The following is a 57,671-nucleotide window of genomic DNA, read 5'->3' as shown; positions in this document are numbered from 1 at the left end:
CTTCTTAGCTGGGGCTGCTTGTTTTGTAGTTGCCATAATTTTACTTTTTTTTAAATTATTAGTTAATAAATTATTAATATTTTCTTTTTTCTTTCTCGCTTCGTAGACCTTGAATGTGTCGTTTGTCAATAAACACAGTTGGGTTATCTATTTTGCATTGGCAAAGATAATAAATTAAAGTTTACTATCAGCCTAATTAAGAAGTTTTAACGAGATATTGGCTTATTTTATACCAATATCTCGCATTTTTCTTACATTTTGCCCCTTGAACATGGTGTTTAAGCCATTTTTATTTCAACTTACCCAAAGCTTCTTTGATGCGTTTGATAGCTTCAACGATGTTCTCGTCGCTTGTTGCATAGCTCATGCGGAAACAGTCTGGATCACCGAATGCGTCACCACCTACGGTGGCTACATGTGCTTCCTCGAGAAGGTACATGGCAAAATCAGTTGAGTTGTTGATGGTCTTCACACCATTGCTCTTGCCAAAGTAGCTGTTGCACTTAGGGAAGAGATAGAAGGCACCCTGTGGCATGTTTACCTCAAGGCCTGGAACCTCTTTAGCCAACTTTACAATCAGGTTGCGTCGGCGCTCGAAAGCTACGCGCATTTCCTCTACTGCACTCTGGTCGAGTGTGTAGGCTGCTTCTGCTGCCTTCTGGCTTACAGAACATGTACCGCTGGTATACTGTCCCTGGAGCTTGTTGCAACCCTTGATGATCCATTCCGGACCAGCCAGGAAACCGATTCTCCATCCTGTCATGGCGTAAGCCTTAGATACACCATTGGCAATGATAACCTGCTCCTTCATGCCCGGTTCCTGAGCAATGCTGTGGTGCTTGCCGATATAGTTGATGTGTTCGTAGATTTCATCTGCCAACACAAATACTTCAGGATGCTTCTTGAGTACCTCTGCCAGTGCAGCCAGTTCTTCCTTAGAGTATACGCTACCGGTAGGGTTGCTTGGAGAACAGAGAATGAGCATCTTGGTCTTCTCTGTAATGGCATTCTCCAACTGCTCTGCTGTCATCTTAAAGTCCTGGTCGAAACCGGCATTCACAATGACCGGAGTACCTCCTGCCAATTTCACCATCTGTGGATAACTTACCCAATATGGTGCAGGAATGATAACCTCGTCGCCTGGATTTACGAGTGCCAATACTGCGTTGCAGACGCACTGTTTACCACCAGTACCAACGATTACTTCATTGGTAGTGTACTCCAAACCATTCTCGTTCTTTAATTTGGCTACAATTGCTTTTCGCAAGTCAGGATAACCTGGTACTGGTGAATAACGGGAATAGTTCTCGTCAATAGCCTTCTTTGCTGCCTGTTTAATATTGTCAGGAGTGTTGAAGTCTGGTTCACCTACGCTCATGTTGATTACATCAATACCTTGAACTTTCATTTCACTACTCTTCTGTGACATCGCCAGCGTTGCTGAAGGTGCCAATCTGTTTAAACGATCAGATAATTGTGCCATAATTTTATTCTTATATTTGTTTATCGTGTGCAAAAGTAAGCAAATTATTTCTTTTTCGGAAGAAAATTGAGCATTATTTCATGTTTTGTATTGAAATAATAACATAATTTTATTATCCGAGGTGCAAAGTATGCCCCATGCGGTCTCTCTTGGTCTTGAGATAACGCTCATTGTACTTGTTTGGCACAACTTCGATAGGTACATTTTCTACGATTTCCAAACCGTATGCTTCGAGACCTACGCGCTTTACCGGATTGTTGGTGAGCAGACGCATTTTGTGCACACCGAGGTGGCGGAGCATCTGTGCACCGCAACCATAGTCGCGCTCGTCTGGCTTGAAACCGAGATGGGTATTGGCGTCAACGGTATCGTAGCCTTCTTCCTGAAGCTTGTAGGCTGCAATCTTGTTCATCAGACCGATGCCGCGTCCTTCCTGCTGCATGTAGACAACAACTCCCTTTCCTGCCTCGTCTATCATTTGCATGGCCTTGTGGAGCTGCTGACCGCAGTCACAACGCTTGCTGCCCAGAATGTCGCCAGTAGCGCAAGAAGAGTGAACACGGACCAGGATAGGCTCGTCTTCTTTCCATTCTCCCTTGATGAGTGCCATGTGTTCCAGACCATTGCTAGACTGGCGGAACGGAATAAGGCGGAAGTGGCCGTATTCTGTAGGCATATCAACCTCTTCGCCCACTTCGATGAGTGATTCTTTCTTGAGTCGGTATTCTATCATGTCTTTAATAGAAATAACCTTGAGGTTCCATTCCTGTGCCATCTTCATCAGTTCTGGCAGGCGTGCCATGGTGCCGTCTTCATTCATGATTTCCATAAGTGCGCCTGCTGGATAGAGGCCTGCCATTTTACAAAGATCGATGGCTGCTTCTGTATGTCCGCTTCTTCTTAATACTCCGTTATCTTGTGCGTAGAGCGGATTGATGTGACCCGGTCTGCCGAAAGTCTGTGGGGTAGAATTCGGATCGGCAAGTGCTTTGATGGTTTCGGCACGGTCGTGTGCAGAAACACCGGTAGAGCAGCCTTCCAGTTTATCTACGGTTATGGTGAATGGTGTTCCTAATACAGAGGTGTTCTCTGAAACCTGATGAGGCAAGTCGAGTTCATCGCAGCGGCTCAGGGTGATAGGGGCGCAGAGTACACCTCTTGCGTGTTTCAGCATGAAGTTTACTTTTTCTGCGTCTATCTTCTCTGCGGCGATGATGAGGTCGCCTTCGTTTTCGCGGTCTTCGTCATCAACAACAATGACGAACTTTCCTTCCTTGAAGTCTTTTACTGCATCTTCGATGCTATTTAATTTGATTTCTGACATGTTTGATACCTTTTTATATAGTTACATTTTACTTTTTCTGTTCTTTAATCCGATGGATGATGTCCGTATTGGTCTGACTGACGACCTTGAGGTCACGGAACAAGCGCAGTCGGAATCGCCACATTCTCAAATATAGCAGTGTGCCCACTGGGAAAATGATGGCTGCAATGATGTTGAGCCATTTCCGCTCGAATGGGCGTGTATGTGCCTTGACAGAAAGAACCGGATATTGGTTCATGTCGTGCAGGATATACTTGTTGGCGGTGTTGGTCAAATCTTCTATCACCTCTTCCAATTCTGCATTGATTCTTTCTATCTCATGATCAGGCTCGTATTTGAAGAATACATTGATGAAGTTTGGAAGATGAACCAGTTTGTGTTCCTTGTTATATAAGGTGATGTCTTGGTTTATTCTTTCCAGTTTCTCTGCATCCGTCTGATAATCCGGGTCGGTGATGATAACTTCCTTGCCGAAGTAATGGCGTTTCTGTCGTAAACCGAGCAGTTTCATGAAGAGCTCTTTGTAAACATCCATATTGAATACGGAAGAGTCATTGGTTGCCTTATAGGTTACGAAGATAGCCAAAGGTGTTAATACTGCCGGTGCAAGACCTTTTCCGAACCAGATGGCCCACATTCCGCTTCTTGACATTCTGTATCCTGTATTGTCGAGGATAAAGAAGACGATGAATACAAGTACGGAGATGACGACAGGGAAACCCAGTCCTCCTTTTCGGATGATGGCTCCTAATGGCGCTCCGATAAAGAAGAAGATGAGACACGAAAGGGCTAGGGTGAACTTGTTGATCGCCTCAATCTTGTGCTGTCTTATCATGTAGTCTGCATCGCTCGTTGACATCGCTTTGAAATCAAGGTCAGAAAGCTCCTGTTGCACGGTAGACTGTGCCTGGTTTACCGCCATGAGTTTCTTGTCCTGTGGCAACTTATTATATAAGGTGTCGAAATTGAGTTTTTCGCCCTTCTTGATTTCTTTGAGAGAGTCCTTCTTGTTGATGCGCTGTACACCTCCATAGAATCTCACGTTGGCTTCGTTCAGGTAGATTCTTCCGATTGAATCATATAATTGGTTGAGCGAATCGATGTCGTGGTTGATTTTCTCCAGACTTTTACCCTTTGCATTTCCTGAAAGCGAAGCTGCATCGGTCATACTGAAGTCTCCATCAAAGTCGAGAATGATTTTCTTGGAAACGAAAGTCTCTCGTCTGTATGGTACGGCAGCAGTATTGGCAAGTGCGCTGCTTTGCATGTTCTCAAACCATTCTCCGCTGTAGAGGCTCAGAACAAGATGCTTCTTTTCTGCTGTACTCTGGAGCATGCCAGAGTCTGCCAATATGATTGCGGCATCTTCATAGCTGTCGGTCATGCGGTAAATCATGATGCCGTAAAGCTTTCCGGTTTTCAAATCCTTCTTCTGCACATAAAGGTTGCAGTTTGGAATACCATCATAGAAGATTCCTTCAGGAATTTCTAGTTCCGGGCTTTTCTGTTTCATGGAAATCAGAAGTTGTGCCAGTTTCATGTTCGACTTAGGTCCCACATTGTTCTGGAAATAGAATGAGCCAAACATGATGATGATGGTGATGACAATGAGTGAGCGGAAAGCTTGCATCAGTGAAATGCCGGCAGCCTTGATGGCTGTAAGTTCCGAACTCTCGCCGAGATTACCGAACGTCATGAGTGAAGACAGGAGAATAGCCAAAGGCAGGGCCTGTGGTACGAGCATCAGACCCATGTACCAGAAAAATTGAGCCATCACGTCCATCGTGAGTCCCTTACCGATGAGATCATCAATATATCTCCATAAGAACTGCATCATCAGCACAAACTGGCAGATGAAGAAAGTTCCCATGAAAAGGAGACCAAACTGCTTGGCAATAAATATGTCTAATTTCTTAATTCTAAGCATTTCAATATTCTGTTGTTTCAGACCTTTTCTTTATTTAAAATAATGGCAGGTCTGTTATTCAGCGTGCAAAGGTAATATAAAAAAATAAGAAAACCTTTATTTTTCGTTTTTTTTATATATATAATTAGGTGAAAGAGAGGCTGGAATGTGAGAAAAATGAGAAAATAAAACTTTTTTTGAAAATTTCTGCCGAAAAATTTGTTCAATTCAAATAAATGTATTACCTTTGCACCCGCAAATGAGAAATCAATTGCTTGGATGGCGGGATAGCTCAGCTGGTTAGAGCGTCGGATTCATAATCCGGAGGTCGAGGGATCGTGGCCCCCTCCCGCTACAAGATGAGAGACATCAACTTTTTAGTTGATGTCTTTTTTATGCTCTAAACTTTTCCACACTTATTCACTTCTCATAGATAAGTTATCCACACATGTGTTGATAACTATGTTATTTCGTTGGTTATCAGATGTTTCCCCTGTTGGTAACTGGTGTGGAAAAGATAAATATGAAAGATTTTCCTTTGTTTTTCTTGGTGTTTTCAGAATAAAATTATATTTTTGCACCACAAAAGACAACTATTATGAAGCAGCAACAAGTATATAACTTAAAAGAGTTTGCCGCTAAATACCAACTGAAGGACATATTTGGAGCCTATGCAGCTCATATTCATACAGATGTTTTAAATGGAAATGTCCTGAGAGATGTGGCGAGTGAACGAACGCTTTTTTACAAGATATTATTGGTAAAAAGCGGAAGTGTAAAGTTTGAAGTCGTCCTGGGAACTGAAAGTGCTGAGGATGAGAAACATCAGCTTACGGCAAGTGATTTGCTTGTCGCATCGCCTAAGCATGTTTATAAGTTTACCGAAATATCGGAAGATTTTGAGGCCGAATGTATTTTTGTTGATGAAGAGATTTCTAATGATCTGGTTTATCATCTTTCTGACGATAAACTCAAGGCGGCTCTTGATATCATTCATATGATTCGGGATATTGTGCGCCATCAGCATATTTATAAGGTAGAGATGATTCAGTCTATGGTGAATGTCTTGAAACTTCTGGTTTCGGAGTTGCCTTATGACAGCCTTTTGTCGACCCGAGACTTGCGCCATAAAAAGAATGTATACGAAATCTTTCTGCATTTGCTGTATCGCAATTTCAAGAGTGAGCGACAAATCCGATTTTATGCAGATAAACTGAATGTTTCTTCTGCTTATCTCTCCAGGATGGTAAAAGAAATATCGGGTACGACGGTCAATGATCATATTACCTCTCTTCTTTACAAAGAAATCTGTAATCAGCTGAAGCAGTCGGATATGACAATGGGTGAAATAGCTGATTATCTTCACTTTAACGACCAGAGTGCATTGACCAATTTCTTTAAAACAAGGGCTGGAATGACACCACTTGCTTATCGTAATCAATACAACTGATATGATTTCCGTCACATGGCCGTAAACAGAATTTCCGCTTGCCTATCTTGAAGAATAGGCAAGCGGAACAGTCAAATGTTAATATGAAATTCAGATTAGTATTATTCTATATCTTATTCTAAAGTTCTTTTATGTCAGCAGTTACATCTTTTTATTTCAGGGTGAACTTGTGTGACTGCAGCATCTCTTTTGGATCGAGTGCCTTGTCCAATTCTTCCTTACTCATGATACCCTGCTCAATAACGATGTCGTATACAGAGCGGCCAGTAGCATGGGCTTCCTTAGCAACTTTAGTACTCTTCTTGTAACCGATGATTGGGTTCAGAGCGGTAACGATACCGATACTGTTCTTTACCATTTCGTAGCAACGCTCTTTGTTTACGGTGATGCCGAGGATGCACTCAGAAGTCAGGGTTTCGATGGCGTTCTTCAACCATGTCAGACTCTCGAAGAGACTTTCTGTGATGATAGGTTCCATTACGTTCAACTCCAACTGGCCTGCCTCTGCAGCAAAGCTGACAGTTGCATCGTTTCCTATTACCTTGAAGCAAACCTGGTTGGTTACCTCTGGAATAACTGGATTAACCTTACCTGGCATGATAGAAGAACCTGGAGCCTTAGGAGGAAGGTTGATTTCGTTCAAACCGCAACGAGGACCTGAAGCCATCAGACGGAGGTCGTTACAGATCTTAGACAACTTGATAGCCAGACGCTTCAAAGCAGAAGAGTAGCTTACGTAAGCACCTGTATCTGGTGTTGCCTCTACCAGGTCGGTAGCTGTTTCGAAGTTCTCGCCTGTCAGTTTGCTGAGGTTGGCAGCACAGAGCTTAGCGAAGCCAGGAACGGCATTCAGTCCTGTACCGATGGCTGTACCACCCATATTGATCTCGTGTAAGAGTTTCACGTTGCGCTCCAGGTTGAGGATTTCCTCTTCCAGATTGTTGGCGTATGCGTTGAACTCCTGACCGAAAGACATAGGAACAGCGTCCTGCAACTGGGTACGGCCCATCTTGATGACATCAGCATATTCGTCAGCCTTATAGCGGAATGCGCTGATCAAACCTGTCAGAGCACCTACCAGATGAGTATTCATACGGATCAAAGCCAGACGGATAGAAGTAGGATATACATCGTTTGTACTCTGGCCGCAGTTGCAATGATCATTAGGAGAACAGAACTGATAATCAGCCTTTTCATGTCCCATGATTTCGAGTGCACGGTTGGCGATAACCTCGTTGGCATTCATGTTGACAGATGTACCTGCACCACCCTGTACCATGTCGATAGGGAAGTTCTCATGCCATTTACCGTCGATGATTTCGCGGCAAGCCTGACCGATTGCCCCTGAAATCTCATCGTTGATAACACCGAGGGTATGGTTGGTTTCGATGGCAGCCAACTTTACGTAAGCGATGGCGATAATGAAATCAGGATAGTCGCGCATCGTCTTGCGTGAAATGTGATAGTTGTTAATACCGCGCTGTGTCTGTACACCATAAAGTGCTTCAGCAGGAACTTTGAGTTCACCTAAAAGGTCTGACTCTACTCTAAATTTTTTCTCTTCAGCCATAATATTGATTGTTTTATTGTTAGAGAAATTTCTTATATCTTCTTCTCGGTTGCAAAATTACTGCATTTTTGGCTGAAATTCTTTATAAATTTTAGACCGATATTTGTAAAAAACTGACCAATGGGGCTAAAATACAAAAAAAAGTTGTATATTTGCAGCGGTAAGTTTTATTTTTAGGCATAAGTTGAATGCCTCTTCTTTATAAACAAAGAAATTGTATAAGCTGTATGAAACGAAAATTACACCTTATTATATATGTAGCGATCATCGTGTTGCTGACCGGTTGTGCTCAGCGGCCTAGGAAGTATGTCATTGGCGTATCCCAGTGTTCGGAAGATATCTGGCGTGATAAACTGAATGATGAACTCAAGATGGGCGAATATCTCAACGATTCGCTTATCGTGAAACTGGCTTCTTCCAACGATGATAATGTGTTGCAGAATAAGCAAATTAACCAGTTTGTCGATGAGGGCGTAGATCTGCTTATCGTATCTCCTAATCAGCTGAGTGCTATATCCAAGGCAGTAGAGCGTGCTTACGATAAAGGTATTCCTGTGATTCTCTATGACAGGAAGACCAATTCTGATAAGTATACGGCATTTATCGGCTGCGATAACTATACGATAGGTAAGTCGATGGGCACTTTTATCGCCCAGCAGCTTCAGGGAGAGGGTCGCATCGTTGAAATCAGTGGCTTAGAGGGATCTTCGCCTGCTTTGGAGCGCCATCGTGGTTTTATGGATGCTATCAAGCCTTATCCAGGGTTACAGGTTGTAGCCTCGGAGGGAGGAAACTGGAAAGAAGAGGGTGGAATCCAGGCGATGAAACGCATATTGCAACAGACACAGGACTTTGATTATGTCTTTGCCCATAATGACCGTCTTGCCTGGGGAGCTTATGTGGCTGCCCGCCAGATGAGGGTAAAGCGTAACTATAAGTATACCGGAGTAGACGGCATGGCTACCGAAGGTGGTGGTTTGGAACTTGTGCGCGATGGTATTTTCGAAGCCTCTTATCTTTATCCTACCAAGGGTGACGAGGTTATAGCGCTTGCCATGAAGATATTGAAGCATCAGCCTTATGAACGCGACAATTATCTGAGCACTTCTATCATAACCCAGGCAAATGCTGCCCTTACATTGATGGAGGCTAGAGATGCCGAGCGCCAGGCGCGAAATCTGAAGGCTTTGCATAAGCAGGTAGATCAGTATCTGTCTGATTATAACTCACAGAAAATCATGCTCATAGGTCTGTGTCTGTTCCTCTTTGTTTGCCTTGCAGCTGCGGCTTTAATTTTCAGAGGTTATCTGATAAAGGTGAAACTGAACGAAACATTGGCTAAGACAAATGGCGAACTGAAGCGACTGAATGTAGAATTGGGTGAAAAGAATGAAGAATTGAAACGATTGAATGAGGAGGTCTTGGAACTCACTCATTCCCGTCTGGTATTCTTTACCAATATCAGTCATGAACTTCGCACGCCTTTAACCCTGATAGCCGACCCGGTAGAGATGCTGCTCGAAGATACCGGCATCAAGGGCAAGAGCCGCGAACTCTTGAAGATGGTGCAGCGTAACGCACTTGCCCTCCAACAGTTGGTAAGTAACATTCTTGATTTCCGTAAGATTCAGAATGGCAAGATGGAGTTGAAACTCTATCGCTTCGACATTGTGAAGACCTTGACGATGTGGGTGGGCGACTTCCAGCTTACTGCCGAGCGCAAGCAGATCAGACTGCATCTGGATGTTGATGACTTGAAAGGTAGCCATGAAATGATTGCCGATCAGGAGAAGATTTCCCGTATCGTGTTCAATCTGTTGAGCAATGCCTTGAAATATACGCCTGCTGGTGGCGAAATCTTTGTTTCGTTGAAAGATGAAGGTGCCAATCTACGTCTTGACGTGAGAGATACGGGCAAGGGAATCTCGCAGGATGAGGCTGATAAGATCTTTGAACGCTTCTTCCAGGCCAAGGGTGCTGCCAGCGGTACGGGTATCGGTCTGGCTCTGGTGAAATCATTTGTAGAGTTGCATCATGGTGAGGCTAGGGTAGAAAGTGAACCGGGAAAGGGCTCTGATTTTATCGTTGTCATTCCTCGTGAGCAGGAGGGTGATTCACAAGTTATCCACAATGGTGTGGATATTGTGGATAACTCTGCAAATGCTTCTGCGTCAGATGGTAAGAATGTGGTAGATGAATCTGTTTTGCAATATATTGACGATGGAGACAGAAGTCGTGGAAAAGTTCAGCAGTTGGTAAGCGAGAATACCAATCGTCCTACTGTTCTGGTTATTGATGATAATACCGATATCCGTCAGTATGAGCGTACTCTTTTGCAGGATGAGTATATTGTTCTTGAGGCCGCCGATGGTAAAGAGGGATTATCCGTTGCCATGAAAGAGGTGCCTGACTTGGTGATTTGCGATGTGATGATGCCTGTTATGGACGGTTTGGAGTTTACTGAACAGCTGAAGACAAATACGGCTACCTCTCATATCCCTGTTATTATGCTCACGGCGAAGAACCTGGAGGAGCATCGCGCCGAGGGTTATGAGCATGGAGCTGATTCCTATATTACCAAACCATTCCATAGCAAGGTGCTTCTCGCCCGTATCGAGAATCTCTTGCGACAGCGTCAGCTTCTGAAGAATCTTTATCAAGGTACTAAAGAGGCTGAGAAGGAGATTTCTGAGGCTCATCTGGAAGATCGTGACAAGCAGTTCCTCAAGCAGCTTCAAGCCATTATCCAGAAGAATCTTTCTTATAGCGAGTTTGGAGTTGAGGATATGGGACAGCAGATTGGCTTAAGCCGTGTGCAGCTCTATCGCAAGGTGAAGGCGATGACAGGCTCTTCTGTTGTTGACTTACTCCGTAAGGCTCGCCTTGCCAAAGCTAGGCGTTTGCTCGAAACCCGTAGCATGAGTGTCTCTGAAGTAGCCTATGAAGTGGGCTTCTCAGCGCCGTCTTACTTCACAAAATGTTTCAAGGATGAGTATGGTATGTTACCTGGTGATGTAGGTAATGTTTTGGGAAATAACTAGTAATGAGAGAAAGCAGCTGGGGCAAAATGTCGTCAGCTGCTTTCCTTTTATGTCTCCCAATCTTCAAATTCCAGTTCAAGCTCTTTGTACTCGGGCTTGAAACTGCTGTTCTCCTTATCTTGCTTCCTGGCTTCTTCTGATGAGGCATTGCTTAAGGACAGACCAAGCAGGCGGATGGGATGAGCAGAGGAGTAATCTACCTGTTTCAGCAGCCGTTTGGCAAGAGGTAGGATATCATCCTTCTTTTTCAGAACCTTTTCTTGCGAGATGCTTCTTGTTATCTGGGTAAAATCGGCAAACTTCACCTTCAGCGTCAGGGTTCTTCCTTCGAAACCGCTTTTGGCGATGCGCTCCAGCAGTTCGAGTACAGTATGGTACAGTTCGATAATCACAGCCGTTTTTAGATAGATATCTTCCAGGAAAGTCTGTTCGCAGCCTACCGATTTCCGTTCCCGGTAGGTGATGACAGGACGTTCGTCTATCCCCCTTGCGAAATCATAGAAGATGTGTCCGGCTTTTCCGAACACTTCTACCAGATGTTCTTCGGATACTTTCCTCAGGTCAGCTCCGTTGAAGATACCCATGAAATGCATCTTTTGCAGTGTTTTCTTGCCCACGCCCCAGAAATCCTCTACAGGCAGCTGGGCGATGAAATCGAGCGCCTTGTCGGGATGAATGGTGCAGATGCCGTCGGGTTTGCGGTAATCTGAAGCCACTTTGGCGAGAAACTTGCAGTAGCTGATGCCAGCTGAGGCGGTGAGCCCGGTTGCCTCCTTGATACGGGTTTTGATATCTTTGGCAATATCCACCGCCAGTTCTATTCCTTTCTTATTCTGTGTTACATCAAGAAAGGCTTCATCTATGGAGATGGGTTCGATGAGATCGGTATATTCCTGGAATATCTGATGTATCTGATGGGATATTTTTGCGTAATAATCATGCCGGCAGGGCACGATGATGAGATTAGGGCAGCGCTGCTTGGCTTGAGCGATGGATTGCGCCGAGTGAACGCCATACTTCCTTGCCTCATAGCTGGCTGTAGAAACCACACCACGAGGTCCGTCGAAGCCTACCGCTACCGGTTTGCCCCGAAGTTCCGGATTGTCTCTTTGCTCTACCGCAGCAAAGAAGGCATCCATGTCGATATGTATGATCTTTCGCTCTGTCATTCTTGCCTTATTTTTCCCAAAAGTACAAAAAAGATGCGTTTCCACAAAATCTAAGCTGTTTTTTATTGTTCGTTAACGTTTTTGGGTATTAGCCTACATGCTCCATCGAAACAGGCTGCGTTGAGTATCGCAAGTACTTGCATTAGCCAACGAAGCTATCTGTGTCTGCTTCCGGAGTCGTCTCCGATAGCTAATGGAGTCGTCATCGATAGCTTGTTGAGTCGTCTCCGTTAATTTAACGAGTCGTCTCCGATAGCTTACAAAGCCGATTGGATATGCTAATTCAGTTACTTTTGTAAGCTCACTCAGCCACTTTAGTAAGCAGATTCAAGCACTTGAACTCATTAGCTCAAGTACATCATGACACGCTCTTAATAGTCTGTAGTGATCTATATGACTCCCTTTGGCTGAAATAGAAAAGAGTTAGTTAAGAAGTAGAAAGTAGCAGAAAAGTGTGAAATTCCGTTCATGTAATAGCAATTATGTTACAATGAACGGAATTTTTTATTCGATGAAATGATTTTTTAAGCCGCTGTTCAGACCTTTATGTATTTTTGCAACAGAAATCAAAACATTAACGCTAACAAATTAAACATTTAAAGTATGAACAACTTATTAAATGGAAAGAGCGCAGCCATGATGCTTGCACTTTCATTGGTAAATGTTACAGCAGCTTTTGCACAGGATGATAATTCAAGTGCTAAGGAAGAAGGTAATCGTAATGTGATGCTCAATGCAGCCAGTGCGAATGGTCCTCGTGAGATTCAGATAGGTTTGCCTTCTGCCGATGTCAACGTTTTGGAGAATGGCTTGCCTGTTACTTACGCAACCAATCCTCATTCTGTCAATACCATCTGGCGTGGCGATGCAAGTTTGAGCCATCAGGGATTGCTCAAGATTGCAGAGACAGCTATCACTACCGGTAACATTGGTTATGCCGTGAACTCTTTCACCCAGAAGGGACAGAAGGGATTCAATGGTAAGCTGAACTATAAGAGCAATCACTTCGGATTGCAGGAATTCTCTCTGAATATGAATGGTGATTTGGGTAAGGACTGGTACTACAGCTTTAATATGTATCAGGATTTCGACCCGGGAACCTTCAAGATTAAGTCAACTCCTTATCAGGACCGTACTCAGATTTACAAAGCTCTCCTTACCAAGAAGTATAACGGCAATCGTGGTGAGTTCACTGCCATGTATAAGTATGCCAATAGCCATAACGTGTATAGCTATGCTACCCAGAGTGCTCCATTTATCTATGTAGGTGATGGAAGCGTGAAGGAGTATGGAGATTTCAAACTCGGTACCACCTCTTATCTCCCTATCGATAACGAGATGACTTATCGCGATATGCGTACTGGTGAGTTGAAGCAGACTTCTCTCTATGATGCCTGCCTGAACAAGTCAAGCGAGGTAACCCTGATGAACAACTACCGTTTTGACAACGGTTTGAACTGGAAGGCTACCTTGAAGTACGATCACTCACGTGGTGCGATGGTTTACCAGTCACCAATGTCTATCATCGATTTGAAGAGCGCTGCCAATCAGGGCGTATATAATTATATGTATCGCGATATCGACGGACAGACTAAGGCTTACGATGGTCAGTATGTTCAGACCCGTATGTCCTGTCTCAATGCCGGTAAGATTGATGAGGCTCTTTTCACCACCGAGCTCAGCAAGAAATTCAGTACTTCCACCTTCCGTCTTGGCGTGAATGAGTGGTTCTACCATATCGATTATTGCTCAAATACAACCATGTATGACCAGAGTGTTCCTGCAGATGGCAATTATGCCTTGCGAGTTTGGGATGCAAAACAGCGCGACAGCTACTTCTACGATTTCAACAAGAACGCCTCTGAGTATTACAAGGGAAGCGAAAACAAGCTGGCTCTCTACTTCACTCACGATTGGGATGTCACCAATAAGTTGAACTTCTACTATGGTGCCCGTCTGGAGTGGCAGAAGCTGAAGGGTGAAAACGCAGCAGTGAAGAATGCCAATGGTGAATTCGTAGGCCGTTTTGCCGATTACTATCTCGGTGCTACGGCACCAGATAAGACTAAGATTGCTCCGGCAGACTTGAGTTACAACTGGTTGAACTACGATTTCTCTGTAGCAGCAACTTAAGTTGACCAATAACTTCGGCTTCACTGGCGATTTCACTTACATCGTTCAGCATCCTAAGTTCGAGGCTTTTGCCCCAGCTACATTGCCAAATACGGATAAGATTTCTGTGCCACTCGGTCGTGCAGGTATCTACTACAATAACTCATGGTTGAGTTTGACATCGTTGTTCTCTTACATCTCAAAGACCAACAACAACTCAACTCTGAACTTGCAGCATGGCAGTGAAATCAAGGCAGCTCCTATGGCTTACGATATTCAGACATGGGGTTGGACAACCGATGCTGTGGCTCATCCTTTCAAGGGATTCGATTTCCACTTCCTCTTCACTTATCAGAAGCCAACTTACAAGAAATATGAGACATCGGTTACCTTCAGTGATGGTACCCCTGGCAACATCAATGCCACTGGCAATATCGTAGCAGAGATTCCTCAGATTCTCATCGAGTTGGATCCAAGCTACATGATTACCAAGGACATCAAGCTCTGGACCAGCTTCCGTTACTTCAGCAAGACCTATGCCAACATCAATGAGGCATATTACTTCAATGGTCACTGGGAGACTTTCGGAGGTTTGAACTGGCAGGCAACCAAGCGCTTGGCTCTCGGCTGCACCGTAGTCAACTTCCTCAACCAGACTGGTGCCAAGGGTAGTATCGCAGGTGCCGAACTGATTACCAAGGATGAGGCAAAGGGAATCAAGAATCAGATTATGACGGGTAGCTATCTTCGTCCATTCACTGTAGAATTCACAGCTTCGCTGAAGTTCTAATTAGTTCAAACATAACATAATAAGATAAGGCAGTACTATATGATAATGTATAGTGCTGTCGATAATAACGAAAACAATGCTATATTCTATAGATAAACAATAACAATTAACAATAATTTTACAATGGAAACAAACAAAATGCTGATGGCTGCCTGCCTCATGTTGATGGCATCAGCTACAACTTCTGCCTTTGCACAGAAGATGAATATCGAACACAAGGGTGATACTACTATCATCAAAGTGGAGAATCCTACCAAGTATCTTCTTCTCCCTATCCAGGAAGAGAAGGATGAGGCCCAGGTTTTGCTCGATACAGGTTCTAAGGATGATACCTGGATGGACGTTCGCCTGGCTCAGAATGGTTCTGATTACTATGTGCCTTTCGCTTTGGGCAAGGGTAAGACTGCTACCGTCAAGATTCTTGGCTTGAAGAAGGATGCTTTGGCACTCAACTTGCTCAAGCTCAGCGATACATTCGACACCACCAATACCGATTACTATCGCCCATCTTATCACTTCACTCCGCTCTATGGTTGGATGAACGACCCTAACGGAATGGTGTATAAGGATGGTGAGTATCATCTCTATTTCCAGTATAACCCATACGGAAGCAAGTGGGGCAACATGCACTGGGGACATGCCGTAAGCAAGGACCTGGTTCATTGGGAGCATCTCGATCCAGCCATCGCTCGCGACCCTGTAGGTCATATCTTCTCTGGTAGTTCGGTTGTGGATAAGAAGAATACGGCAGGTTTCGGCAAGAATGCCATCATCGCCATCTATACCAACAACAGTAGTGTAAACCATGATGAGGTGCAGTGCATCGCTTATAGCAATGACAATGGTCGTACCTTTACCAAGTACGAGGGCAACCCAGTGTTGACTCCATTCGATGGCTTGAAGGACTTCCGTGACCCTAAGGTGTTCTGGTATGAGAAGGGAAAATGCTGGTATATGATTGTTTCTGCTGATAAGGAGACCCGCTTCTACAAGTCAAAGAATCTCAAGAAATGGACTTACGTGAGTGCCTTTGGTAAGGGCTTGGGTCAGCAGCCATGCCAGTATGAGTGCCCAGACTTCTTCCAGTTGCCTGTAAATGGTGATAAGAAGAACATGAAGTGGGTGATGACCATGAATATCAATCCAGGTTGCTGGTTTGGTGGCAGTGCAACCGAGTATTTCGTAGGCGATTTCGATGGCAAGAAGTTTACTTGTCCTGATGCCCACGATGTGAAGTGGCTCGATTGGGGTAAGGATCACTATGCTACCGTTACCTTCTCAAACACAGGCGACCGAGTATTGGGTATCACCTGGATGAGCAACTGGCAGTATGCCAACCTTACTCCGTTCAAGCAGAACCGTGGTGCCAACGGTTTGCCAAGAGAGTTGAAACTTTACGAGAAGAATGGCAAGTATTATATTTCTGAGAATGTAGCTCCTGAAGTATATGCATTGAGAAAGGAAACCAAGGATTTGGCTGATGCTTCTGTTGCTGATGCCAAGGATCTGAAAGGTGTTGCAGCCAATATGGAGGGTGCCTTCGAGATTGAGGCTGATGTAACACCAGATGCCAACGGTATTGCCGGTATTGAGATTTCAAACAACAAGCGTGAGCGCACCCTGATTTATTTCGATATGAAGCAGGGCAAGGTGGTTATGGATAGAACAGAGAGCGGTTTGACCGATTTTGGCAAGCAGGCAGTTCCTCACGATATCGAGTTGGCTTGGGACAAGCAGCGTGCTGCAGAAGGCAAGGAGCCTGCCCGCATCACCAACTCCATCAACTACAAGAACGATTTCGCTCTGGCTACCTGGGCTCCATTGAGTCTTTGCGAGGATGGCAAGAAGACCTATCATGTTGATATTTTCGTAGATAAGTCATCTGTAGAACTCTTCGTAGATGGCGGTCGTATCGCCATGACCAACCTCGTCTTCCCTGTAGCTCCATACGAGAATGTGAAGCTCTACACCCAGGATGGCAAGGCTGAATTCAAGAATCTGAAGGTTCATAAGCTTGGTTTGTAATCACGTAGATATTGTATGGTCGAATTGTAGGTTTAAATGTAAATAGTAATGAGTCGCAACCTGATAATATTTTAGGTTGCGACTCTTTTTTTCGGCTCAGGGGAGATTGTCCGTGGATAAAACAACCTCTGTTTCTTATTTACCGGTTTGCTGTTTCATTCCCTCAAAAAACTTTTGCTGCAATTGTTTGGCCAGTTGATTATCAGGGTTGAGTTTGAGAGCTTTCTCGTAATCCTGCATCACTTCCAGATAATAGCGTTGACCGTTTTGCCCAGGATTCTGTACGATGCGTACCATATAGAGAAAACCGCGAAGGGTACAGATGTCAGACGGGTCAGCATGCTTTATATTCTCCATCTTGGCAATAGTTTCTTCTGTCTCTTTTAGAAGATTTTCTGTTTGTGGAGCATGCGGATTCATCACGGAATAATTGAGACTTTGCAAAGCTATCTGAAACTTGGGCTGGATGCTATCAGGAAACATATCATCAATACGCTTCATCTCTGCAATACAATTAAGTATGCTCTCTGATGTCGGTTGCTGAAGTTTAGCAAGCGACTGTCCGATAAGTCCCTGCATTGTGGATTGCTGGGCATAGATAACTACAGATGTTGTCATGAAGAAGACTGACATCAATACGAATCGTTTAAAAGTTTGAAATGTCATATGCTTTATTATTTTTAAGTGAAACAAATATGCCTATATATAAAAATCTGTCTCTAGATGGAACTATCGAACGTCCGTTAGTATTATATCCGAAAATGTTTGTACGGCCGAGGATGTTGTTCAGAGAAGAATAGATAATGACCTTGGGACTTAGCAGATAAGTAAGGTTTATATCTACGCTATTATAATGTGGTGTCTTGCCAATAAGAAAATGACGTCCGCTTGCATACGATTCAGTCAGCCCGATGATTGCTTTGCCGAATGAATATTTTGCTGTCAATCTCAGATTATGCCTTGAGGCGTAGTCAGGTATTCGCTCTTCTGTGTATTCGTGATAGAATCGCTTGGAATCGTTGTAGGAATATGAAAATGCTGTGGTCAGATGTTTGAAAAGCGAATGCTCTTCTACAAAAATGTCTATACCTTTACTCTTTCCATATCCTTTCGGTTGGTAAATACCCTTTTCCCATAAAGGCAATCGCTGATATTTTTTCCAGTAGGGTTCTATTCGTATGAGTGTACCAGGCGACTTATATTGTATGGATAGGATAGCATGATCTGCCGTACTTTGTCCAAGAGATTTCTTGTTTGTTGCAAGATAGTCATCTTCTGGAGTCTGGCTATACCGACCGGTAGCGAATGAAAGCTGAAAATTCTTGTTAGGAATATAACATAGTGTAGCCCTTGGCATAAACAGCCAGTTGGCATGAGCCATATATTCTGTCCTTGTCGAAATATTCAGGAACACATGGGGCATCATCCTCCATTGGGCATCAATATGAGCAGCAAGAATATTATAATCCAACTTGTAGCAATCGTTTTCGTACTCCATGAGGCTGTTTCGCTGATAGTCCTCCATTCCTGCCGATATTTTTAGTGCATCCGAGCAAATTTTGCGTATTCCTGTTTTCAGATGTATCTCATTCCTGAAGTTGTAATATCGGTCACCAGCAATCTTCGCATCTTCTATATCGTTGAATACCGATGAGCTTGCCATACCGCAAAAGAGCGTGTAGCCAGCACCCCACTGTGCCTTATAGGTTGTGTTGGCATAGATATTATTCTCTTTGAGCGAAAGGTTTTGGTTGTCTATATGCTGTCCTACAGATGTAAAATCATAGCCAACGTATGTTTTCAATATTCCGGCATTTCGGAACTCATTCTTGTATTGTGATTCGCCAGATAGTTTTAGATAAGGCTTGTTGAAATCAAGCCTTTCTGAAAATAACTGATTGTAGATTCCCAAACTTGTTAGTGCGGCATTAAAGGATAAGCTGCTGTGGGAATATGCCTTGGTGCCACCGATGTTCCAGTCAACCAATGATGCGCTGACTCCATATTTGTCACTTGTTGCAGCATCTGATGTTTCCATAGGGAGAACGGAGGAAAGTGCTTGTCCATATTCTCCGCTATATCCACCAAGAGAAAAGTTGATACCTTTAAATATAAAAGGAGAGAATCGTCCACGTACAGCAGTATTTTCTGTGTTTGTACTATATGGAACAAGGACGTGCATTCCGTTAATGAAAGTCTGGCATTCTTCGCTTTCTCCACCACGGACATAGAGTTTTCCATTTTCTCCCACTTTTTGAGTGCCGGGTAAAGTTTGCAGGGCTGCAACAATGTCCCCGCATGAATTACCTGCCATCACAACATCTAAGGCATCCATAGTCTTGAAGTTGTCACTTCTCCCGAAACTGTAAGTGCTGGCAGATATTACAACTTCTTGGATTGCCGTAGCTTTTTCTTTCATTTGGATAGAAAGATTATGTAACTTGCAGGCATCTGTAGTCTGCATATATTCTTCAAAACCAATCATGGTAATCTTGATAGACGCTTCTCCAGTTTTTGATGTGGAAAAGGAAAACCTGCCCAGAGAATCTGTCAGGCATCCATCAATTGTGCCCATGATGAAAACATTGGCACCTGCAAGCGGTTCCTGACCGCTTTTTACCATGCCTGATATGATGGTCTGTGCAGCCAGGTTGCAGACTGTAGTCAGCAGCAATGCGATATGTATTATTCGATGTTTCATGCCGCAAAGATACTGCATGAAACTGGAGTTACCAAATTCTTAGGATATACAACTAAAACTTATGATAGAAAGCTAGTTAAGATGCCGAATAACTAAGTTGAAGGACAAATAACTATGTAAGATAAGTCTTTAACTTGGGCACGAATCTTCGGGAAACGGGTATGATGTTTGTGCAATTTCCGAGAGTCAGTTGATAACCATTTGAGTTGCCTCGTGCCGAAGTGATATTATTCACATTGACAGCAAAAGAACGGTGACATTGGAAAATGTTCTCAAACTCTTTCAACTCTTCAAGAGCATGGGTTAGTGTTGTATGGATATCAACAGCAACAACATTACCTTCTTTTAGAAAACAGACGGATACATTGTTTTTCTGTGCTTCGATATAAAGTAGATCGTTGATGGCAATCGACAGATCGTTTCCTCTTACGTTAGTATCATGGATGGTAATAGATACTTCTTCCTGTTCCTTTGTTGTATTGCGCAACAACTCTTCCATTCTCTCTCGTAATGTTCTGTTGTATTGCATTCCGATAGATAATGTCGTAAGAAATATGCCTATGATAATAGTCCAATTTAGAAACAAGAGAAACAGACTGAATGTAATCGTATAATGAAACAAGTATGAGAATAGGAGGAAATTACCGAAGGCAATGATGAAAATCAGTCCGAGTATAGCTACTCCTTCATGCCAGATACGCCAGGGCTTGATAGTTTGATGCAAATACTTCAATATCGTTGCAGCGTATGTTATGTGGCATCCAAAAGTTACCAGTCCGAATAATGTAGCAACAAAGCATTTGTTACCTTGATATAAGCAGAGTCCAAATGGCTGCAGAAAATATAAAATTACCCAAATGATGAAGCCAAAGATGCTACTATCTTTTAGCAAGTGTTTACTCTGTTTAAAAGGATATGTTCGAGTTAGAAACGACATGTTGAATCTGATTTATTTAATTAACGCAGCACTATCATTTATCTTCTTTATCAGAGTACCTAAGCTACTCTGTTGGTGCACCGGGATGCTTGCCATATCCAGACATTTTGTTTATTATCGTGCTGCAAAAATAAAACAAAGTTCTGAATGACACGGCAAAAGTACAAATAAAATTTGAAAAACGTACTTTTGGAGACGTTTATTTTGGTAATGAAGCATTTTCTTATGATGTCTCAGGACTTTTTATCACATTATTATTATATATCCTCAAATCCGCAACCTATAGGGTTTAGTGGGATTTTGCTTGCAAAGCGACAAAATTCATTTTATTGTACATATTTCTTGCACAACAGAAATGTCGCAGACACAAAATCCCCTTACCCCATAAAGCGACTTGAGGTAATACGCTGGTTTAACCAGAAAAGCATGGTCTTTAACCAAAGTCTGTCTTGAACAGGTTGGCATAAGCATTGTTGTCTGAGTAAATGTTCAATACATGCCTACGTGATGTCTTAATCCATTTCGCAGGAACAGAGATGAACTTGAAAACAAAGGTCTTGATTCTGCTGGTGGCACGCAATCCAAATTCATGGGTTTTCAATCTCTGCATAATAGCTTTGTAGAAGTTTCTGATGAGAGCTGTCATAAGCAGGAATACAGTATTCTGTGCCATGAACGATTTTGGCAATCGATTCCAGCCAAAGCCATTGTTCATGTCATCGAAGATGCGTTCCTTGCCACCACGAAGATTGTAGAATTCCACGATGTCTCTTGCACTCGACTTGTAATCGTTAGTCAGTATACATCTGTAGGTATATTCGCCTTCCCAAATGTCAAGGTCTCCATCTATTCGCCTTTGTCTCTGTATGACAAGACGATACGGTTTTCCTTTCCATTTCTCAACAAGGATAGAATTCAACTCAAACTCAATACCGTTGATTTCAACAGTTTTCCATCCAGTTAAGGCAAACATGGAATCGTAGAAAGAAGAGCATCTGTTGGCACGAATATAAAAATGCCTGCAATGAGCCTCTACCATATCTACGATTTCCTCCGAACATGAGCCGCAATCCATGCGGGCACGAGAAATATATATTTCCGAAGCCTCCAATCGCTTGAAGATTCTTTCCAAAGTTTCTTTTTGGTTGAAGCGTACGTTTGTGTTGCCGTCTCTATTTTCAATACCAACAATCATGTCGTTAATGACAGCTACGCCTGGACTATAGCCCAAGAACTTCTTGTAGGTTGGTTTTGCATCATACTTCTCTGTTTCAATGAACTGATGGTCAAAGTCAAAATCATACTCTTGACCGGATTTCAATTGACCAGTAGCAAGCAGGGCATTGACCAGTAAGCAGTTCATCTTGTCTGCAGTATTGAAATCATAGGATTTGCCAGAAGCAGACTTATAGGTGATGCTCTTAAAAGTCAGTTCTTCGATAGCACGTAATATGGTGTCTGCGCTGCAAGTGCGAAGAGTTGGATGAAGAGACAAATGTTTCATCAGGTGAGTTGTAACATCCTCAATACATGAGCCACCACAAAGATATACGCACATCAGAGAGCGTAGAATCTCGCTATATTGATAACCAAACATAGTGCATCTCAATCCCAAGGTGGAATCTATGGTTTGAGCTAAAAGAGCATCAAATTGCTCCATAATCGAAAAAATTCCCCCAAAAGGAGTGAGTTTCTCAGATTTTATTTGTATCTTTGCCATGTCATATTAGAGTTTTGCTTGTCTTCTTTTCGCAACACTAAGGTAAGTGAAAATTCTGACATGGCAAAATCCTGGGTAACTTTTTGTTGCACAGGCACTTATAAATAATGTTAAATATAGTGTTGCGGAATTAAGGTATATATGCATCATCTTTCATGATAGCAAGAAACATCAATCCTACTCTGTTCGACCTCTCGGGAAGAAAAGTCCTTGTGCCACAAAAAGGACACATTTATATTATGGGCAACAAGAAAGTCGTATGGTAGGAACGTGTGTTTCGGATAAAATATAATAAAAGCCGCAATTTGTAAACGCAAACTGTGGCTTTTTCGTTTTTTTATGCTATCTTTGCACACAGATAGTGTTTTTAAAGATAGATCATGATGGAACAGCCAGTAAAACTAGTACCTTATGGGGTGGCAGATTTTGCTACGGTAATAGAGCAGAATCTATATTATGTGGATAAGACGATGTTTATCCCGGAGCTGGAGAAGCAGCCTCGCAATCTCTTCTTCATCCGCCCTCGTCGTTTTGGTAAGAGCATATTCTTGAGTATGCTCTATTCTTACTATGACTGTGCGCAGAGCCATAAGTTCCAGAGTCTTTTTGGAAATCTGTGGATAGGTCAGCATCCTACTCCTTTGCAGGGAAAGTATCAGGTGCTGTTCCTCGATTTCTCCCAGATTACGGGTAATATCGACAAGCTTGAGACTAAGTTTAATTCTTATCTCAGCATCAACCTTGATGCTTTTGTCCGTCAATATTCAGAATATTATCAGGCAGAGATGGAAGAAATCCTGGCGCAGGAAGATTTCGAGGAAAAGATGGAACTGATATTCAAGGCTGCCAAGGCGCACCAGTATCATCTGTATCTCATCATCGATGAGTATGACAATTTCACGAATGTCATACTCAACGAACGTGGTGAGAAAGTATATCATGCAATAACCCATGCCGACGGCTTTTATCGTGACGTCTTCAAGAAGTTCAAGGGTAATTTTGAGCGTATCTTCATGATGGGTGTAAGCCCTGTAACCCTGGATGATGTGACGAGTGGATTCAATATAGGTTGGAACATTTCTATCAAGCCGGAGTTTGATGAGATGCTGGGCTTCTCTACCACCGATGTGGTGGAGATGTTTACCTATTATAAGGAACATGGTAGTATTCCTGCTGATAGTGATATTGATGCCATCGTCAATAATATGAAGCCATGGTATGATAACTATTGCTTTGCTAAACAGGCATTGAAGAAGAAAACTCGTATGTTTAATTGTGATATGGTTCTTTATTACCTTCGCAATTATATGGATGCCGGATGTCCGCCAGAAGAGATGATTGACCCGAATACCCGTACCGATTACGGCAAGATGAAGAAACTGTTGCAGTTTGACAAGCTGGATGGAGAGCGTAAGGGCATCATCCGCAAGATAGCAGAAGAGGAACAGATTGTTACCCAGCTTTATGAGTCGTTTTCTGCGTATCAGATTCCAAAGGCAGAGATATTCCCAAGTCTTCTGTTCTATTATGGCATGTTGACCATCAAGGGAACTCGTGGCTCCAAGCTCATTCTGGGCATTCCAAACAATAATGTCCGCAAGCAGTATTATGGTTATCTGGAAGAGGAGTATCAGGCAAAGGCTTATGTGGATGTCAACCAGCTTACCGATTACTATTATGATATGGCATACGATGGTAAGTGGGAAGAAGGATTGCGCTTTATGGCGGATGCCTATGCCAAGGTTTCATCGGTGCGTGATGGCATTGAGGCTGAACGAAATCTGCAGGGATTCTTCATGGCTTATTTGAATCTGAATAATTATTATGTCACGGCTCCTGAGTTGGAGTTGAATCATGGCTATTGTGATTTCTTCCTTTTGCCAGACCTTACCCATTATGCCAGTCAGCATAGCTACATTCTGGAGTTGAAGGTTCTTTCGAAGAAAGATTTCTCTGCGATAGTTGAAGGTGAGTTTACGGAAGATGGCAAGCCTATGACCAAGGCCGAGAAACAGTGGCGTGAGGCTGTAGAACAGATTCATCGATATGCTGAGGCTCCAAGGGTTGAGGCTTTGCGCCAAGGCACAAAACTCCATCTCATCATCATGCAGTTTGAGGGGTGGGAACTTAAACGGATGGAAGAAGTATAAAAGTAATGAAAAGACTCTATATTATATTAATAGTATTACTTAGTAGTATGCTTCTTCTGGATTCATGCACCCAGAAGAAGATGGTGATTGGTGTGTCGCAATGTTGTAGCGGAGTTTGGCGCGAGAAGGTGAATAATGAGATGCGACTGGCGCAGTATCAATATAAGAATGTGGATTTGCTGTTTACTACTGCAGAGAATGACGGGCAACGCCAGGCTCGCCAGATAGACAGTATGATAGCCAGGAAGGTAGATTTAATCGTGGTGGCTCCTGATAACGTGAATGATGTAACACCTGCCATCGAGCGAGCTTATCGTGCGCATATCCCGGTTATCCTCTTCGACAGAAAGGTAAAGACACCCCATTATACAGCTTCCATCGGTGGCGATAATGTAGAAGCGGGTAGGGAAGTAGCACGCTTTCTTGCCAGTAAACTGGATGGAAAAGGTACCGTTGTTGAGATTACGGGCTTGAAGGATGCTTCCCCTGTCATTGAGCGCCATCGTGGTTTCCACGAGGTGATGAAGAATTATCCGGGAATCAAGGTGGTTACCCTGGAAAGCAACTGGAAGATGGAGCGCGCCCAGGAGTTGATGAAGCAATATCTGGATAAGGGCGGACATGCGGATGGCGTGTTCGGACATAGCGACTTGGGTGCCATAGGAGCCTTTCTGGAAGCAGAGAGACGAGGCATTGATAAGCAGATGCTGATAGTAGGCATTGATGGATTGCCTGGAGAATGGGAAGGAGTGGATAGAGTGAAGAGAGGACAGTTTGCAGCTTCTTATGTCTATCCTACCCAGGGCGAAAAGATTATGGAATTGGCGATGAATATCCTTCAGGGTAAACCCTATACGAAGGATAATGTGATGAAATCATTTCTTGCTACTCAGGAAAACTGCGATGCCATCGCTCTGCAATATCAGGATTTGGAAGCCAAGATGAAGAATCTGGATCAGATTTCTGACAGTCTTGATACTTATACTGAGGTTTCTCACATCCAGAAATGGATGCTTGTGGTTGCCTTTGTTCTAGTCTTGGTTTTACTCTTTGTCATCTACTATATATATAAGGTATATAGAAAGAAGTTACAGAAGCAGAAAGCCGTGGCTCGTGGCTTCATCGAGAACAAGGAGGGCTGGGCTGCTGAACTGAATCATCTGGATGAGAGTGATCGTTACTTCATGGACCGTTTCAAGAAGAAGATCCTTGAGAATATGGGCAATGCTGATATGAAGATGGATGATTTGGGAGCCCAGATGCTGTTGAGCAAGGTGCAGCTCTATCGCAAGGTGAAGGCTATGACCGGAAAAACGCCTGCCGAGCTCTTGAAAGAGATGCGCCTGCAGAGAGCCTATACGCTCTTGCAGCAAACAGACAAGACAATCTCTGAAGTTTCGGCAGAAGTAGGCTTTGCGTTACCGGGCTATTTCTCTTCCTGTTTCAAGAAGCAGTTTGGAGTTCTTCCTACCGATTTTAGAAATGAACAGGCATCTAAAAAGAAATAGTTTTCTAACTCCTTTAAAATAAGTATTTTAAAATCGTGGCGTAAGATTCGAAAATCGTTTCATGTAACATAATTATTGTTGCAGGAACGATTTTTTTTATTCTCATATCCAATCTTTGCCTAATTTTGCAGCAGTAATCAAACAATAACAATTTTTGAAACTTAAAATATTAAATATAGTATGAACAATCTTTCAAAATTACTAATGAGCTCTGCGCTCTGTGCTGTTTGCACCGTAGCTAGTGCACAACAGGTAAATGTAAATGGCATCGTAAAGGATGCTGCCGGTGAGACAGTCATTGGAGCGTCTGTCATGGTTAAGGGTACTAAGACCGGTACTGTTACCGACTTCGATGGTAACTTCCATGTAGAATGTGCTCCTGGTTCCACACTTGTTATATCTTATATTGGATATAAGACGCAAGAAGTAAAGGCTTCAGACAATATGGAGGTAACACTTCAGGAAGATGCCAACGACTTGCAGGAAGTAGTTGTAACAGGTTATACCACTCAGAAGAAGGCAGACTTGACCGGTTCCGTGGCTGTGGTTTCAACCAAGAACCTGAAGACAAGTTCAGAGACAGACCCGATGCGTGCTTTGCAGGGTCGTGTTCCTGGTATGACTGTTACTACCGATGGTTCTCCTATTGGTTCAGGAACCGTGCGTATTCGTGGTATCGGTTCTTTCAACTCTTCTCAGGACCCTCTTTATATCATAGATGGTGTGCCTACCACTATGGCATTGAATACCCTCAATACAAATGATATAGAGAGTATGCAGGTTTTGAAGGATGCCGCTTCGGCTTCTATCTATGGTTCACGTGCATCAAATGGTGTCATCATCATCACCACCAAGAAAGGTAAGAAGGGTAGCAAGGTTGCTGTTGACTTCTCTGCCAACCTGACTGCACAGTTCTATTCCAACCAGTCGAAGATGAAGCTGATGAATTCCAGCCAGTATGCTACTGCGATGGCTCAGGCAGCCCTGAACGATGGACTCGATCCTGTGGCTTATGCAGCCAACTACGGCATCGACTTGAATGCGGCCTCTGGAACTCCAATCACCGTTTGGAATCCTGCTACCAACCAGTATCAGAACTATACGATCAATGGTCGATATGATGGCTACATCAATGCCAAGAAGACCATGCGATTCTCAGATACCGACTGGCTCGATGAAATCTCTCGCACAGGTTTCTCGCAGAACTACGACCTCTCTGTATCTCATGCCAACGACAAGCATAGCGCTATGTTCTCCTTGGGATACAAGAATAATGAGGGTGTCCTGAAATATACCAATTTCGAGAATATCTCAGCTCGTTTGAATACCTCTTGGAATTTAAATAAGATTGTAACCGTAGGTGAGAATTTGACTTTGACTTATACCTCTCAGGTAGATTGCCATCCGATGGAGAATGCCTTGAAGATGCCTTCCATCGTTCCGGTTTACGAAGAAGATGGCAAGACTTTCGCAGGTCCTGTGGGTAGTATGGCCGACCGTCAGAACCCTTGTCGTGAGCAGTATCAGAACCGCAACAACCACCTCGATTACTGGCGCATTTTCGGTAATGCTTTCGTAGAATTGAAGCCTGTCAAGGGATTGACCCTGCGCTCTAACTTCGGTTTGGATTTCAAGACATCGTTTATCAATTCGATGACGAATACTTATCATTCCGATATTGTCAACAATGACATCGCCAAGACAACGCTCTCGAATAACAATGAGACTAACTGGACATGGTCTAACACAGCCCAGTACGTTACCCAGATAGGCAAGCACAACATCGATGTACTCGGTGGTATGGAATTTTCCAAGCAGTCGGTTATCGATTTCTCAGCCTATTCAGAAGGCTATGCGCTGGAAGATAAAGATTATATGTGGCCAAATGCTGCAACAGGAACGATGCGTAACTCGGGTGCAAAGGTAGGCTATCGCCTGGCTTCTTTCTTTGGAAAGGTGAACTACAACTGGGATGATCTCCTCCTGGCTTCCTTTACTATCCGTCATGATGGTTCATCACGTTTCGGTAAGGCACATCGCTGGGGTACTTTCCCTGCTGCATCACTCGGTTTCAGATTCTCTAATCTTCTGAAGAAGGATTGGTTGGATGATGCCAAGCTGCGACTCTCTTGGGGTCAGACGGGTAACCAGGCTATCGACAACAATGCACAGTTTGGTCTTTATGTAGTGGATTACGGATTAGACCGTGTAACCTCTACTGCATACGATCTCTTCCTGCAAGGTTCAGGTACCTTCCCTTCAGGTTATCGTGCCACACAGTTGGCTAACCCTAACTTGAAATGGGAGGCTGCTACCCAGTATAACGTAGGTTTGGATTACACCCTGTTTGGCAACACCCTCTATGGTACAGTGGATGCCTATATTAAGAATGTAAAGGATATGTTGATTAATCCTGCTTATCTGGGTGCAACTGGTGAAGGTGGAAATTCATGGCAGAATGGTCCTTCGCTCCGCAACTGGGGTATGGAGTTCACCGTGGGCTATCGCAAGACCTTGGCTAATGGACTTGGCATCGACGTGAACGGCAATCTGGATTTCTTCCGCAACAAGGTTACTTATTTGCCAGCAACAACAACAGGTGCTTACGCTCACACATCTACGGAAAACCTGGTGCAGAGTGGCAAGTCTTATGGTTCTATCGTAGGTTATGTAGCCGATGGAATTTTCCAGAATCAGGAAGAAGTAGATAAGTCTGGACAGCCAAATGCACGTGTCGGTGGATTGAAATACAAGGACTTAGATGGTAAAAATGGAATTACTTCAGATGATCAGACTTGGATTTTCGACCCAGTGCCAGCCTTCTCTTATGGTTTGAATATTGCTCTCAACTACAAGGGCTTTGATTTCAGTATGTTCTGGCAGGGTGTCTATGACCAGGATGTGTATAACAACCAAAAGTTCCAGACCGACTTCTGGGCTATTACTGATGGTGGTTCTAACAAGGGAACCCGTTTGCTCGATGCTTGGAATACCAACAACACCGGTTCTTCTATCCCACGTCTGAGCACCATGAACACAGCCGATGAGGGTCGTGCTTCCTCTTACTACGTTGAGAATGGATCTTACTTGAAGTTGCGTACTTTGCAGGTGGGTTACACCATCCCAAGCAGCATCCTCTCCAAGTTGAAGATGACCAGTGCCCGTGTCTATCTCTCAGGTCAGAATCTTTTGACCATCAAGAGCAATAGCCTGACCTGTTCAGACCCAGAGAATCCAAACTGGAACTATCCACTTTCAACATCCGTATCATTCGGACTTCAGGTAGGTTTCTAAAATGTTTCATATTTTTTAAAGAGAATTCTAAGATGAAAAAGTTATATACAATGGTGCTTGCAGTAGCACTGATAGGAACATTCTCCAGTTGTGATGATTTCCTGGATTACACCCCAACAGCTGTGGTTGATGAAGACAAGGCTTTCAGCGAGCCAGACAAGATGGTAAACAGTGCCTATGCGATGTTGGGTGACTGTTGGTATTCTTACCCATTCAACCTTTGGCCATATGGTGACCTTTCTTCAGACGATTGCTTGAAGGGTGGCGGTGGTACCGGTGACACCGGTTATCACGATGTGGAGATCTGGAGTACCTTGACCTCTACTAAGGGCGAACTCGACGAGTTATGGTATCGTCTCTATTGTGCCGTTTCCCGTTGCAACCGTGCTTTGGTTTCTTTGCAACAGAATGGTGAGAGCACACTGGGTGCTGAGGTAACCAAGCAGCGTGAGGCTGAGGTTCGCTTCCTCCGTGCTCATTTCTATTTCAAGTTACTTAGCATGTATCGTCAGATTCCTTGGATAGACGAGAAGGTTTATGAGGATAAAACAACAGAGAGCACATCAAACACTCAGTTTACTTACGAGGAATTGTGGCAGAAGGTGATAGCCGATTTCCAGACTGCATACGATGTACTTCCTGCTAAGCAGAAGGATGGCGGTCGTGTCAACAAGATTGCTGCCGCAGGTTATCTGGCTAAGTGTTATCTTACCATTGCCTGGGGTGATGGCTATGAGGCAACCGATGGTGTTGACCATATTAATAAGGAGTATATGCAGAAGGTTGTCGACTATACTGATGTGGTGAAGAATTCAGACTATGGTTACATGGCAGACTTCGGCGATATCTTCCTGCCTGACAATAAGAACAACAAGGAGTCTGTCTTTGCCGTACAGGCTTCCGACTATAGCGAGGACCATACTACCTTCGGACGTGGCAACTGGTCTAACGTGCTGAATGGCTGTTGGGGTATTTGGTCTTGCGGATGGGATTTCCACAAGCCTTCACAGGATCTGGTGAATGCCTTCAAGACCAAGAACGGACTTCCTGAGTTTGATGACTACAACACGACTTGTGATTATCCTGTAAACGGTGAGCCTAATAGTCAGAAATGGGATCCACGTTTGTTCCATACAGTAGGAATGCCTACCTTCCCATATAAATATGAGTCAGAATACACGATGACTACGGCCAACTCTCGTACACCAAACGTTTATGGTTACTATACCTCTCTGAAGGAAGTACCACAGCGTTCTAAGGGTGAGACATTCAATGGCTCTTGGCAGGCGTTTGCGATGAACGACTATGTGCTCCGTTATAGCGACATCATGTTGATGCGTGCAGAGGCTTTGATAGAGTTGGGCCGTCTGGCTGAGGCTCGTACCATCATCAACGATATCCGTCAGAGAGCCAAGAATTCTGTGGATAAGCATATTGAATATGCCAAGGATCAATGTGATATAGCCCTCTATCCTGAGTCTTATTTCCAGGATAAGGAGACGGCAAGAAAGTGCCTTCGTTGGGAGCGTCGTCTGGAAATGGCTATGGAGAACGGCCGCTTCTTCGACTTGCGCCGCTGGGGCATTGCTTCTGAGACACTGAACAAGTATTTCGAATCTGAGAAGAAAGATCAGTATGGAGAGCAAACATACGCACAATACTTGAAGGATGCCAAGTTCACACCGGGCAAGAACGAGTTCTATCCGGTTCCATATAACCAGCTGTATTACATTCCTGGTCTGTATAAGCAGAATAAGGGATACGAATAATTACCATCGGTATTTTTAGATAATTAGACAATGAAAAAGATATTTATTTCAGCGCTTGTCGCTCTTTGCGGTTTCACCGCCAGTTATGCCCAGCAGGCTTCCTTCTTGAGCAATAATCACTGTCTCTATCGCATCAGCCAGGAGAGTCAGAACCAGAAGTGTCTCTTGCTCCCTGTACAGGAGAATGCTGAGATGGCAAATATCAAGGTGATTGCTGACAACAAGCAGGTGAAAGCCTTCAATGTGAAGTTGGCTAAAGACCACGTAGATTATTACGTGCCTCTCTATATGAATGAGTTTGCCGGTTTGAAGGGCCTGGCTCTCGATATCCATGTAAACGGCGATTATAGCAAGGAGGGTTTGAATGCCCTCACTTGCTGGGAGAACATGAAGTTCTCTGATACTTTCGATATGAAGAATCGCGAGCAGTATCGTCCGGATTTCCATCACACTCCTGCTTACGGATGGATGAACGACCCTAATGGTATGTTCTATAAGGATGGTGTTTGGAATCTCTATTTCCAGTATAATCCTTATGGATCACAGTGGGAGAATATGACCTGGGGACATTCTACATCTACCGACTTGGTACATTGGAAGTTCCAGGGTGCCCCTATCCAGCCAGATGCAATTGGTACCATTTTCAGCGGTTCTGCCGTTGTGGATAAGAATAATACCGCTGGTTTGGGCAAGGGTGCTGTTGTGGCTCTCTACACTTCGGCTGGTGAGAACCAGACACAGAGCATGGCTTACAGCACAGATAATGGCAAGACCTTTACAAAATACGAGGGAAATCCTATTATCACCAGTACTGTGCCAGACTTCCGTGACCCACACATGTTCTGGAACGAGGACATCAAGAAGTGGAATATGATTCTGGCAGCCGGTCAGCACATGGAAATCTATTCTTCCGATAACTTGAAGGACTGGAAACTAGAAAGCTCTTTCGGTGAGAAGTATGGCAACCACGGTGGTGTTTGGGAATGCCCAGACCTGATGAAAATGAAGGTTCGTGGCACTGATAAGGAGAAGTGGATGCTCATCTGCAACATCAACCCTGGCGGTCCATCCGGTGGTTCAGCAACCCAGTATTTCGTAGGTGATTTCGACGGACACAAGTTTACTTGCGACAGCAAGCCAGAGGTAACCAAGTGGATGGATTACGGAAAGGATCATTACGCTACAGTTACTTTTGATAACGCCCCAGAAGGTCGCCACGTGGCTATCGCCTGGATGAGCAACTGGCAGTATGCCAACCAGGTTCCAACCCAGCAGTATCGCTCAGGCAATTCAATACCTCGCGACTTAGGTCTTTTCGAGTATAAGGGTGAAACTTATTGCAGCGTGGTTCCTTCTCCAGAGATGACAGCAGCAAGAAGCAAGAAGGCTGGCAAGAAACTCACAGAATCTTGCGAGATGGTTGTGAATCTGAAGGGAAATGCTACTATCACTTTGAGCAACGACAAGGGCGAGAAGGTAGTGATGAACTACGATGCCAAGGCAGAAACCTTCTCAATGGATAGAACCAAGAGTGGTAGGGTGGATTTCAGCAAGGACTTCGCTGCAGTCACCAAAGCTCCAACCTACGGCAAGATCAGCCAGCTGCGCATCTTCATCGACAAGAGCAGCATCGAGGCACTGGATGCTGACGGCAAGATGTCCATGACCAATCTCGTGTTCCCAAGCAAGCCTTACAACAAGGTTACTGTAAAGGGAAAGGGTAAGTATCAGATTTACGACATCAAGTAACTTCATCTGTTAAGAACTGAATCTATAACACTATTGTTTCTTAGCGTGTTAATGATGTAACAATGCAACAAAAATGGTAGTCGATGAACGATATTTTATGATATATAGTATCGTTTATCGCTACCTTTGCACCAGCAAAATAGAAACAATAACGCTAACAATTATGAATAAATCATCAAAGTTATCAATCATCCCGGTGATGCTCTGTTTCTTCGCCATGGGATTTGTAGATTTGGTAGGTATTGCCTCCAACTACGTAAAGGAAGATCTCAACCTCAATGATGCAACAGCCAATCTGTTCCCATCGCTGGTATTCTTCTGGTTTCTCATCTTCTCGGTTCCTACGGGAATCCTGATGAATAAGATAGGTAGAAAGAAGACAGTACTCCTGTCTTTGCTCGTTACCGTTATCTCACTTCTTTTGCCCATTTTCGGCGAAAACTTTGAACTGATGCTCGTGTCGTTCTCATTGCTGGGCATCGGAAATGCATTGATGCAGACTTCCCTGAACCCGCTGGTTTCAGTGGTGACATCAGGTCAGAACTTGGCATCCACATTGACCTTCGGTCAGTTTGTCAAGGCGATAGCTTCCTTCCTGGCTCCATACATCGCTATGTGGGGCGCCATGGCAAGTATTCCAACCTTCGGTTTGGGCTGGAGAATCCTCTTCCCAATCTATATGGTTATCGGAATCGCAGCTACCTTCTTCCTGGCTGGTACACCTATCGAGGAGGAGAAGAACGAGGGTAAGGCGTCTGGTTTCGGCGAGTGCTTCAAGTTGCTCGGCAAACCTATCGTGCTGCTTTCCTTCATCGGTATCATGTGCCATGTAGGCATCGATGTGGGTACCAATACCACAGCTCCTAAAATTCTGATGGAGCGTCTGGGATGGACGCTGAACGAGGCTGCCTTCGCTACATCGCTCTACTTCATCTTCCGTACCATCGGATGCTTCACCGGTACCGTTTTCCTCCGCATGATGAAGACCCGCACTTTCTTCGTTATCAGCGTAGTGATGATGGCTCTGAGTATGATAGGCATGTGGGTAGGCGAGAGCAAGATGATGCTTTATATCGCCATCGCCCTCGTGGGATACGGCAACTCTAACGTGTTCTCCATGATTTTCTCTCAGGCACTTCTTGCCATGCCTGATAAGAAGAACGAGGTGAGTGGACTGATGATCATGGGACTCTTCGGTGGTACCGTCTTCCCTTTGATTATGGGCTTTGCCAGCGATACTTGGGGGCAGGCTGGTGCTGTGGCTGTCATGGCTGTGGGAGTCGCTTATCTCTTCACTTATATCCGCAAGTTATAATAAAAATCATCCGCAATCGTTTATATCGTATATAATAAGGTGTAATTATGGAAACAAAGAATTTGAATACAAAATATTGTGTAGGTTTGGGCGAAATCCTCTTTGACGTTCTCCCTAGTGGTTCTCAACTCGGCGGTGCTCCTGCCAACTTCGCTTACCACGCAGGTCAGCATGGTTTGCATTCTGTAGCCGTGAGTGCTGTGGGTAAGGATGCCTTGGGCGAAACAGCCCTTCGCATTCTCGATGAGAAGAAGTTGAAGTATGTAATGCCTGAGGTAGATTATCCTACCGGTACTGTTCAGGTGCAGCTTGATAAGGAGGGCGTTCCTACTTACGATATCAAGCAGGGTGTAGCTTGGGATAATATCCCGTTCACCAGTGATATCAGGGAGATTGCTGTCAATGCTGGAGCTGTATGCTGGGGTTCTCTGGCTCAGCGCAGTGAGGTTAGCCGCAAGACCATCTATACGTTCCTCGACCATACTCCAGAGGATTGTCTGAAGATTTTCGACATCAATCTCCGTCAGAATTTCTATACTCCTGAGGTGATTACCGAGAGCTTGAAGCGCTGCAATGTGTTGAAGATCAATGACGAGGAGTTGATTACCATCGGCCGTCTCTTTGGTTATCCAGGTTTGGATATCGAGAACAAGTGCTGGCTGATTCTCGGCAAGTATAATCTCGATATGCTCGTGCTGACCTGCGGTGTAAACGGCAGCTATGTCTTTGCTCCGGGTGTGAAGTCATTCCAGGAGACTCCAAAGGTTGAGGTAGCTGATACAGTAGGTGCAGGCGACAGCTTTACCGGTACATTCTGTGCCAGCATTCTGAAGGGCAAGAGTATTCGGGAGGCTCACGAACTTGCCGTAAAGGTAAGTGCCTACGTTTGTACCCAGAATGGAGCGATGCCTCAGATTCCTGAGGAATACACCCGTTAATCTCGCTTCCCCTATTGGTTATATAGCAATATAAAATGATAGGTTTAAAGAATAGTTGATTTAAAGTTAATGTTAGTTGGTATGCTGCATCCTGTTCGCGAAGAATGGGTGCAGCTTTTTCATTTTCAGAAATACAATCTCTCAATTAGAATAAAAGAACCCCCTAAAATGGTAAAAAAATACCCCAAAATGGCAGAAATGAATAAAAAGATAACGTTTTCATGAAAAATATTGTAAAAGAGTTGCAGATTAATAGATTATTTTGTACTTTTGCATCTAAAATATTAGTAGAACATTAAAAATATAGATGTTATGAAAGACTTAGATTGGTCTAATTTGTCATTTGGCTATCGCCAGACTGACTACAATGTTCGCTGTTACTATCGCGACGGCAAATGGGGCGAAATAGAAGTTTGCTCTGATGAGTATTTGAAATTGCACATGGCTGCAACCTGTCTGCACTATGGTCAGGAGGCATTCGAGGGCTTGAAGGCTTATCGTTGCCCAGACGGTAAGGTGCGCGTGTTCCGTATGGACGAGAACGCTAAGCGCTTGCAGAGCACATGTCGCGGCATTCTGATGCCAGAGGTGCCTACAGAGATGTTCGAGGAAATGGTGAAGAAGGTGGTTCGCCTCAACCAGGAGTGGATTCCTACCTACGAGAGTGGTGCTACGCTCTATATCCGTCCGCTGCTCATCGGTACAAGTGCTCAGGTGGGTGTTCACCCTGCTACTGAGTATTGCTTCCTCATCTTCGTAACTCCAGTGGGTCCATACTTCAAGGGTGGATTCTCTACCAACCCATACGTCATCATCCGCGATTTCGACCGCTCTGCTCCTCTCGGAACAGGTATCTATAAGGTGGGTGGAAACTATGCTGCTTCCCTCAGAGCCAACAATATCGCTCACGAGAAGGGTTATGCATGCGAGTTCTATCTCGACGCCAAGGAGAAGAAATACATGGATGAGTGTGGTGCTGCCAACTTCTTCGGAATCAAGAATAATACATACGTTACTCCTAAGAGTACATCTATCCTCCCTTCTATCACCAACAAGAGTCTGATGCAGTTGGCTGAGGATCTCGGTATGAAGGTGGAGCGCCGTCAGATTCCTGAGGATGAGCTGGATACTTTCGAAGAGGCTGGTGCTTGCGGTACTGCTGCCGTAATCAGTCCTATCAGCTACATTGATGACTTAGATACAGGCAAGCGCTACAACTTCGGCGAGAAGCCAGGTCCTATCTCTAAGCACCTCTATGATACGCTCCGCGGAATCCAGTATGGTACTATTGAGGACAAGCATGGTTGGACAACCGTAGTTATTGAGTAATCAATGACTTCTTTATTGCGTAAAAACCAATAAGAGATAATAGTAAGTTCAGAGCACTTTGAGGAGTTTTCGCTCCTTGGAGTGCTTTTTTTATGTTTTTCCCTTGGAGTTTCATAAAAATATCGTATCTTTGCCCACAGAAAATATAACTTCTTAAATAAAGAGGATATGAGTCCTAAATTTAAAGAAATAAATGGCTTTGTGTTCAAGATCTATTCCAATGAGGAAAAGAGAATGCATATTCATGTCGTTAAGGCCGAAAATGAAGCTAAGTATTGGCTTGAACCCAATATTGAACTAGCAGAAAATTTCGGATTCAATACAAAAGAATTAAGTTTTATAGAAAAAATACTTAAAGATTATGGAGACGATTTTAAAATCAAATTCGCAAGACACACAGGTAAGCGTCTTGATGATAAATGATAAAGGCATTATGCTTTCTGTGAAAGGAAACGATTATTTCATATCTTATAATCGGATTCCTTGGATGAAGAATGCATGTATTTCTGATGCTCTTGATGTGCAGATGAGTGGAAGAAATGCCATTGAGTGGCCTAAACTGGATGTAGATTTAGAAATAGAGAGTTTAAAGCATCCTGAGCGTTATCCTCTTATTATGAAGAGAAATGAAATGGAAGTTTTATAGAGTCTCAAATAAAAAAGGCAGAAGCCTCTCAGCATCGTTTTGCTGAGAGGCTTTCTGCCTTTTTATGCCTGGGGGTTAACAGAGTTAACAGTTAACAGCTGTTTTTTCGATACTCCCCTCGCGCGTACCTTATTATAATATATATATATACTTATTTTTATATGTGTGTGGGGGGAACCATGCATTTTTGGGGTGTTAACTGTTAACCTGTTAACCCCTCGCTCTTTTTCCCCCGTCTCTGTGCTTTGCGGGGCATAAGTCATAGAGTTGCAGGGGAAGAAGCTATGAGTTAGTATTTTTAACACATTTCAGCATCATAAAAGCCTCATGAAAAACTACGTAAAAACCTCATGACAGCCCTCATTTAAGCCTCTGCCCCGCCATCATTTATGCCACAGCCCGGTCTTCATTTATGCCTCAGCCTGGTCTTCATTTAAGCCTGAAAAACTGCAGAAAAGCCTCTTATTTTGCAACTGGGAATACGTAATATTCTCTGTCTACATCGTAATCCAGAACCCACTGGTCAATCATCACATTATCGTCTAAAGCCTTGATGGTTACGTTGTGGCTGCCACCAGGCAGCGTAACGTAGAAGCTCTTTAGCGTCTGGCCGCGCCACAGGTCAAACTGCCAGTCCTTTGAGTTGTAAACCTCCTTCAACTGGCAGATTACCGGTTCGCCACGGTCTATGCTCACACTCACCCTCATATCCTTTACAGCGTTTAGGAAGCAAGGAATAACGGCGATGGTGAAACGCGCATCACCGCTCTTGTCGCAGTAGAAATCATAGCTCAGACTGGCTCCTTTCGGTAATTTCACAGCCTTGCCGCTGTGACCTAACAGCGGACGGACGGTAATCTTCTCGGCTCCTCTTACGGCAGCCTGGGCAAGCGGCGATTCGGTAGCCTCGCTCCATTCGTAGGCATTCTTGGCAATGATGTCGCCGGTAACTACAGAGAGCGGCTTGAGATCGTTGCTGCGGTCGAAGGCATCTGCTTTCAGCCGCTTGATGTCGGCAGCTGGGAGTGTGCCTGGAATCTGCGGAGCCTGCATCTCTGCACCGTTGGTAAGAATGAAATCCTTCCATTTGCCGTTTCTGATGTGACTATAGTAGGCATTGAGCTGCTTCAGTTTGTTGTAAGCATCGATGCTCACAGCCGCTGCAGCCTTCGCCTCATCGTCTTTATTAAACAGTCCCGGACGGGAGATGTATCTTGCTTCCTGTGCCTCCAGCTCCTTTTCGGCTACTAAGGCAGCCAGGAATATCGGATATTTCACTACCTCGAAGAAACCGTCTTTCAGGTTCTGAGGCAGCATGCGTTCGATGGATTCAGTCTGCGCCTTCAACAGGTCGTAGCGGTAGAGAAAACGCTCCAGTTCGTTGCCGAATTCGCCTGAATGAAACTCAGTATCGCCGTAAGGCATCGCCATATAAGCGGAATGGCGGATGCTGGTAAGGCGGTAATATTCTTCCATCAGAGGCATGATTTTCTTGCCCGTAATGGCGCCAAAGAATGCGTTGAGAGTGTTCTGGATATATGTCTTGCAACCTGCTTTCAGGGCGTTTTTATTCCACGCCAGGTTCATCATCATGGCTAGCTGGAAGGTTGACTGTTTCGGATTGGTAATGTTGGCTATCCAGGCACAGTCTTCGTCGTTGTGAGCCTCAGAACGGTGTGATTTGCCGCGCTGGGCATTCTTGCTCTCCAGATAATCCTTGCTGTTGAGCATTTCGAGCAGCAGGCCCGGCGAGAGATTGCTCATCTCCATCTGTGCATCTGAGCATACCAACTTCACATTCTCGATGGTTTGGCGGTGTTTCTTCTTGTGCTTCTTGCCCACAAACTCCGTCACCTTGTAGTTTTCCGCCACGCAGATGTCGAAACTGTCTACCACAGCCTTGTTGTAAGCAGCCTCGTGTTTGCCGTCTACCTGCCACAGCGTATTGGCTCTCAGGCGCAGCATCAATCGGGCGATGCGGCTGTAGTTCTGCGGTTTCATCCACTGGCTGTTGTTCAGGGCAAGTCCTCTGAATTCTATTCTCGGAACCTCTATCCACTGCTGGTCTACGGGTGTGTAGAGACTCTTGCGCTGTGCAGGCTGCAAGTCGTTCCATGCCGCCAGAGGCGAAACGCCAGCCAGCTCAGAGAGTTTCATGATGGCGTAAGCCGTTCCGCGGGCGTTGCTTCCGATAACGATGAGTTTCCCTTTCCTCGTACCGATGTAGAAAGCATCCTTTGCGGTGATAATAAGATGCAGCGGCGCACCGAGTTTTTCTACTGCCGAAAACTCCTTGTTGGTGAGCTGGTCGAGCTGGTAAATCTGTATCGGAGCACCTGATTTTTCTTTCGCATCGAATCCGGTTACGGCTTTCATATCGCCCGCAAACTCCTTGAGGGCAATTTTTACTACCGGCGAAATGATAGAGTTGGTGGTATAAGATACTCTTCCGTAGCCGTCGGTCCAGTAAACGTTGGGTGCTGCGGTCTGAGTTTCCGTCTTCTTCACTTTGGTTTCGGTCAGCGCGTTGGCATTCAGGCTAGAGAAGCAGGCCAGAGCCAAGGCAACGCCTAATATAATCTTTTTATATTTCATTTTTCTTCCGTTTTTGTCTGTTCGGTTGTAGATTCGCTTTTTGCTGAAACTACACATTTCTGCAATTTGCAAAGATACATAAAAGTGTTTAATATCTGAAATTATTTAGTTTTTATTTGCTTATTACATTATTTATTGTTACTTTTGCAGAAGATAAAATTAAAAATTATGACATTATATCCAAAATTGATTGAAGAGGCGCTTGCTACGGTGATTTATCCAGGCACCAAGAAGAACCTCATAGAGAGCGAGATGCTGGCAGATACGCCTAGCATCAATGGTATGAAGGTGAAGGTGGTTCTTCTCTTTCCTCGTGATACGGATCCTTTCCTCAAGAGTACGGTGAAGGCGGCTGAGGCTGCCATCCATTATCATATTTCGAAAGATGTAGAGGTGGAAATCGTTACTGAGTTCAAGTCGGCTCCTCGTCCTGAGGTGGGAAAGATGCTGCCACAGGTGAAGAACGTCATCGCTGTAAGCTCTGGTAAGGGGGGAGTAGGCAAGAGCACCGTTTCTGCCAATCTCGCTATTGCCCTGGCTAAGTTGGGCTATAAGGTAGGCTTGCTCGATACGGATATCTTCGGTCCTTCCATGCCTAAGATGTTCGGTGTGGAGGAGGAGCGTCCTTATTCTGTTCACAAGGACGGCAGAGACCTCATCGAACCTGTCGAGAAATATGGCGTGAAGCTCCTGAGTATCGGTTTCTTCGTAAGTCCTACTACTGCTACTCTGTGGCGCGGCGGAATGGCTTGTTCTGCCCTCAAGCAGCTGATTGCTGATGCTGACTGGGGTGAGTTGGATTACTTTATCCTCGATACGCCTCCTGGCACAAGCGATATTCATATTACGCTGCTCCAGACGCTTTCCATTACGGGTGCAGTTATCGTAAGTACGCCTCAGCAGGTGGCGCTTGCCGATGCGAGAAAGGGTATTGACATGTATCAGAATGATAAGGTGAATGTGCCTATCCTCGGACTTATAGAGAACATGGCTTACTTTACGCCTGCCGAGCTGCCTGAGAACAAGTATTATATCTTTGGTAAGGAGGGTTGCAAGAATCTCGCCAAGGAAATGAATGTGCCTCTGCTCGCCCAGATTCCTATCGTTCAGAGCATCTGCGAGGGAGGTGATGATGGTGCGCCTGCTGCTACCAAGGTTGATTCCATTACCGGTCAGGCATTCCTCAGCCTTGCTCAAAGCGTTGTAACGGTGGTGAACCGCAGAAATGCCGAGAAGGCTCCAACCAAGATTGTTAGTACACACTAAGTAGTAAATATCCTATTTGATAAGGGTATAAAATAAAAAGCTAGGATTGCCCTCAAGCAGTCCTAGCTTTTTTTTATCAGAGGAGTTAACAGGTTAACAGTTAACAGCTGTTTTTTGCATGGTCACCCCCGAAATTATTCATTGTACATTATCCATTCTCCACGATTTCTTCCACCTCATCCTCTTCTTCTGCTACTTCGGCAGTAAGGTTTGCCTTGAGTCTGGCTGAGCGCAGTTGCTGCCTGAAAACCAGGCAGGTAGCGAGGAAATAGACACCCGTTTGTATCCAGAGTGCTCTGAATTCCGGCAGAATATCTGAAAGCGAAGCACCCATACTGCTGATTCTGAGGAACCCGCGGATGCCGAAAGTGGATGGGAAAACCCACGCAAATCCTTGCCAAAAGCCCGGAATATTGCTCAATGGCCATGATACTCCCGTCATAAAAAGCAACGGAACGGAGGTGAATACCACCAGAAGCATCACATTTTCACGATATCTTACCAGACACGACAGCATCAGACCGAAGAAAACGCACGAAAGAATGTAAGGAAGGAGGAAACCGAGAATAGTTGTCCACGTTACCATACTTACAAAACTGAATAGCTTGGGAACTACCAGCGTAAGATACATTCCCATCACGGCATAAACCATGAAATAAACCAATGCCTTGCCGAAAACAATGCGGAAAATACCGCCATAATGCTCGCTTACCGGTATGAGTTCTCGGTTTCTGTTGAGTTCTCTTGATGTTCCCGCTGCCATTCCTATGCCCAGCAGCATCGTCTGCTGCAGGATAAGAACCAGCACAGCTGGCAGAATGGCATTTCCGTAACCTCCTGTCGTGTTGAATATCGGAACCTCATCAAAGGCGAGCGGCTCGGTGGTAATCTCATCGTCTCTATCCGTAAATCCTCCAGCCTGTGTTATCTGGATGCCCGAGTTGAGGTGGCTGGCTACGGCCTGCGAGGTCTGATAAATCGCCTTATAGGTCAGCATCAGACTCATATCGCAGTAAACTCCCACATGCGCCTGTTCGCCTCGGTTCAGCTTCGTATCGAAGTCGGCAGGGAAGTAAAGGATTCCGTGAACTGCCTGCCTGCGCACCAGTTCCTTCGCCTCGTCCAGACTGTTGCAGTAATAGGTAGCCTTGGCATCTGGTGAAGCATCATAATCGCGGATAAACTCGCGAGAACTGTGACTGTGGCTCAGGTCCACAATCGCCGTATCCACTTCTCTCACCACCTCGTTGTTGTAAATCCACGAGTAGAGTAGCGGATACCCCAGCGGCACCAGAATGCAGAAGATGAGCACACCCTCATCGCGGAAAACATTGCGCATTTCCGTCTTCCAGATGTAGCACATATCCCAGATGCCATTGATAATCTTATATAATAAACTACTTTTCTTCATTATGGTAGGTATTTATATACTAGCATTGCCTTCTTGATGTTCCAGACAGTGAGCATCGGCAGGGCACAGAACAGCACCATTGCACCCCAGTGGAGCACAGCATCGCCCATAGGGAAACCATTGAAGATGTTCATCTGGTAAATCATGTAATAGTGGCGCATCGGGAAAAGCTGGCCGATAGACTGGATTGGAGAATCCATCGAGAAGAGCGGATAGGTGGCTCCGCAGATGGAGAAACTCACCACGCCCCACAACGAACAGATACTCATCGACATGCGCAATGAAGGCATCAGTCCGAAGGCAAAGATGCCGAAACACTGGCAGGAGAATACGCTCAGAATGCCTAACAGGATGATAGGCAGCGCGCCGCCCGGATGAGGAAACTGTAATACATAATAGATGTAGAATTCGAACAGCAGGAAGATGCTCAGGAAGATGAGCGTCTGTGGCAGCATCTTACCCGCAATGGCGAGATAAGGATTGTTGCCTGCCATCCGCATCCAGTCTCTTGCCCGGTTGAACTTCAGTTCCGTACCTATAGAATAAGGTGTAATCAGGAAGATGAACAGCATGATGAGTCCCGGCACCATTACGCTCGAAAGATAATAGTTGTAGTTGGCGTATGGGTTACCTATCATGTGCAGATCTACGGCGATAGGCTGCAGGAAGGTCATGATTTCATCGTTCGTCTTTCCCAGCGCCGAAAGTTTCGCCATTCCTGCCGCCGCACCTCCCAGGGTAGAGATGGTTTTCAGATCGCGGAAGAGCAGGGAGCCGGCTGCCAGCGATACGCTGCTGTAATAGAATGAAATCTTAGGCTGCTTCTGGGCCATCAGGCCTGCCTCCGTTCCGTCAGGAATCAGCAGGAAGGCGTAGATTTCGTTCTTCTGGATAGCATGTCTTGCCTCTGCCATGTTCTCATAATGGGCCACTACCTTGGTGGTCTGGAAGGCATCGAGCTTATGCACCAGCTGGCGCGATGTGGCGGAGTTGTCCTGATCTACTATGCCCACAGGCATGTCGGTAGGCACTCCTCCCTTCATCAGCGTGGTGAAGAAAATTACCACCACGATGGGGAAGATGACCATGCAGAAGAGATAAATGGGATTCTTCCACATGATGCCGCATTCTCTGAGGGCTATATGATATAATTTCTTAAACATAGAACTTTAAAGGTTGAACTTTGAACATCATGAAAAATAATTTTTTTTGTTTGAAAACAATTGAATTCTTCACTCTTCACTCTTCGTTCTTCACTTAATTATCAAAGACATTCCCGGGCGCAATCCCTCAATCTTTGTGATAGGACGGGCCTTCACCTCGAATGTCTTGCGGTCGTAGTCGCCATTATCCTTGGTTGCCTTCCAGGTAGCGTAAGAGCCCTGGTCTTTCAGGTAGTAAACCTTCATCTTGATGTCCTTGTTGAAGGCTGGAACGTAAGCGGTGAACTCATCGCCCTTGTTCAGACCCTTGAGATGATCTTCGCGAACATTGAAGGTTCCCCACATATCGCTCATGATAGAGATGCTCATGATAGGAGAGCCGAGGCCTACCAGCTCGCCTACCTTAGGATAGACATTGCTAACCTCGCCCTCGCACTGGGCAATCTGAACGGTCTCTTTCAGAAGATTCTTCACTACATCTACAGCGCTCTTCGAAGCCTGGGTGTTGCTGGCAGCCATGCGCTTCTCCTGTTCGCGGGCTCCATTCTTCGCCATATCGTACTGACTTCTGGCTGCAGCCACCTGAGCCTCTGTAGCCTTGTAGGCTGCGTAAGCCTCATCTCGTTTCTGACCGCTGATTACGCCCTCGTTGAAGAGGTTCTGCATGCGGTCGTAGGTCTTCTTGGCGATGGTTGCGGCAGCTTCAGCCTGCTGAACCAACTGGTAAGCACCCTGAATCTGCTCCTTGCGTGCACCGGCATCCGTCAGGTCCTTCATCGCCTCGGTTGCAGCGTTGGTAGCCTGGAGCATCTGTTCCTGCGATTTCATTTCCGGCACTTCGAGGATGGCGAGCGTATCGCCCACATGAACGTAATCACCTTCCTGAACGCGGAGCTCTACTATGCGTCCCGGCAGTTTGCAGGATACTCTGTATTCTGATACTTCTACCTCGCCCTGAATGGTGTCATCCTTCTGTTCCAGGGTGAAGAAACCGATGACGCCTACGAGAATGACTACTGCTGTAAAACCGATTACAGCGAGCAATATGTTGTTATGCTGTGATTTCTTAGGCATTTGCTTAATCTGAATTTAAATTTGTTATTATTATTACTGCAGGATACCGAGCGCCTTGTTCAGTCCAACCTGAGTCAGCTTCACGTCGATTTCTGCATCAATCTTCTGGCTCTGTGCTTTCTGCCAGGCAGTCTGTGCAGCCATTACGTCGGTAACCTCCATCACGCCTTCCTTGAAACCGAGGTTGGCGCATCTCAGGTTCTCATCTGCACTGGCGATGTTCTTCATTGCCATGTTGAGCTTCTTCTGGGCTTCCTTTACCTTAAACTGGCTTTGGGTAATCTGCAGGTGAATCTTCTCTCTCGTATCATCCAGGTTCATCTGGGCGATATTGCTGGCAGCCTTGGCGGCTCTCACCTTGTAGGCGCCGTCGAACCAGTTCCATACCGGAATATGAACCATCACGCCTACGTTCCAGACTCCGGTAAACTTCTTCTGGAAACCATTGAATACGTTTGGGTTCGAAATCATGTAGCCACCTGTCAGCATGACGTGAGGCAGATTGATGGCGCGAACCATATTGGTAGCTTCTTTAGAGATGTCGAGCGCATTCTGCAGCATGCGGAGTTCCGGACGGGTGTTCATCGCCGAATCCTGAGCTGCCACTCTCTGCTGCTCGGTGTCAACAGGAGTTCCTGATAAAGCCAGGGTTTCCTTATCTTCATCGGCAAGTGTGATTGCCTGGTTCATCGGAATGCCGCAGAGCTGACAGAGCAGCATCTTCGACAGGGCGAGTCCGTCTTCAGCCTGAGTAATCTGCATCTCAGCCTCGTTCACCTTTACGTCTACCTTCAGACCGTCTGCCTTGGTGGCAACACCCTGCTGAATCATCTTATGAACATCCTCGTTCAGTTTCTTTACGAGGTCGCGGTAGCTGATGGCGAGTTTCTGCTTCTGCTTCAGCGAAACGGCGAGCCAGTAAGCCTGGTCTATGCTGTAGAGCGTGCTCTGGGTCTGCTGGTCGAGATCATTCTCTGCAATCTGCTCTCCGATGTCGGCAATCTTGTTGGCTGCAATGATGGCTCCACCCATATAGATAGGTTGGCGAACCATCACGCTTCCTGCCCAGATATTGCGGGTGTCGGTGCGGAAAGCATCTACCAGTTTCTCTCCCAGCGCATTGCCTTGCTGCTGCAGGGGTCCCAGTTTCTCATTCAGCAGTCCGCCTATCTGCTGCGCTATCTCCGGGGTAATCATTCCCTGACTTACAAGTTGGCTCATCAGATTGCTGGCTCCTCCCGATATTCCTCCGGTAACGGTAGAGCCGATATTGCTGAATGTTGATTTCTGACCGTCGTTCAGCAGCGAAATCTCCCTGCTGAACCATTCGTAACCGCCTAAAGCATCTACTTTAGGAAGATATTTGGTACGTGCCGATTTCTTCATGTTGTACGCCACGTCTTTCTTGAGCTTCGAGGCATTGAGCTGCTTGTTGTTGCGCAGCGCCATGGCACGGCAACTGTCAAGGCTCAGCGTTTGTGCCTGAGCCCCGGCAGGAATCAATGCTCCCATCAGCATGATAAGAGTTATATATTTTTTCATCCTTTGTTTATAATATTATATAATATTGGATGCAAATTTATGGAATTATTCTTAAATGACAAAGAAATTTTGTTTATCAAATCTTTAAGAATCAAAAAATATATTGCATTGTAGAAAAATAGAACATACCTTCTGGTTTTCCGTAATCCCTTAATCGTCTGTTTCTTAGAAATTCACCCGTTCTGTCTCGCCCCAGGTAGGGTCTACGGTAATGCCTATTCCACCACCCGTACTGTCGTCTCCGCCACCGAATCCGTCAGCAATGGAAATCTCGGTATAGGCTGTTTTGTTCTGATGGATTTTCAAATCGGCTTTTTCAAAACTCTTTACCACCTTTGCATCGGCATCCAGAAAGCTGATACTCATCTTGATGTTCTTCTCTTCTTCATGTGGGAAGGTGTAGACGGTAAAATCTCTGCCGCCATCTTTCATACTGAAATTCTCGGTCTGACGGCTGTTCACACAGCCGAATCCGGTGGTTGCATCCAGGGTGCTGCTGCCGCCGGTATAATAGAACTTGATGCTCCTGATTTCTTCGGGAATGGTTTCGTCGGTAATATGTAACTTGAAGGCGCCAACTGCTCGCCTCAGGTTGATGTCGGAGGTGGCTCCGTCTGCCGTTACGCTCAACCTGCCGTAATAATAGAAGGTGTCGGTAAGCTTGTTGCTCGCAAACTTTACTTTCTCGGGTGCGCTGATAGAGCAGTTTCCCTTTCCGTTATGGGCAATCACCACCAGTCGGTATTCTCCTTCGTCAAGACTTACATAGGCTGTTCCGAAGCCATTGTCTGTTGAAAGCTGGTTCACCGTCTCCAGTTTCTCCTCTCCGTCAAAGATGGCAAGTGTCAGTCTGGAGCACACATCGCCCAGCGCCATCTGCTTGTCGGCAGCTTTGGTTGTCATCAGACTTGTGCCTTCTATTTTCTGCACATGGATAGTTACATTGGCGTTTGCCTCACGTGATTTTCCGGTTGTTTCGTCAATCGAAAACTTCTCACATGAAGTAAGCGTCGCTACAAGCATCAGCAACAGGGATGCCAGTAACCGATAGGGCTTCTTACTCATAATAGTTCTTATTTACTAGTTGCTCTATGCGTTATCTCGGAGTTTCCTTGGGCATAAAGATGTGGCAAATATACGTTTTTTCTCTTTTCGATGCAAGTAAAATCTAATAAATCTTTATATTTTTTGTCATTTATCTGTTTTTTCGTATTTTTGCATCGGTTTTTCTGTACTTACAGAGCCGATTTTGCATTATATATATAATAAGGTATAGAAGATATTGGTATGGATAAGAAGATAAAAGCATTGTTTTTCGATATTGACGGCACCCTGGTGAGTTTCAAGACCCACAAGATTCCGCAGAGCACGGTAGATGCCTTGGAGCAGGCTAAGAAGAATGGGGTAGAGGTGTATATTTCTACCGGTCGTCCGCAACTCATCATCAACAACCTCGGTCAGATAGAACATCTCATCGACGGTTACATCACCACCAATGGAGCCCGCTGTTTTGTTGGCGATAAGGTGGTGAGCCAGCACGCCATCCTTCCTGAAGATGTAAAGAAGATTATCGAGGCAGCCGACCGTGATGATTATCCGGCAATCGTCGTAGGAGAGCATCATCTCGCTATCCATCATTATACTGACGAGGTTTATGAAGTCTTTGCCAAGGGACTGGGGGTGGATTGTGAAATCTTCCTGACCGATGTGAATGAACTGGGAGATGAGCAGGTTCTGCAGGTTACTCCTTTCTGTTCGGTAGAGCAGGAGGCGCTCCTGATGCCTACGCTTAGCAACTGCACCTCGGGCAGATGGCATCCTGCCTTTACGGATATTACGGCAGCCGACGCGGATAAGGGCAAGGGCTTGCATGCAATGGCTGATTATCTGGGTTTGAACATAGATGAAACCATGGCTTTCGGCGATGGCGGCAATGATATTTCCATTATCCGGGAGGCTGGTGTTGGTGTTGCGATGGGCAATGCGGGAGAAAATCTCAAGCAGGTAGCCGATTACATTACGACTCATGTGGATGAAGATGGTGTTAAGAATGCGCTCCTCCATTTTGGCGTGATTTAAATTCCCGGCGTTATTGACTCTTTTTTTCATAACTTCCTATATATAATAAGGTGTAATCCTGATGAAGCCTTTTTGATAGGCGAGTTTCATTTTAATAAAATAATAAGGGCAAACATGTTATTTATTGTGATAAATGGCGTGTTTGCCTTTCTGTTTTTAAAACTTCCCTTTTGTACCCGGTTTCTTCTCGTTATTTACTTTTTGGGGGAATAAATACTAAAACTGCTTACGAAAAGTAATAAAATATGCGAAAAATATACATAAAGTACCATAAAGTTGGTATTTTATATCAAATTGTTTGCTAAAAATTTGTTTAATTAGCAAAAAGTATGTATCTTTGTACCCGATATTTGTAAGTTGTTTAATTTTTAAGAGAGAGAATTATGGTAAAAAGACTGACCATGCTCATGGGGGGGCTAGTTCTTTCAACAGGAATGGCTCTCGCTCAAACTACTGTTACAGGTAAGGTTATTTCTCAGGAAGATGGTGAGCCAGTGATTGGCGCATCTGTTAGAATTGTAGGAACTAAGACTGGAACAGCGACTGATGTCGATGGTAATTTTACGCTTCCTAATGCCAGCAAGGATGCTGTCTTGGAAATCAGTTACCTCGGCATGCAGACAAAAACTATGAAAGCATCTGCTAAGATGAAGATCATTTTGGCTTCTGATGCAAGAAATCTTGACGAGGTAGTTGTTACTGCCTTGGGTATGAAACGTTCAGAGAAAACTTTGGGTTATGCTGCCAGTACAGCCAACGCTTCTGAGTTGACTGTGGCTAAGTCTGGTTCCCTGATGAGTGGTCTTCAGGGTAAGATGGCTGGTGTGCAGATTTCTGGTGGTGGTGTTACAGGTACCTCTCAGAAAGTCGTAATTCGTGGTATTTCTTCTGTTTCTAGCAACAACCCATTGTATATTGTTGATGGTGTGCCTATCAACAATGACCGTTTGGGTGATAACTCTGTTGACTTTGGTAGTGGTGCAGGCGACATCAACCCAGAGGATATTGAATCGGTAACTGTATTGAAGGGTGCTTCTGCTACTGCTCTTTATGGTTCCCGTGCAGCCAATGGTGTTATTATGATTACTACAAAGAAGCCACAGGGTGATAAGAAGGCTTCTATCACTTACGATGGTTCTTTGACATTTACTGATGTGCTTCGTGTGCCAATGACTCAGAATCTCTTTGGTCAAGGTTGGGGTTCCTGGTCTAATGAGGAGAACGGTTCTTGGGGACCTCGTCTCGATGGTCGTGAGCACTGGTATGGTTCTACCGGTCTTTCTAATGGCGAGACTTTAACCAAGCCTTTTTCTTATGTTAAGAACAATATCCGTGACTTCTATCAGGTAGGTAAGGAATGGAATAACAACGTATCTCTCCGCTATGGTGATGAGAAAGTAGGTATTGTTGCATCTTACGGTAATGTAAGTTCTAATGGTATTACTCCTAATGATGGTGATACATATCATCGTAATACCTTCTCACTCCGTGGTTACGCCAATATCGACAGATTCCATCTGGACATGTCCCTGAACTATGTTCGCAAGGATATGCGCCGTTCTCGTGATATGTATATGGAGTTGCTTCAGGGGGCTTCTGATGTTCGTTTCACAGATATGAAGGATTACAACCTTGAGCGTAACAATGTAGATAACTACTATACATTGTATGCTACCAACCCATATTATATGGTAGATAACTACTATTCTACTTACCAGGACGACCGTATTTATGGTAAGCTGGAGTTGTCATACGATATTACCAAGGATATCAAGGTAATTGGCCGTTTCGGTGGTGATTATACCAATTATAAGACCGAGCGCATCGAACCACGTATTCTTTATACCGAGGGTTCTTATCAGGCAAATGGTAATGGTACAACTGTAGGTAACCAGGGTTACTATTCTAAGTATCGTTCTCAGCGTGGACAGATTGACGCAAGCCTCTTGCTGACCGGTAATCATACTTTCGGTGATTTCTCGGTAGGTGCAACCTTAGGTTGGAACTTGAACCAGAGAAACTATGATACTGTAGGTGGTTATAATGAGCAGTTGGAAATTCCTGGATGGAATTCCTTGGATAATACAATTTCCAATTCTCTTACTGATGCAACTTCATGGAAAAGAAGATTGATTGGACTTTTGGGACAGGTAGAACTTGGTTATAAGGATTGGGCCTTCTTGAACCTTTCTGCCCGTAACGACTGGTCTTCTACACTTCCTGTTGGTAATAACAGTTTCTTCTATGGCGGTGCCAATGTATCTGTACTTCTGAACCAGGCTATTCCTGCATTGAAGAATATCAAGCAGATCGACTTGTTGAAGGTTCGTGCAGCTATAGGTCAGACTGGTAATGATGCTGATGTATATATGACTAATTCATATTATCGTCCATTCCAGTCTTATTATACATATTTGCCAATTTCTGGTGTGTTAGGTCTGACAGAATATAACCGTTTGCCAAATACAAACTTGAAACCAGAGATTACAACTGAGTATGAACTTGGCTTGAGCGGTACATTCTTCGGTAACCGTTTGAGTTTCGATGTTGCTTACTATGATCGTATAACCAAGAATCAGATTATCTCAGCTACTTTGGCGCCTGAGACAGGTTATACTACGAACACCCGTAATGTGGGTAAGCTTCAGAACAAGGGTGTCGAGGCAATGATCAATGTTACCCCTATCCGTACCAAGGACTGGGAGTGGAGCGTAGGTGCTACATTCTCAAAAAACTGGAGCAAGGTGAAGGAACTTTGGGATGGTCTTGATGAATATACCATTCCTGTAGGTACTACAATTACTAGTTTGTATTCTTCTATGCGTGGTGTATCTTACGTATTGAAGGTTGGTGAGCCTATCGGTATCTTCAAGTTGCCAGCAACAGAGAAGGTGACAGATAAGAATAGTCAGTATTATGGCTATAAGGTGGTAGACAACAATGGTTTCTTAAAGTCAAGTTCTACGGAATATGATTATCTCGGTTCTTCTCAGCCTGATTTCGTAATGGGCTTCACCACACACTTAAAGTGGAAAAACTTGACCCTTGCAGCTACTGGAGACTGGCATAAGGGTGGATTGATGTATTCTGAGACATCTTATATCACTCACTTCAATGGTAACTCTACAGAGACAGTATTCAATGAGCGTGATGCGTTTATCTATCCTCATTCTGTAAAGGTTGTTGGTGGACAGTATGTTGAGAATAATATCCCTGTTCGTTCAGATCAGATGAATTATGCTCAGGGTAACTATAGTTACAACCCAGAGGTGCGTCGTGATTTCGTTGTAAGCCGTTCTTACTTCAAACTTCGTGAGTTGGCTTTGACATACGATTTCCCTAAGACAATTACAAGCGCATTGAAGATGCAGAAGTTGTCTTTGAGCCTTGTTGGTCACAACTTGTTGCTCATTACTCCTAAGCATCAGAATTATATCGATCCTGAGTCTTCTAACTTTGGTAATGATATCAGCTCTGAGTTTGGTGAGACAATGGGTTCTGTATCAACTCGCAACTATGGTATTAACTTGAAGGTTGTATTTTAATTAAAGGAGATTTCTTATATGAAAAGATATAAATTTTTAAGCGCAGCATTGCTGGGAGCCCTCTTGACAATGGGTACTGTTACTTCTTGTAGCGATTCCGGTTATTTGGATATCAACTACAATCCTGATTACCCAATAACAGCTACTTATAAGCAGCTGTTCCCTTCTGCAGAGGCTTCAACAGTTGCAGTTTTAGGACTTTACGGACAATTAACTGGAAATTTCTGGTGTCAGTATGCCACACAGGGTAATAGTACAAACCAGTATAATACATTGGCTAACTATGCGGTAACGACAAGCAGTTCTTATCCTCCAGTTAAGCCTTTGTGGGATAATACTTATGCCAATGCTTTGAAGGATTTGAAGTTGTCTGTAGCTTCAGCAGAAGGTGCAAAGGTATGGAATTATTGGATGGTTTCCAAAATATTGATGGCCTATAACTATCTGGTGTTGACCGATTCTTATGGAGACATTCCGTTTAGTGAGTCTTTGGATATTGATAACAATCCAAATCCTATATTTGAGGATAGTAAGACTGTTGTGTATCCTGGTATTATTAACATGCTTGATGAGGCTATTGCTAAATATAATGATGCATTAGAGTCAGAGAAGTCTTATCCTATAGGTGGTACTTTAGACTGTTTCTTGGGTGGAAGTATGGCTAAATGGGTCAGCTTTGCCAAGAGCTTGAAACTGAAAATGTATCTGAAGGATTTCGATGCTCATAAAGAGGATATTAAAAACTTGTTGGCTGAGGGCGGCTTGCTGGAAGAGGATTGTGCTTGGACAGCATGGGTTGATGCTACAAACAAGGCTAACCCATTATATGAATTTAATATTCGTCAGTTGAATACCACTGAGAATATGCGTGCTTGTCATACTTTTGTTGAGTATCTTCTCGCAAAGAAAGATCCACGCATAGTTTATCTTTATAATCAGACTGCTGCATCTAAAAAAGCGCATCCAGACTATAATACACCAGAGTTGTTGATAGCACATATGGATGAGTGCTATGAGGGGCTTCCTTGTGGAACAAAGCCTAGTACTCAGTCTGTAATTACTATCTCTCAGTCTTCACGTGTTAAGCAGGCTTATGATGATCCTGTATACTTGATGAATGAGGCTGAATGTGAATTGATGATTGCTGAGGCTTATGCTCGTTTAGGTAATACAGATAAAGCAGAGGAGTATTATAATAAAGGTGTTCTTGCTGGTTTTAGCCGTTGGGGACTTGATGGCTCAAGTTTTGTAAATGGTGTATATGCATTTGATAAAACAGATATGCTCAAGAGTATAGCACGTCAATATTGGCTCACTTATGCTGGCGCTAATTCTTATGATGGCTGGATTACTCGTAATCGTTTAGGATATCCTGAAGTTCAGGGTGCTGTTACTGTACGAGTTAGTAACAAGCCAATGGAGCGTACTTTGTCTGATGGTTATCAACTAGGTAACTTGGTAGATCCAGGTGCTTCAAACTTGGCGACAGGTGCTTATCCTATGCGCTTAATTTATCCTACTTCGACTTCTTTGTATAATACCGCTGCTATGAAGTATATCAAGGAGAATGGTAACGACATCACCAAAAAGTTGTGGTGGGAAAAGTAAATTCTAGTTTTTATAAAATAGACTGAAATATGAAAAAAATATTCTTTTTATTAGCTCTTGTTGTTATGATGTTCTCGGCTTGTTCCGAAGGTACGGATTTCGACATAGATTATACACCGATAGCTCCAATAGGAGGTCAGTATGCTTTGAATATTGAGAAAGGTTACGATCCTAGTAAGACTGATGCGGAATATTGGGACTCTAACCCTTCCGATGTTGAAGAGATATGCAAGGTTTCCGATGGAGTTTTTGGTTTCTTGAGTAATACAACAGATTACGATAAGGATAAAGCTTGGATTCGCATTGGTAATTATAGCACAGCTACTGATTGGGCAATAAATGCCAAGGTGTCTATCAATATGAGTGATTATATTTTTAGTGGTACAGATGTGGATAATTTTATTGGAAACTCTGCAACTTCTAAAGGTAAGATTACTGTGTCGGGTAAGTGTGGACATAATACTTACAAGACTGCGACTGGTACTATTACCGATGAAATTACTATTGTTTATTCTCGTGCAGATCAGCCTGGTTATCATTATAGGGCTAAAGGCTTTAAGTATTCAGGTTGGGATGAGGATTTAGAATAAATAAGTAGAATAAAGATATAAGGCAAAGTGATTTGCCTCGTTGTTGACCAAGTCAACACTTATATCTCTCTCGTCTAGGGGACTGGCGGTGGCTAGTCCCCTTTTTATGTTTATAAGATAGAGATTTCTTGGTTAATGAGGGTGTGTCATAAGTCTGGATAATAGTTGGTGTATAACAGTTGGCTACCGCATGCACAACAGGTGTTGTGCATGCGCATATCAGCTGTTATGCAAGCGCACAACAGCTGTTGTGCGACCGAAGATACTGACTGTCTCAACAACATATCCTATCTCTTCCAACAACTTATTCTGTCTCTTCCAACAACTTATCCTATCTCTTTCAGCAACATATCCTATCTCTTTCAACTAATAGAAGAGGGTGAATCATAAACTTATGACACACCATTTTATTTGTAGATGAAGTAGCTGCCTCCATCACTCTGGCAATATTTCTTCAGAAGCTGGATAATGTATTCGGCATTCTCGCGAACGTGCTGTTCGTCTCCGTCATATCCGTTGATGAGAACCACTAGATGAGTGGTGTCAATACTCATTTTGGTTCGCTCGTTGTCGCTGGTCGGGGTTCCTACACCACCTGTCTTGTCTCTGTAAACAGGCAGACCTTCTATATTAATCATGCCTCTGCCGATACCCTCGTATGGTTCGCCGTCTTTGCCTACGCCCAGGGTCAGGGTGTCGCCTTCAAACTTGTCTGCATCAAATCCGCCGATGCTGTAGCCGTAGGCGATGCTCGCCAGATTCACCAGATCTACCAGCGTAGCTCTCTGGTAGAGTTCCTTGCCCTTCAGCATTCTGCGGATAAGGGCTTCTGATGCAGGACGATAGCGAGATGGATCCTTGCCGCAGGCACGGTACACCTTTCGGGTGGCGGCAATTCCGCTCATCTCTTTCAGGGATTCCGTGGTCAGCGTCTGTCTGTATTTCTCACCGAGGGTATTGATTTCATCCCAAAGTTCCTGACAATAAGGGGTGTTTACCACATTGGCTTCCACGCATGCTCCCACAAAGGTGGGACATACCGATTCGATTTCTTCTGATACAATAATTTTCATGATGAATTTCCGTTTTCTGTTAAACCTTACTGATTGGTAGGGCAAAAGTACGAAGAAATATTGGAATAGCCAAAAGTTCAGTCTATTTATATATATATAATAAGGTGTGAAAAAGACTTAAATGTTTATAACTGTTAAATGTTTGACTAAAATGAAACTTTTTTGCGAAAAGATTTGGTGGAATGAAAAATAGTTAGTACTTTTGCACTCGCTTTTGAGAAATACACTTTCTCTTAGCGATTAAAGAAAGAGTTCTTTGAAAGATTTTACATAAACAGACAAGTAGTACAAGAAGCGGTTAACTTCTTAGAAATAAGAAAGTTGACTGGGTAAAAGAAACGAACCGTCAAGCAATTGACAAGTCAGGTTTACTAAGCTTCAATAAACGAAAAGGATATTCGTCCTAAGTACAGACAACAAACACTTCGCTATACTTTCGGGTTTAGCAAAGTAAAAATGATATTTTACAATGGAGAGTTTGATCCTGGCTCAGGATGAACGCTGGCTACAGGCTTAACACATGCAAGTCGAGGGGAAACGATATTGGAAGCTTGCTTCCGATAGGCGTCGACCGGCGCACGGGTGAGTAACGCGTATCCAACCTGCCCATCACTTGGGGATAACCTTGCGAAAGTAAGACTAATACCCAATGACGTCTCTGGAAGACATCTGAAGGAGATTAAAGATTCATCGGTGATGGATGGGGATGCGTCTGATTAGCTTGTTGGCGGGGTAACGGCCCACCAAGGCAACGATCAGTAGGGGTTCTGAGAGGAAGGTCCCCCACATTGGAACTGAGACACGGTCCAAACTCCTACGGGAGGCAGCAGTGAGGAATATTGGTCAATGGGCGAGAGCCTGAACCAGCCAAGTAGCGTGCAGGAAGACGGCCCTATGGGTTGTAAACTGCTTTTATAAGGGAATAAAGTGGGAGTCGTGACTCCTTTTGCATGTACCTTATGAATAAGGACCGGCTAATTCCGTGCCAGCAGCCGCGGTAATACGGAAGGTCCGGGCGTTATCCGGATTTATTGGGTTTAAAGGGAGCGTAGGCCGGAGATTAAGCGTGTTGTGAAATGTAGACGCTCAACGTCTGCACTGCAGCGCGAACTGGTTTCCTTGAGTACGCACAAAGTGGGCGGAATTCGTGGTGTAGCGGTGAAATGCTTAGATATCACGAAGAACTCCGATTGCGAAGGCAGCTCACTGGAGCGCAACTGACGCTGAAGCTCGAAAGTGCGGGTATCGAACAGGATTAGATACCCTGGTAGTCCGCACGGTAAACGATGGATGCCCGCTGTTGGTCTGAACAGGTCAGCGGCCAAGCGAAAGCATTAAGCATCCCACCTGGGGAGTACGCCGGCAACGGTGAAACTCAAAGGAATTGACGGGGGCCCGCACAAGCGGAGGAACATGTGGTTTAATTCGATGATACGCGAGGAACCTTACCCGGGCTTGAATTGCAGAGGAAGGATTTGGAGACAATGACGCCCTTCGGGGTCTCTGTGAAGGTGCTGCATGGTTGTCGTCAGCTCGTGCCGTGAGGTGTCGGCTTAAGTGCCATAACGAGCGCAACCCCTCTCCTTAGTTGCCATCAGTTGAAGCTGGGCACTCTGGGGACACTGCCACCGTAAGGTGTGAGGAAGGTGGGGATGACGTCAAATCAGCACGGCCCTTACGTCCGGGGCTACACACGTGTTACAATGGCAGGTACAGAGAGATGGTCCCTTGCAAAATGGATCAAATCCTTAAAGCCTGTCTCAGTTCGGACTGGGGTCTGCAACCCGACCCCACGAAGCTGGATTCGCTAGTAATCGCGCATCAGCCATGGCGCGGTGAATACGTTCCCGGGCCTTGTACACACCGCCCGTCAAGCCATGAAAGCCGGGGGCGCCTAAAGTCCGTGACCGTAAGGAGCGGCCTAGGGCGAAACTGGTAATTGGGGCTAAGTCGTAACAAGGTAGCCGTACCGGAAGGTGCGGCTGGAACACCTCCTTTCTGGAGAGACGAATTTCCTATGAAGATTTAGGAACTGGATTTAAAAGTTCGCTTCTCTTCTTGTACGCACCATCTGTTTCATAAAATACAGGAGACTGGGATTCCTTATACATTATATAATATGTAGGGATGGCTCAAGCAAAATGGTTCAACTCCACAATCTCCACCATGCCTTTAAGGCAAGAAGATCTTTGACATATTGACACAAGCAAAACTGTAAGTAATGAACTTTAGTTCAGACTAAAGTAAATCAAATCGCAAGATGAGATTTCACTTTGTTAGAATACAGCTGAAAGTATGAGCTACTTATTCGTTATTCGGAAACGAGTAACAAGAATACAGTCGTAAAGAAAGTAAGAAAGGGCGTATGGCGGATGCCTAGGCTCACGGAGGCGATGAAGGACGTGATAAGCTGCGATAAGCTTCGGGTAGGTGCAAATAACCCTTGATCCGGAGATTTCCGAATGGGACAACCTAGCCGTCTGAAGGACGGTTACTAGCTTACCTAAGTGTTAGAGCTAACGCAGGGAACTGAAACATCTTAGTACCTGCAGGAAGAGAAAATAAATGAATGATTCCCCCAGTAGTGGCGAGCGAACGGGGAACAGCCCAAACCGTTGACGTCGCAAGGCGCCAGCGGGGTTGTAGGACCGCGACATTGTACTGCAAATGGTGAGCGGAAGTACTCTGGAAAAGTGACATCACAGAAGGTGATAATCCAGTACACGAAGCCAGATGCAGCATAGCGGTATCCTGAGTAACGCGGGACACGAGGAATCCTGCGCGAATCTGCCGGGACCA

General features: G+C 44.5%; 35 protein-coding genes, 1 tRNA gene, 2 rRNA genes and 1 pseudogene (2 of these 39 running past the window's edge). 22 read left to right on the top strand and 17 right to left on the bottom strand.

The annotated features are described in order from the left end of the window. The 4 genes from RCO84_RS10945 to RCO84_RS10930 all read right to left on the bottom strand — a co-directional run. Positions 1–36, bottom strand: partial view of a MotA/TolQ/ExbB proton channel family protein gene (locus RCO84_RS10945; protein ID WP_022120095.1) — the 5' portion only. The gene continues 801 nt to the left of window position 1, outside the view; the window shows 36 of its 837 coding nt (coding positions 1–36); the start codon lies at positions 34–36; its stop codon lies off the left edge, out of view. A gap of 253 nt (positions 37–289) precedes the next feature. Then, positions 290–1,483, bottom strand: a complete 1,194-nt coding sequence (locus tag RCO84_RS10940) for a pyridoxal phosphate-dependent aminotransferase (RefSeq protein WP_317585098.1) — start codon at positions 1,481–1,483, stop codon at positions 290–292. A gap of 112 nt (positions 1,484–1,595) precedes the next feature. Further along, on the bottom strand, positions 1,596–2,807 hold the full coding sequence (locus tag RCO84_RS10935; protein ID WP_022120097.1) for a bifunctional 3,4-dihydroxy-2-butanone-4-phosphate synthase/GTP cyclohydrolase II: 1,212 nt from the start codon (positions 2,805–2,807) through the stop codon (positions 1,596–1,598). Between the two features lie 28 nt (positions 2,808–2,835). Further along, positions 2,836–4,734, bottom strand: a complete 1,899-nt coding sequence (locus RCO84_RS10930; protein WP_317585097.1) for an LptF/LptG family permease — start codon at positions 4,732–4,734, stop codon at positions 2,836–2,838. A 260-nt stretch (positions 4,735–4,994) separates the two neighbouring features. Between RCO84_RS10930 and RCO84_RS10925 the strand changes: the two genes are divergently transcribed. After that, positions 4,995–5,068, top strand: a tRNA-Met gene (locus tag RCO84_RS10925). Between the two features lie 243 nt (positions 5,069–5,311). After that, a complete protein-coding gene (locus RCO84_RS10920; protein ID WP_317585095.1) occupies positions 5,312–6,163 on the top strand; it encodes a helix-turn-helix domain-containing protein in 852 nt (283 codons plus the stop codon). Positions 6,164–6,314: 151 nt separating this feature from the next. On the opposite strand, the gene RCO84_RS10915 is transcribed toward RCO84_RS10920, so the two are convergent. Then, complete coding sequence (locus RCO84_RS10915; protein ID WP_117727162.1) at positions 6,315–7,733, bottom strand: aspartate ammonia-lyase; 1,419 nt, start codon at positions 7,731–7,733, stop codon at positions 6,315–6,317. 227 nt (positions 7,734–7,960) lie between these two features. Between RCO84_RS10915 and RCO84_RS10910 the strand changes: the two genes are divergently transcribed. Then, the gene (locus tag RCO84_RS10910) at positions 7,961–10,774 is read left to right on the top strand and encodes a hybrid sensor histidine kinase/response regulator transcription factor (RefSeq protein ID WP_317585094.1); all 2,814 of its coding nucleotides are present in this window, start codon (positions 7,961–7,963) and stop codon (positions 10,772–10,774) included. A 47-nt stretch (positions 10,775–10,821) separates the two neighbouring features. Here RCO84_RS10910 and dinB read toward each other — a convergent pair whose 3' ends face one another. After that, the gene (gene dinB / locus RCO84_RS10905) at positions 10,822–11,943 is read right to left on the bottom strand and encodes a DNA polymerase IV (RefSeq protein WP_317585093.1); all 1,122 of its coding nucleotides are present in this window, start codon (positions 11,941–11,943) and stop codon (positions 10,822–10,824) included. A gap of 636 nt (positions 11,944–12,579) precedes the next feature. Here dinB and RCO84_RS10900 point away from each other — a divergent pair. Together RCO84_RS10900 and RCO84_RS10895 are read left to right on the top strand one after the other, a co-directional pair. Further along, positions 12,580–14,845 (top strand): annotated as a pseudogene (locus RCO84_RS10900) (TonB-dependent receptor). 123 nt (positions 14,846–14,968) lie between these two features. Further along, positions 14,969–16,870, top strand: coding sequence for a GH32 C-terminal domain-containing protein (locus RCO84_RS10895; RefSeq protein ID WP_317585091.1), 1,902 nt, complete (start codon positions 14,969–14,971; stop codon positions 16,868–16,870). Between the two features lie 135 nt (positions 16,871–17,005). On the opposite strand, the gene RCO84_RS10890 is transcribed toward RCO84_RS10895, so the two are convergent. The 4 genes from RCO84_RS10890 to RCO84_RS10875 all read right to left on the bottom strand — a co-directional run bounded on the left by RCO84_RS10890 (position 17,006) and on the right by RCO84_RS10875 (position 22,228). Further along, positions 17,006–17,536: a hypothetical protein gene (locus RCO84_RS10890; protein WP_153082304.1), complete on the bottom strand. Its 531-nt coding sequence runs from the start codon at positions 17,534–17,536 to the stop codon at positions 17,006–17,008. After that, positions 17,517–19,571: a TonB-dependent receptor gene (locus RCO84_RS10885; protein WP_317585090.1), complete on the bottom strand. Its 2,055-nt coding sequence runs from the start codon at positions 19,569–19,571 to the stop codon at positions 17,517–17,519. Before RCO84_RS10885 ends, RCO84_RS10890 begins: the two co-directional genes overlap by 20 nt. 112 nt (positions 19,572–19,683) lie before the next feature. Next, complete coding sequence (locus tag RCO84_RS10880; protein ID WP_233401181.1) at positions 19,684–20,070, bottom strand: LytTR family DNA-binding domain-containing protein; 387 nt, start codon at positions 20,068–20,070, stop codon at positions 19,684–19,686. 871 nt (positions 20,071–20,941) lie between these two features. Then, positions 20,942–22,228, bottom strand: a complete 1,287-nt coding sequence (locus RCO84_RS10875; RefSeq protein WP_200756500.1) for an IS1380 family transposase — start codon at positions 22,226–22,228, stop codon at positions 20,942–20,944. Between the two features lie 383 nt (positions 22,229–22,611). Between RCO84_RS10875 and RCO84_RS10870 the strand changes: the two genes are divergently transcribed. The 10 genes from RCO84_RS10870 to RCO84_RS10825 all read left to right on the top strand — a co-directional run bounded on the left by RCO84_RS10870 (position 22,612) and on the right by RCO84_RS10825 (position 36,926). After that, on the top strand, positions 22,612–24,378 hold the full coding sequence (locus RCO84_RS10870) for an ATP-binding protein (RefSeq protein WP_373690151.1): 1,767 nt from the start codon (positions 22,612–22,614) through the stop codon (positions 24,376–24,378). A gap of 5 nt (positions 24,379–24,383) precedes the next feature. Then, positions 24,384–25,886, top strand: a complete 1,503-nt coding sequence (locus RCO84_RS10865) for an AraC family transcriptional regulator (protein ID WP_317585088.1) — start codon at positions 24,384–24,386, stop codon at positions 25,884–25,886. 180 nt (positions 25,887–26,066) lie between these two features. After that, positions 26,067–29,180, top strand: a complete 3,114-nt coding sequence (locus tag RCO84_RS10860) for a SusC/RagA family TonB-linked outer membrane protein (RefSeq protein ID WP_317585086.1) — start codon at positions 26,067–26,069, stop codon at positions 29,178–29,180. Positions 29,181–29,212: 32 nt separating this feature from the next. Beyond that, positions 29,213–30,949: a RagB/SusD family nutrient uptake outer membrane protein gene (locus tag RCO84_RS10855; RefSeq protein WP_317585085.1), complete on the top strand. Its 1,737-nt coding sequence runs from the start codon at positions 29,213–29,215 to the stop codon at positions 30,947–30,949. A gap of 30 nt (positions 30,950–30,979) precedes the next feature. Next, positions 30,980–32,698, top strand: a complete 1,719-nt coding sequence (locus RCO84_RS10850; RefSeq protein ID WP_317585084.1) for a DUF4980 domain-containing protein — start codon at positions 30,980–30,982, stop codon at positions 32,696–32,698. Positions 32,699–32,861: 163 nt separating this feature from the next. Beyond that, positions 32,862–34,013 (top strand): MFS transporter, encoded by a 1,152-nt coding sequence (locus tag RCO84_RS10845; protein WP_200756991.1) that lies wholly within the window; start codon positions 32,862–32,864, stop codon positions 34,011–34,013. A 47-nt stretch (positions 34,014–34,060) separates the two neighbouring features. Further along, positions 34,061–34,951, top strand: a complete 891-nt coding sequence (locus tag RCO84_RS10840) for a carbohydrate kinase family protein (protein ID WP_144153389.1) — start codon at positions 34,061–34,063, stop codon at positions 34,949–34,951. Positions 34,952–35,263: 312 nt separating this feature from the next. Further along, positions 35,264–36,280: a branched-chain amino acid aminotransferase gene (locus RCO84_RS10835; protein WP_144153391.1), complete on the top strand. Its 1,017-nt coding sequence runs from the start codon at positions 35,264–35,266 to the stop codon at positions 36,278–36,280. 168 nt (positions 36,281–36,448) lie between these two features. Then, a complete protein-coding gene (locus RCO84_RS10830; protein ID WP_117586454.1) occupies positions 36,449–36,703 on the top strand; it encodes a DUF4160 domain-containing protein in 255 nt (84 codons plus the stop codon). Then, positions 36,642–36,926 carry a DUF2442 domain-containing protein gene (locus RCO84_RS10825; RefSeq protein WP_228121585.1) on the top strand — a complete coding sequence of 95 codons (285 nt, stop codon included), beginning with the start codon at positions 36,642–36,644 and terminating at the stop codon, positions 36,924–36,926. The genes RCO84_RS10830 and RCO84_RS10825 overlap by 62 nt, the downstream gene beginning before the upstream one ends. A 462-nt stretch (positions 36,927–37,388) precedes the next feature. Here the strand turns inward: RCO84_RS10825 and RCO84_RS10820 are convergent, their stop codons facing one another. Continuing rightward, entirely contained in the window at positions 37,389–39,521 is a 2,133-nt protein-coding gene (locus RCO84_RS10820; RefSeq protein WP_317585083.1) for a glycosyl hydrolase 115 family protein, read from the bottom strand. A 168-nt stretch (positions 39,522–39,689) separates the two neighbouring features. Between RCO84_RS10820 and RCO84_RS10815 the strand changes: the two genes are divergently transcribed. Then, positions 39,690–40,787: an Mrp/NBP35 family ATP-binding protein gene (locus RCO84_RS10815; protein ID WP_317585082.1), complete on the top strand. Its 1,098-nt coding sequence runs from the start codon at positions 39,690–39,692 to the stop codon at positions 40,785–40,787. 148 nt (positions 40,788–40,935) lie between these two features. On the opposite strand, the gene RCO84_RS10810 is transcribed toward RCO84_RS10815, so the two are convergent. From RCO84_RS10810 to RCO84_RS10790, 5 genes are all read right to left on the bottom strand, one after another. Beyond that, the gene (locus RCO84_RS10810) at positions 40,936–42,198 is read right to left on the bottom strand and encodes an ABC transporter permease (protein ID WP_144153395.1); all 1,263 of its coding nucleotides are present in this window, start codon (positions 42,196–42,198) and stop codon (positions 40,936–40,938) included. Beyond that, entirely contained in the window at positions 42,198–43,361 is a 1,164-nt protein-coding gene (locus RCO84_RS10805; protein ID WP_317585081.1) for an ABC transporter permease, read from the bottom strand. The genes RCO84_RS10810 and RCO84_RS10805 overlap by 1 nt, the downstream gene beginning before the upstream one ends. Positions 43,362–43,451: 90 nt before the next feature. Further along, on the bottom strand, positions 43,452–44,435 hold the full coding sequence (locus RCO84_RS10800; protein WP_317585080.1) for an HlyD family secretion protein: 984 nt from the start codon (positions 44,433–44,435) through the stop codon (positions 43,452–43,454). 33 nt (positions 44,436–44,468) lie between these two features. Next, positions 44,469–45,977: a TolC family protein gene (locus RCO84_RS10795; RefSeq protein ID WP_317585079.1), complete on the bottom strand. Its 1,509-nt coding sequence runs from the start codon at positions 45,975–45,977 to the stop codon at positions 44,469–44,471. Between the two features lie 165 nt (positions 45,978–46,142). After that, positions 46,143–47,042 carry a FimB/Mfa2 family fimbrial subunit gene (locus RCO84_RS10790; RefSeq protein ID WP_287839222.1) on the bottom strand — a complete coding sequence of 300 codons (900 nt, stop codon included), beginning with the start codon at positions 47,040–47,042 and terminating at the stop codon, positions 46,143–46,145. Between the two features lie 222 nt (positions 47,043–47,264). Here RCO84_RS10790 and RCO84_RS10785 point away from each other — a divergent pair, with 222 nt between their 5' ends. The 4 genes from RCO84_RS10785 to RCO84_RS10770 all read left to right on the top strand — a co-directional run bounded on the left by RCO84_RS10785 (position 47,265) and on the right by RCO84_RS10770 (position 53,799). Further along, complete coding sequence (locus RCO84_RS10785) at positions 47,265–48,056, top strand: Cof-type HAD-IIB family hydrolase (protein WP_317585078.1); 792 nt, start codon at positions 47,265–47,267, stop codon at positions 48,054–48,056. A 383-nt stretch (positions 48,057–48,439) separates the two neighbouring features. Further along, the gene (locus RCO84_RS10780) at positions 48,440–51,601 is read left to right on the top strand and encodes a SusC/RagA family TonB-linked outer membrane protein (RefSeq protein WP_287853880.1); all 3,162 of its coding nucleotides are present in this window, start codon (positions 48,440–48,442) and stop codon (positions 51,599–51,601) included. Positions 51,602–51,619: 18 nt separating this feature from the next. Further along, positions 51,620–53,209, top strand: a complete 1,590-nt coding sequence (locus tag RCO84_RS10775) for a SusD/RagB family nutrient-binding outer membrane lipoprotein (RefSeq protein ID WP_317585077.1) — start codon at positions 51,620–51,622, stop codon at positions 53,207–53,209. Between the two features lie 29 nt (positions 53,210–53,238). Next, the gene (locus tag RCO84_RS10770) at positions 53,239–53,799 is read left to right on the top strand and encodes a lipid-binding protein (protein WP_317585076.1); all 561 of its coding nucleotides are present in this window, start codon (positions 53,239–53,241) and stop codon (positions 53,797–53,799) included. Positions 53,800–54,206: 407 nt separating this feature from the next. Here the strand turns inward: RCO84_RS10770 and RCO84_RS10765 are convergent, their stop codons facing one another. Continuing rightward, complete coding sequence (locus RCO84_RS10765; protein WP_317585075.1) at positions 54,207–54,872, bottom strand: B3/B4 domain-containing protein; 666 nt, start codon at positions 54,870–54,872, stop codon at positions 54,207–54,209. A gap of 466 nt (positions 54,873–55,338) precedes the next feature. Between RCO84_RS10765 and RCO84_RS10760 the strand changes: the two genes are divergently transcribed. Beyond that, positions 55,339–56,870 (top strand): 16S ribosomal RNA (locus tag RCO84_RS10760). Between the two features lie 347 nt (positions 56,871–57,217). Then, positions 57,218–57,671 (top strand): 23S ribosomal RNA (locus RCO84_RS10755); it runs 2,449 nt beyond the window's last position. The 16S and 23S rRNA genes sit together here, the layout of an rRNA operon.

This window comes from Segatella copri, from assembly GCF_949820605.1.
Classification (GTDB): Bacteria; Bacteroidota; Bacteroidia; order Bacteroidales; family Bacteroidaceae; genus Prevotella.
The sequence above is the reverse complement of the archived record's forward strand: the minus strand, read 5'-3'. Positions and strand labels throughout refer to the sequence as shown.

Coding starts and splice junctions, on each gene's coding strand:
- RCO84_RS10940 (WP_317585098.1), bottom strand. CDS start 1,483: ATGGCACAATTATCTGATCGTTTAAACAGATTGGCACCTTCAGCAACG.
- RCO84_RS10935 (WP_022120097.1), bottom strand. CDS start 2,807: ATGTCAGAAATCAAATTAAATAGCATCGAAGATGCAGTAAAAGACTTC.
- RCO84_RS10930 (WP_317585097.1), bottom strand. CDS start 4,734: ATGCTTAGAATTAAGAAATTAGACATATTTATTGCCAAGCAGTTTGGT.
- RCO84_RS10920 (WP_317585095.1), top strand. CDS start 5,312: ATGAAGCAGCAACAAGTATATAACTTAAAAGAGTTTGCCGCTAAATAC.
- RCO84_RS10915 (WP_117727162.1), bottom strand. CDS start 7,733: ATGGCTGAAGAGAAAAAATTTAGAGTAGAGTCAGACCTTTTAGGTGAA.
- RCO84_RS10910 (WP_317585094.1), top strand. CDS start 7,961: ATGAAACGAAAATTACACCTTATTATATATGTAGCGATCATCGTGTTG.
- dinB (WP_317585093.1), bottom strand. CDS start 11,943: ATGACAGAGCGAAAGATCATACATATCGACATGGATGCCTTCTTTGCT.
- RCO84_RS10895 (WP_317585091.1), top strand. CDS start 14,969: ATGGAAACAAACAAAATGCTGATGGCTGCCTGCCTCATGTTGATGGCA.
- RCO84_RS10890 (WP_153082304.1), bottom strand. CDS start 17,536: ATGACATTTCAAACTTTTAAACGATTCGTATTGATGTCAGTCTTCTTC.
- RCO84_RS10885 (WP_317585090.1), bottom strand. CDS start 19,571: ATGAAACATCGAATAATACATATCGCATTGCTGCTGACTACAGTCTGC.
- RCO84_RS10880 (WP_233401181.1), bottom strand. CDS start 20,070: ATGGAAGAGTTGTTGCGCAATACAACAAAGGAACAGGAAGAAGTATCT.
- RCO84_RS10875 (WP_200756500.1), bottom strand. CDS start 22,228: ATGGCAAAGATACAAATAAAATCTGAGAAACTCACTCCTTTTGGGGGA.
- RCO84_RS10870 (WP_373690151.1), top strand. CDS start 22,612: ATGGAACAGCCAGTAAAACTAGTACCTTATGGGGTGGCAGATTTTGCT.
- RCO84_RS10865 (WP_317585088.1), top strand. CDS start 24,384: ATGAAAAGACTCTATATTATATTAATAGTATTACTTAGTAGTATGCTT.
- RCO84_RS10860 (WP_317585086.1), top strand. CDS start 26,067: ATGAACAATCTTTCAAAATTACTAATGAGCTCTGCGCTCTGTGCTGTT.
- RCO84_RS10855 (WP_317585085.1), top strand. CDS start 29,213: ATGAAAAAGTTATATACAATGGTGCTTGCAGTAGCACTGATAGGAACA.
- RCO84_RS10850 (WP_317585084.1), top strand. CDS start 30,980: ATGAAAAAGATATTTATTTCAGCGCTTGTCGCTCTTTGCGGTTTCACC.
- RCO84_RS10845 (WP_200756991.1), top strand. CDS start 32,862: ATGAATAAATCATCAAAGTTATCAATCATCCCGGTGATGCTCTGTTTC.
- RCO84_RS10840 (WP_144153389.1), top strand. CDS start 34,061: ATGGAAACAAAGAATTTGAATACAAAATATTGTGTAGGTTTGGGCGAA.
- RCO84_RS10835 (WP_144153391.1), top strand. CDS start 35,264: ATGAAAGACTTAGATTGGTCTAATTTGTCATTTGGCTATCGCCAGACT.
- RCO84_RS10830 (WP_117586454.1), top strand. CDS start 36,449: ATGAGTCCTAAATTTAAAGAAATAAATGGCTTTGTGTTCAAGATCTAT.
- RCO84_RS10825 (WP_228121585.1), top strand. CDS start 36,642: ATGGAGACGATTTTAAAATCAAATTCGCAAGACACACAGGTAAGCGTC.
- RCO84_RS10820 (WP_317585083.1), bottom strand. CDS start 39,521: ATGAAATATAAAAAGATTATATTAGGCGTTGCCTTGGCTCTGGCCTGC.
- RCO84_RS10815 (WP_317585082.1), top strand. CDS start 39,690: ATGACATTATATCCAAAATTGATTGAAGAGGCGCTTGCTACGGTGATT.
- RCO84_RS10810 (WP_144153395.1), bottom strand. CDS start 42,198: ATGAAGAAAAGTAGTTTATTATATAAGATTATCAATGGCATCTGGGAT.
- RCO84_RS10805 (WP_317585081.1), bottom strand. CDS start 43,361: ATGTTTAAGAAATTATATCATATAGCCCTCAGAGAATGCGGCATCATG.
- RCO84_RS10800 (WP_317585080.1), bottom strand. CDS start 44,435: ATGCCTAAGAAATCACAGCATAACAACATATTGCTCGCTGTAATCGGT.
- RCO84_RS10795 (WP_317585079.1), bottom strand. CDS start 45,977: ATGAAAAAATATATAACTCTTATCATGCTGATGGGAGCATTGATTCCT.
- RCO84_RS10790 (WP_287839222.1), bottom strand. CDS start 47,042: ATGAGTAAGAAGCCCTATCGGTTACTGGCATCCCTGTTGCTGATGCTT.
- RCO84_RS10785 (WP_317585078.1), top strand. CDS start 47,265: ATGGATAAGAAGATAAAAGCATTGTTTTTCGATATTGACGGCACCCTG.
- RCO84_RS10780 (WP_287853880.1), top strand. CDS start 48,440: ATGGTAAAAAGACTGACCATGCTCATGGGGGGGCTAGTTCTTTCAACA.
- RCO84_RS10775 (WP_317585077.1), top strand. CDS start 51,620: ATGAAAAGATATAAATTTTTAAGCGCAGCATTGCTGGGAGCCCTCTTG.
- RCO84_RS10770 (WP_317585076.1), top strand. CDS start 53,239: ATGAAAAAAATATTCTTTTTATTAGCTCTTGTTGTTATGATGTTCTCG.
- RCO84_RS10765 (WP_317585075.1), bottom strand. CDS start 54,872: ATGAAAATTATTGTATCAGAAGAAATCGAATCGGTATGTCCCACCTTT.